Genomic DNA, 57,671 nt, shown 5'->3' with positions numbered 1-57,671 from the left:
CCGTACATGCAGGACCTCTACGAGGCAACGCATGAAAATGTGCATCTCGCCGTGGAGGATGGGCTGGAGGCTCTCTACATCGAAGTAATTTCCGGCCATAAGTCCGTTCGTACGGAGACGAACATCGGGCGGAGAGCACCCTTACACGCAACGAGCGTCGGGAAGGTAATGCTCGCGTTCGGTGGTGATGACCTCCTGGCGTCAGTCGGCGAGACATCCCTGCGTCAATACACCCCCTATACCATCACCAACTACAGGCGCCTCTGCCAGGTTGTAGGGACGGTGAAAGAAGAACAGATCGCTGCAGTGCACAGTGAGTTCACGATCGGTGTCAGTTCCGTTGCGGTGCCGGTTTTTAATTCGGCCGGAGAATTTGCGGCCGCGCTCACCATCGTCGCTCGGGCCGGGACAAACTACTCACGTCTCGTCCCAGCGCTTCGGACGTCCGCATCGGCGATCGGCCGCCGGTTGTCCCCCGCCGTGGGGGGCGGCTCGTAAGGGTCACTTCCGCTCAGCGGGAGGGTGTGAACTATGCCGTCCTTCTCCGAGCTAGCGTCTTGCCCGGCTCGTCCCCCAGAGCCACTCCGTGACTTACCAGGAGGCAAAGATGCCGCTTCGTAGACGTTCGATCATTCTCATCGCCGCTGCTTCTGTGCTGGCCACCACGGCGGCCTGCGGCTCCTCCGCCGGAAGTGCGCCGGAAGCGGAGGGCTCTGCAGCGGAAACCATTCCGCTCACCGTAGGCATTCTCACGAGCCTCGACGTGGCGCCGGCTTACCTGGCCGAGGAACTCGGCATGTTTGACGAGCACGGTCTTGACGTGACCTTCGAAATCGCTGAGGGTGGCGCCGCCCTACTCCCGAGTGTGGTCAGCGGACAATATGACATTGGATTCAGCAACCCGGTGTCGCTTGCTGTTGCTCGTGGGCGCGGTATGGATGTAACAATCATCGCCGCCGGCAGTGCGTCGCTGAATGAGGAACCCGACTACAGTGCTGTCCTGGTGAATGGGCAGAGCACGCTGACCTCGGCCAAGGAACTCGAAGGCAAGACGGTCGCGGTGAACACCCTGGCAGGCAATGCCTATGTCACGACCCGCCAGTCCATCAGGGCCGCCGGGGGCGACCCCGACAAGGTGAACTTCGTCGAGCTCAACTATCCGGATATGGTCCCGGCGCTGGCTGAATCGCGCGTGGACGCCGCGTTCGCCGTCGAACCCTTCGTGTCTCTTCACAAGGATGCGGGTAACAAAGTCCTGTCCTGGCCTTTCCTGGACACCAGCCCCAACAACGTGGCCGGCGTCTACTTCGCGATGCAGCAGACCGTCGAGCAGCAGCCAGACGCCGTTGAGCGGTTCACCGCCGCGATCTCGGAGGCTTCTAAGTTCGCCTCCGAGAACCCCGACGAGGTGCGGGCTCAGGTCTCCAACTTTACAGAGATGGACGAGGAGCTGACGGCCAAGGTGTTGCTTCCCCAGTATCCGGAAAGCGTCAACGCCGAGTCGATCCGTACGCAGGCTGAGCTCGCCCAAAAGGACGGACTGGTCGAGGCCCCCATCGACGTCGACGAACTAATTGCCGCCAATTGAGGCAGCTGCTACTGGAGCGGTGGCCCCGCGGTCCTGTCCTGCTAGGGGTGAGGTAATGCAAAACTCGGTGGCGTTCGATGTCACGCTCTCGGCGATGAACTTGCCGCAATTGAACTTCCAAGAAAGGTGTCGAGCAGCGGCGACGGCGGGATTCACCGGGATAGGCCTCAGCCTCCGCCAATGGCTGACCGAGCGCGACCGAGGCGCGGACGTGCAAACGATCAAGGCGATCCTCGCAGACAACGGCTTGGTCCTGACGGAAATCGAGGGCCCATGGGACTGGGCACACCAAGGCGACTTGAACGAGGAAGACGCGCTGATGGTGGAACTAGTTAACGCGTTCGGGCCCCTACAGGTCACTGCGGTGCAGCTGGCCCCGACAACCGGCAGCGGAATTCGGGCGGGCTTACGTCGGTGGGCGACGCTCGTGCAGGAGCGGGACTCCGTGATCGCTCTGGAGTTCATGCCCTTCGGCCAGGTGGCCGATCTGCGAAGCGCTCTCACCATTCTGGAATCCGTGGAAAGTGGCAGCGTCGGGCTGCTGCTCGACACATGGCACGTGGAGAGAACAGCGGCCTGGTCGGAGCTTCACAACATTCCGATCGGTTCGATCTGCTCGGTGCAGTTGTGCGACGCCGAGGGGCAAGCCGCGGCGGATGTCAGGTGGGAGGCGCGTCACCGCCGGCAGCTGCCCGGCGAGCAGTCTCGTCAACTCGTCGAAAGGCTCGACCGTCTGGGCCACACGCCGCGGTATGCCGTTGAAGTGTGGTCGGACGGCCTCAATGAGCTCGACCAGAGCGAAGTGGCCCAGCAACTGTACGCGGCGGCGACGGACGTTCTCGGGCGTGGGCTGGCCTCCTAAGGACGTCCCGAGTTAGGCGAGTATGGCTATTCACGGACCGTTGACAGTACGTTCGCGTCATTCAAGCAAGTTGATTGGAGAGGCAACAAGTGAGCAAGTCCAGAAGGCATTTCAAGATCGAGGTCGATGACGGGGTTGTGCTTCATGGTGTGCGTATGGGCCACGGCTACCCGGTCGTGCTCCTGCACGGATTTCCCCAGGATCTCCATGAGTGGGACCAGGTCTCACCGCTGCTCCAGGATGAATACGAACTAATCGCGTTCGACCTCAAGGGCAGCGGTGGATCTTCAAAAACAGCGGCCGGCTACGACAAGAAGCGCCTCGCCGCTGAGATTGATGCGGCATGCCATCAGCTTGGCCTGGACCAGGTGGCCGTGATCGGCCACGACATTGGTGGAATGATCGCGTACTCGTGGGCAGCCTTTTATCCCGAGAGGGTCTCTCGCATCGCGGTGATCGACGTTCCGATCCCTGGCGTGAGTTTCTGGGACGACGCCCTGAGGGACCCCCTCCTATGGCACTTCGCATTCCACATGAAGGAAAATCTTCCTGAGGCTTTGCTGGAGGGCAAGGAGGCTCTTTACGTTCATGAGTTCGTTCGTGAGCGGGCGGTTAACCTGGACGCGTTCGAGAACGGGCTTCTTGACACATACACGCAGAATTTCGCGGCTCCTGGCACTAAGCACGGGATGCTCGGCTGGTACCGAGCGTTTCCCGACGATGCCGAAGACAATCGGGGCCGCCTCGAATTGGGTAAGCTAACACTCCCTGTGCTTGCTGTCGGGGGGCGCGCACGGTGGGGCTCCCAGATGGAATCGATCATGCGCGAATTCGCCCTCGACGTGACGGGTGCGGTGATCGAAGACTGTGGGCACTGGGTGCCGGAGGAGCAGCCAGAAGAGCTCGCACGTGTGCTCAAGGCCTTCCTCAGCGAGCCGGATGGCCGAGGTTCTGAGGCGGCGCTCACTGTCTCTGGAGCAGCGAGCGTGTCCCGATGACAGAGAAGGCGATCGCCCTCGTCACGGGTGCGGGCGGTGGACTAGGGTCTGTAGTCTCTCGCAGGCTCTCCGAAGCTGGCTTTCATATTCTGCTTGTCGATGTCGAGACCGAGGGTTTGGAGCGCATCGCACAAACGCTGCCCGGCTCCTGGGAAATCCACCAGTGCGACGTAACGGACGAGGGGTCCGTCAGCCAGATGATGGGCCGCATCGGCAATGATAACGGTCATCTTGATGTGCTCGTCAACAATGCCGGAATCGAGAGCGGAGCGCTTCTAGCTGACCTCTCAGCAGGCGACTGGAGGCGAATCTTCGAGGTCAACGTCACCGGACCGTTCTTGCTCGCGCGCGCCGCTCTACCGATTTGGCGTCGAACTAGAACTGGCACCATCGTGAACATCTCGTCACGGACCTGGTTGAGTGGTGGAAGCGACGCTGCCTACGTCTCTTCGAAGGCGGCGCTCGTCGGGCTGACGCGTGCACTCGCGTCCGAGCTCGGGTACCTCGGCGTGACGAGCAACGCCGTTGCTCCGGGATTCGTCAAGTCGCAACTGAGCCACGTCAAGGGTGACCCTGCTCAGGTCGAGGACTTCGCACAGCGATTCATGGAGGCCAGCCCGCTTAATCGGCCGGTGACCCCAGAGGACGTTGCGGAAACCGTCGCGTTCCTTGCCTCACCCGGTGCGCGGGCCATCACAGGTGAGGTCGTGCACGTAGCAGCTGGATCGCAGATGGCGGTCCGGGTAAAGACAGCCGCCCAGCGGCGGGTTGAACAGCATGCAGCAATAGAATCGGAGGCGAGATCGTGAACGACGCATACAAGATCCGGCAGGCGGTCGAGCAATGGGCGGTCTGGCGCGATGCCGGTTACTGGGACAGGTTCGCAACCCTCTGGCACGACGAAGGCACCATGAGTGCCACCTGGTTCGTGGGCGGCTACAGGGACTTCATTGAAGCGAGCCGTCGAGGCTTTGACGCCGGCGTGCGGATCCTGCACTTCCTGGGTGGATCGGCTGTTGACGTGGCGGTCGATCGCGCGGTGAGCGAGACGAAGATGACGATCACCCAACGCGCCGAGGTTCACGGTGTACTCGTCGATGTCATCTGCACCGGACGCTTCTATGACTTCTTTATCCGTGAGGCCGGAGAATGGCTGCTGAGGCGGCGGCAACCGATCTACGAGCTGGATCGGATGGTCCCGGTTGTGCCCGGCGTGGCTCCAGTAATCGACATGGAGCGTTGGGAGTCGCTGCCATCCGGCTACAGGAACCTCGGTTACCTTCAAGAACAGCTCGGGATGAAGGTGCGGACAGGTCTGCCTGAACTCACTGGAGCGGCTACGGAGCGGCTCTATCGCGATGGCGCTGCTTGGCTCGACGGCCAAAGTCTGCCCGGAGAGAGCGCGGCTCACGTTGACGTCGTCGGGATAACCGGCTGAGGCGCCGTGACCATCCGAGTCGGGATCCTAGGCTGTGGCGGCATCGCGGGTAATCACGTGGAGGCATACCGGCGCATCGCCGAAGTTGAGGTAGTTGCATGTGCGGACATCGACCACCCCCGGGCCACATCGTTCGCTGAGAAGTACGAAGTGCCGAACTGGTTTGGATCACTCGGTGCCTTGCTCGAGGCGGGCATCGATGTACTGAGCGTGTGTACGCCGCACCCCACGCACGAGCATGCGGTTGTCGACGCGGCACAAGCAGGAGTGCACGTCCTGTGCGAGAAACCCATCGCTCTCACAACTTCAGCCGCACAGCGGATGGTCGATGCCTGCGAGACTGCAGGCGTAACCCTCGGTGTCCTCTTTCAGCGTCGTTTCTGGCCGGCTAGCCAGAGGGTCCGGAAGATCATTGATGAGGACGTCCTAGGCACGCCATTTCTTGCGCACTGTTCAGTGCTCCTGCACCGCGACCCGGACTACTTCACGAGAGATCCATGGCGAGGAAAATGGGACACAGATGGCGGTGGCGTTCTCATGACGCAGGCCATCCATTATATAGACCTGCTGCAGTGGTTCATGGGTCCCGTCGCCGAGGTCACAGGCCGATGTGGTACGTACATTCACGGCGAGTACATCGAGGTCGAGGATGCTGCGACCGCACTATTGACGTTTACTTCTGGCGCGATGGCCACGATTTCCGCCACGACTGGGCTAACTCCCTCCGAGGGAGTGCAGATCCGGATCACGGGATCATCCGGAGCTACCGTGGCACTGGCGGAATACCCAGAGGGTACCGGCCAACTGGAGATTTGGGACGTGCCGGGTCAGGTTTTCCACGCTCCTGTTCTCGGACGTGCTATCAACGCCGATGTGTCGTCCTCCGTCATAAACGATGCGCTTAAGCCCTACCACGTGTTACAGGTGTCGGACTTCATCGCGGCTCTTAGAGAGAATCGCGAGCCGGCAGTCACAGGAGTCGAAGCGATGAAGTCTCTGAGGGTGGTAGAGGCAATTTACGAGTCGCATCGAACAGGTAAAACTGTGCGCTTCGACCCAGCGTACGTGTCATCACATATGCCGTGACGGTTGGCGTGAGCATGATTGTGGTCCCCAACAAACTAGCGTGCCCGTGTCCGAGCGAGCGAAGAAGTCGGAAGGGGCCGGGTAGGTGTCAAAATGCGAAAGCCTGTGTTGTCGGCCCTGGCCATTGCGATCGACGGCCGAGTGACGTATTTCCTCGAAAGTTGGCTGAGAATGACAGGAAGAACTCCGGATGAGGTGCTCATGATGCTATTTCCGTACGGTGATTTGCGTTCGTCTCAAGTCGGTGATAGGGACCAGCTGCCGTGAGCACCGCAACTGTGACACGCACGCCTGTAGCCCGGGGGGTCGCTCGGCCGCTGCGCCGTGGGACGCCGAGCGCGCTGCTCGGGCTCGCGGGTGTGCTGTGCGTGCTGGTGCTGCTGGAGGCGCTGCCCCGGCTGGGGGTGGTGGACCGGCGGTTCATGCCGCCGTTCTCGGAGATGTTCTCCGCCCTGGTGACGCGGTTGCAGACGCCGGAGTTCTGGACGGCGCTGGGTGACACGCTGACCACCTGGGCGATCGGGCTCGTGATCGCGATGGTCGCCGGCATCGTCGTCGGCATCGTGGTCGGCTCGGTCCGGGTGCTGCGGGAGGCGACGTCCTCGACGATCGAGTTCCTGCGGCCCATCCCGTCCGTCGCGCTGATCCCCCTGGCGGTGCTGCTGTACGGCACGGGCCGGGAGGCCACGCTCCTGCTGGTCATCTACGCCTCGTTCTGGCAGGTGCTGGTCCAGGTCCTCTACGGCGTCCAGGACGTCGACCCGGTCGCGCGGGACACCGCGCGGTCCTACCGGTTCTCGGCGCTGACGCAGGCCCGGACGGTGATCTGGCCGACCGCCCTGCCCTACATCGTCACCGGCTTCCGGCTGGCCGCGACCGTGGCGCTGATCCTGACGGTGACGGGCGAGCTGATCATCGGCACCCCGGGGCTGGGCAAGCTGCTCGCGGTGGCCCAGTCCTCCGGTGCCACGGCGTCGATGTACGCCCTGGTGATCGTGACCGGGCTGCTGGGCGTCGGCGTGAACCTTCTGGCCCGTGCCCTGGAACGCAGGATCCTGCGCTGGCACCCCTCGATCCGGCGGGAGAACGCAGCATGACCACGATCACGACCGTTCCCAAGGCGCGGGCAAACTTGAGCGATAGCCGCCGGGACTCCCTGCTACGGCCCCTCATCGTCATCCTGGCCTTGCCTGTGGCGCTGGTCGCCGGTTGGTGGCTCTGGTCGGCGGACAGCGAGTCCTTCTTCGCCCCGCCGCTGGCGGACATCGTGGCCGCGTTCCCCTCCACCTGGCTGGAGGGCCGGCTGACCTCCGACGTCCTGCCCTCGGTGATCCGGCTGCTCATCGGCTACGCCATCGCGCTGGTGGTGGGGATCGCCCTGGGCATGGCGATCGGCCTGTCGCCGACGGTGCGGGCGTTCACCGAGCCCGCGCTGGAGTTCTTCCGGGCCATCCCGCCGCCGGTGATGATCCCGATCCTCATGCTGTTCCTGGGCATCTTCACCACCATGAAGGTCTTCGTCATCGCCACGGGCTGCCTGTGGCCGATCCTGCTGAACACCATCGAGGGCGTGCGCAGCATCGACGACGTGCTGCGCGACACCTCCCAGGTCTACCGGCTGCGCAAGAGCACCCAGCTGCACACCCTGGTGCTGCGCGGGGCGTCCCCGCAGATCATGACCGGCGCCCGCCAGGCCCTCTCGATCGGGATCATCCTGATGGTGATCTCGGAGATGTTCGCCGCGACCAACGGCCTGGGCTTCACCATCGTGCAGTTCCAGCGGTCCTTCGCGATCCCGCAGATGTGGACCGGCATCATCCTGCTCGGCCTCGTCGGGGTCGTGCTCTCGATCATCTTCCGCGCCGTCGAGCGCCCCGTGCTGGCCTGGTACCGCGGCCTGCGCCAGTCCCAACGAGGAGGCAACTAATGAGCTCGAACACCACCGCCGAGAGCGCCTACCGGCCCGCCGCCGGGACCGACATGCTCGACGTGACCGGGCTGAACAAGGTCTACCACTCCGACGCCGGGGACACCGAGGCCATCCGCGACCTCACCTTCACGGTCAAGGCCGGGGAGATGGTCTGCATCGTCGGCCCCTCCGGCGCCGGCAAGACCACCCTGCTGCGCTGCCTGTCCGGGCTGCTGGCCCCGACCCACGGGACCGTGTCCCTGGAGGGCCAGGTCGTCAAGGGCCCGCCCAAGGGCATGGCCATGGTGTTCCAGGAGTACGCCCGCTCCCTGTTCCCCTGGCTGACCGTGGCGCAGAACGTTGAGCTGCCCCTGAAGGAGAAGGGCGTGCCGAAGTCCCAGCGCGGCCCCAAGGTCGCCGCCGCCCTGGAGGCCGTTGGCCTGGCCGACGTCCCACGGTCTTACCCCTGGCAGCTGAGCGGCGGCATGCAGCAGCGCGTCGCGATCGCCCGCGCGGTGGCCTACGAGCCGCACATCCTGCTCATGGACGAGCCCTTCGCCGCCGTCGACGCCCAGACCCGCGCCGACCTCGAGGACCTCGTCCGCGACCTGTGGCACCGCCTCGGCCTGACCCTGCTCTTCGTCACCCACGACATCGACGAGTCCATCTACCTCGGCCAACGCGTCCTCGTCCTGTCCGGCCGGCCCACCGTGATCATGGAGGACGTCACCGTCAACCTCCCCGACGAGCGCGACCAGCTCACCACCCGCAACGACCCCGAGTTCGCCCGCCTGCGCGCCCACGTCTACGACCTCGTCCAGAAGGCTAAGCGCGGCCACCGCCCCGACGAGACGGGTGCAGCTATGGAGACGGTGAATCGGCCTTCGCTGACAGCCGGGCTAGCGACCCCTCTGTGAGGTGCTAATTCATGCTTCGGTGCGCACGGGTAATGCGCAACTGACATGCCCGAGCCGTTAAGCACTCAATGGTTGAATTGCTCGCGGTAAGACGAAAGGAACGACAATAGTGCTTGATGTGTTCGAGCATGTCACGCTGGGCCAGCGGGTGGTCTTCGGTGCGGGCCGAGCCGCGGAGCACGTCGCCGTCGAGGTCGCGCGCCGCGGCGCGGCCCGCGCGATGGTGGTTGCCTCGCCGCGGGAGCGTGAGATCGCCGAGCGGGTGTGCGCGCGCATCGATGTCGCGGTGTGGTTCGACGACGTCGTGCAGCACGTGCCGGTGGAGAAGGCCGAGACGGCTCGTGCGGTGGCGGCCGAGCACGGCGTGGACCTGCTCGTCAGCGTGGGCGGCGGGTCGACCGTCGGCCTGGCGAAGGCGGTCGCCCTGACGACGGGCATCCCGATCGTCGCCGTCCCGACGACATACGCGGGCTCGGAGGCGACGAACGTGTGGGGGCTCACGCAGGACCGGACCAAGACCACCGGCGTGGACGACCGGGTCCTGCCGGCCACGGTGGTCTACGACGCGACCCTGACGACGTCGCTGCCGGTGGGGATGTCGGTGGCGTCGGGGCTCAACGGCCTGGCGCACTGCGTGGACTCGCTGTGGGCGCCGCGGGCGGACCCGATCAACCAGGCGCTCGCCCTGGAGGGTGCCCGGGCCCTGGCGCTCGCCCTGCCGGGGGTCGTGTCGGACCCGGCGGACCTGGAGGCGCGGGAGCGGGCGCTGTACGGCTGCTACCTCTCGGCGGTGGCGTTCGCCTCCGCCGGGTCGGGCCTGCACCACAAGATCTGCCACGTGCTGGGCGGCACCTTCGACCTGCCGCACGCCGAGACGCACGCGATCGTGCTGCGTTACGTCGTGGCGCTGAACGCGCCCGCCGTCCCGGAGCTGGCCGGCCGCCTCGCGGCTGCGCTGGGGGGCCCAGCCGCCAAGGGCCAGGACCCCGCTGCGGCAGCGGTCGAGACGCTCAACCGGCTCTACGAGAGGCTGGACGCCCCGCGGCGCCTGGCTGACCACGGCCTGACGGAGCGCGACCTCCCCGAGGCGGCGAGCCGCGTGCTCGAGGCGGCCCCGCCCTCGAACCCCACGCCCGTGACCCGCGAGAACCTCACCACCTTGCTCCGTGAAGCCCTCGAGGGCGTCACGCCGAGCGCCGGCCTCCAGCTCGTCCGCTGAGCCGGCACCTACCAGACGGGAGCACCACCATGACCGAGACCGCCATCCCAGCCACTGCGACGAACGCGAGCGTGGAGCAGGCCGCACGCGAGCAGGAGCTGACCGACCGTGTCGTCGCCAGCTTCGACGGGTGTGAGAGCCCGCGGCTGCGCCAGCTGATGCAGTCCCTGACGCGTCACCTGCACGCCTTCGTCCGCGACGTGCGCCTGACCGAGGAGGAGTGGAACACCGCCATCGCGTTCCTCACCGACGCCGGGCACATCACCGACGAGCGCCGCCAGGAGTTCATCCTGCTCTCGGACGTGCTCGGGGCGTCGATGCAGACCATCGCGGTGAACAACGAGGCATACAAGAACGCCACCGAGGCCACCGTCTTCGGGCCGTTCTTCGTCGACGACGCCCCGGAGATCCCCCGCGGCGGTGACATCGCGGGCGGCGCGCACGGCACGCCGTGCTGGGTCGAGGGCACCGTGACGGACACGGAGGGCAACGTGGTCCCCAACGCCCGGATCGAGGTGTGGGAGGCCGACGAGGACGGCTTCTACGACGTCCAGTACGACGACGGCCGCGTCGCCGGCCGGGCGTGGCTCCCCTCGGACGAGAACGGCCGGTACGCCTTCTGGGGCCTGACCCCGACCCCGTACCCCATCCCCCACGACGGCCCGGTGGGCAAGATGCTCGAGTCGGTCGGCCGCTCGCCGGTGCGCGCGGCGCACCTGCACTTCATGGTCACCGCCCCCGGCTACCGCACCCTGGTGACCCACATCTTCCTCGAGGGTGACCCCCAGCTCAAGATCGGCGACTCCGTCTTTGGCGTCAAGGACTCCCTCATCAAGCGCTTCGAGGACCAGGCACCCGGCACCCCCACCCCGGACGGACGCGACCTCGGCGACCAGACCTGGGCCCGCACCCGCTTCGACATCGTCCTCGCCCCGGAGGTTCGCTGACCGCGGCAACCGCTCAGCCCGGCGACCCCAGCGTCTGAGGACGGACGCCGGGGACCTTCGGTCCTTGCCCCGTGCCCGTCGCGCCCGAAGGCTGGCGTCGTGAGGCCACGCACGCGCCCGACCCTCGTTGCTGCCGCCGTCGGGGCGGCGGTCCTCTACGCCCGGTACCTCCGGCCCTGGCAGCTCACCTGGGGCGCGACCCCGGACGAGGTCGCCCGGGCCCTGCCCGGCGACGAGCTCGTCCCGGCGCCGACCTTCAACGCCACGCGGGCGGTCACCGTGGCCGCACCGCCGGAGCGGATCTGGCCGTGGCTGGTCCAGGCCGGGGTGACCCGCGCCGGCTGGTACAGCTACGACCTCCTCGACAACCTCGGCCGCCCCAGCGCCCGGCGCATCGTCCCCGAGCTGCAGCACCTCGCCGTGGGCGACGTCGTCCCGATGAGCCCGGACGGGAGGCACGGCATGCGGGTCCACGCGATGGATCCGCCGTCGTCCATGATCTGGGGCACGCCGGGGGACACCACGTGGACGTGGCAGCTCGACCCCCGGCCGGACGGCTCGACCCGGCTGATCACCCGGGTGCGGTCCCGCTACCGGTGGTTCTCCCCGGCCATCGCCTTCTCCGTGCTGCTGGAGTTCGGCGACATCTGGATGATGCGCAAGATGCTGCTCAACCTGCGCGACCGGGCCGAAGGCGCCCCGCCGCCGCCGAAGATCTTCCAGTAGATCCACGACCCGAGGCACCAGAGCGTCGTGGCCAGGATCGTCGCGCCGACGATGACTGCCCCGCCAAGAACGAACCCCAGCACGGGCAGCCCGAACTGGAAGGACAGGGCCGCACCCGCCGTCAGCGTGGTGGAGATGAGGTAGGAGAACCGCCTGGGCGCCGGCGTGGGCGGCAGCTTCGGGGCGCCGAACAGGTGACGGACGCCGACGTTGTAGAGGACGTCGATGACCATGCCCCTGGGGAGCAGGGCACCGCTGAGACCGATCGGCACCAGCAGCGCCAGCCAGACGGGAGACTGCAGGGCCAGCCCGATCGAGAGCAGGATGATGCACACCGCTGGCGTGAACCGCAGCGGCAACGCGTAGCGGGCCTTGGCCTCCTGGTCGAGGTAGTCAAAACCCTGGGCGTTCAGGTTCTTCTCCGTGAAGGCACTCACGGTTGCCATCTCGGCATCTCTCTGCGGCGAAGTTGCCCGCGGGAGGAGGGGCGGGCGCCGTCCCCCGGGCCGGCTGCCTGTGCGGGACCCCATATGCGCCGCTTTGGGGTGTTTCGTCACCATCCTTTCGCGCGACGGAGGGCTCCGCCAGGGACTATCGGCCCAGCTCTCGAGGGCAATCCCGCCCGACTGGCTAGGGTCCACACCATGACCGGCTGGCAGTTCTGGATCGACCGTGGCGGCACGTTCACGGACGTCGTCGCGCGCCGCCCGGACGGCACCCTGGTCACCCACAAGCTGCTCTCCGAGGACCCGGCCCGCTACCGCGACGCCGCCGTGCATCCGCCACCTCCTCGGCGTCGCGCCCGGCGCACCGGTCCCCACCGGGCGGATCGACGTCGTCCGCATGGGCACCACCGTCGCCACCAACGCCCTCCTCGAGCGCACGGGCGAGCCCACTCTCCTCGTCATCACCAGGGGCTTCGCGGACGCCCTGCGCATCGGCTACCAGGAGCGCCCGCGCATCTTCGACCGGCACATCGTCCTGCCCGAGATGCTCTACGCGCGGGTCGTCGAGGTCGATGAGCGCGTCACCGCCCAGGGCGAGGTGCTCACCGAGCCCGACCTCGCCGCGCTCGAGCCCGCGCTCCGCCGCGCCAAGGATGACGGCATCGACGCCGTCGCCGTCGTCTGCCTGCACAGCCACCTCTACCCGGCGCACGAGCGGGCCGTCGGCGAGCTCGCCCGCCGGCTCGGCTTCGGCCAGGTCTCCCTCTCCGCCGAGGTCAGCCCGCTGATGAAGGTGGTCCCGCGCGGCGACACCACCGTGGTGGACGCCTACCTCAGCCCGATCCTGCGCCGCTACGTGGACCAGGTGGCCGCCGAGCTACCCGGCGTGCGGCTGCTGTTCATGCAGTCCAACGGCGGCCTGACCGAGGCCCGCCACTTCCGCGGCAAGGACGCGATCCTCTCCGGCCCCGCCGGCGGCATCGTCGGCATGGCGGAGATGTCCGCGGCCGCCGGCCTCGACCACGTCATCGGGTTCGACATGGGCGGCACCTCCACCGACGTCTCCCACCACGCCGGCGAGCTCGAGCGCGTCTTCCACACCGAGATCGCCGGCGTGCGGCTGCGCGCCCCGATGCTCGCCATCCACACCGTCGCGGCGGGCGGCGGGTCGGTCCTGCACGTCGACGGCGACCGCTACGTCGTCGGCCCCGACTCCGCCGGCGCCGACCCCGGCCCCGCCTGCTACCGCCGCGGCGGACCGCTGACCGTCACCGACGCCAACGTCATGCTCGGCCGCATCCAGCCCGCGCACTTCCCGGCCGTCTTCGGGCCCAACGGCGACGAGCCGCTCGACGCCGACGTCGTCCGGGACCGCTTCGCCGAGCTCGCCGCTCGTATGCGCGAGCTGACCGGCGACGACCGCACACCCGAGGAGGTGGCCGAGGGCTTCCTCGCGGTCGCCGTCGCCAACATGGCGAACGCGGTCAAGAAGATCTCCGTCGCCAAGGGGCACGACGTCACCACCTACGCCCTGACCACCTTCGGCGGCGCCGGCGGTCAGCACGCCTGCGCCGTCGCCGACGCCCTCGGCGTCCGCACCGTCCTCGTCCCGCCCCTCGCCGGCGTGCTCTCGGCGCTGGGCATGGGCCTGGCCGACGTCACCGCCATGCGCGAGCAGTCCGTCGAGGCCGAGCTCGACGACGCCGTCGTGCCCCGCCTCGAGGCCGTCGCTGCCGAGCTCGAGGCCGCCGCCCGCACCGAGCTGGACGACGGCGCCGCCTCCCGCGGCACGGACATCGACGTGGTGCGCCGCGCGCACCTGCGCTACGAGCGCACCGACACCGCCGTCCAGGTGCTCCTCGCCGACCCGGCCGCGATGCGCGGGGAGTTCGAGGGCGCGTACCTGCGCACCTACTCCTTCCTCATGGACCGCCCGCTCGTCGTCGAGGCGGTCTCCGTCGAGGTGGTCGCCCGCGCGCCGCGCCCGGCCGTGGCCGTCGCGGCCGAGGAGGGGGACGACGGCGGAGCCGAGGTGACCGTCCACCTCGGCGGGCGGGCCCGGAAGGTCCCGCTGCGCCGTCGGGAGCACCTGCCCGCCGGGACCGCGGTGAACGGCCCGGTGATCGTGGCCGAGGCCAACGCCACGACGGTGGTCGAGGACCGCTGGTCCGCCGTCGTCCTGCCCGACGGCGCCCTGCGGCTGGACCGCACGGGGGAGCGGGAGCGGCCCTCGGCGACCACCGCGGCGGACCCGGTGCTGCTGGAGATCTTCAACAACCTGTTCATGTCGGTCGCCGAGCAGATGGGCGCCCGGCTGGAGTCGACCGCGCAGTCGGTCAACATCAAGGAGCGGCTGAACTTCTCCTGCGCCCTGTTCGACGTCGGCGGGCACCTCATCGCCAACGCTCCGCACATGCCGGTGCACCTGGGCTCGATGGGCGCGACGGTGCAGGAGGTCATCCGCCGCCGCGGGGAGGAGATCCGCCCCGGGCAGGTGTACGCGGTGAACGACCCGTACCACGGCGGCACCCACCTGCCCGACGTCACCGTGGTCACGCCGGTCTTCGACGACGACGGCGCCCGGGTGCTCTTCTTCGTCGCCTCCCGCGGGCACCACGCCGAGATCGGCGGGCTCACGCCCGGCTCCATGCCGGCGTTCTCCACCACGCTCGAGGAGGAGGGCGTGCTGTTCGACAACTGGCTCCTCGTCGACGGTGGGCGGTTCCGCGAGGCGGAGACCGAGGCGCTGCTGACCGGTGGGCCGTACCCGTCGCGCGACCCCGCCACCAACCTCGCCGACCTGCGCGCCCAGGTGGCCGCCAACGCCAAGGGCGTGCACGAGGTGCGGGCGATGATCGACCACTTCGGGCTCGACGTGGTGCAGGCGTACATGCGGCACGTGCAGGACAACGCCGAGGAGGCGGTCCGGCGGGTGATCGACCTGCTCGACGACGGCGCGTACGACTACGAGACCGACGCCGGCGCGCACATCCGGGTGCGGATGGCGGTGGACCGGGAGGCGCGGTCGGCGACGATCGACTTCACCGGCACCTCCGGCCAGCTGGGCACAAACCTCAACGCCCCCTCCGCGGTAACGACGGCGGCGGTGCTGTACGTGTTCCGCACTCTCGTGGACGCGGACATCCCGCTCAACGACGGGTGCCTGCGGCCGCTGCGGATCGTGCTGCCGGAGCCGTCCATTCTGGCGCCGGAGTACCCGGCGGCGGTGGTCGGCGGGAACGTCGAGACCTCCCAGGCGGTCACCGGGGCGCTGTACGCGGCGCTCGGGGTGATGGCCGAGGGGTCCGGGACGATGAACAACGTGACGTTCGGCAACGAACGGCACCAGTACTACGAGACGGTGGCGTCGGGGTCGGGCGCCGGGCCGGGGTTCGACGGGACCGACGTGGTGCAGACGCACATGACGAACTCCCGGCTGACCGACCCCGAGGTGCTGGAGTGGCGCCTGCCCGTGCTGCTCGAGTCCCACGCGATCCGCCGCGGCAGCGGGGGAGCGGGCCGGTGGCGCGGCGGCGACGGCGGGGTGCGGCGGATCCGCTTCCGCGAGCCGATGACCGTCAGCCTGCTGACCAACCACCGGCGGGTGCCGCCGTACGGCATGGCCGGTGGCCAACCCGGTGCGCTTGGGCGGAACTCGACCGAGCGGGCCGACGGCGGCGTGGTTCAGCTAGGTGGGAGCGACGTGGCCGAGGTCTGGGCCGGGGACGTGCTCTTGGTTGAGACGCCTGGCGGAGGAGGTTATGCGCCAGAAGTGTAAGTGGAAGGAGGGCAGCGATTACGGCTTGCGAAGGGGTTCATTCACTTCGTCGCTTGCTGACGCAGATGCGTTGGGGTGGCAATCGTGCGTGGCAGCGCGCGCCTTGGGGAGTGGCCAGCGCTAATCATCGGAAGATAGGACTCGCCACATGCTTCGGACGAATCGTTGAAGTTTGAAAACTCGCGAGGCCGTTTCGAGGCGATGCCACACCCGGTGGTGATGCCATATTTGCGAAAGCCGTCCTTATAGTGGAGCGCCCTGCTCGTCGAGCAACCCGTCCGGTTCTTTGTCGGGCGCTCCGACGTTTCGCCGCTGTGCCGAACCAAGACGGCGTCCCAATTCCTCGAACTTCGCGAGTTCTCCCCGCTCAGCAGGGATCTGGCTTTCTTGCGGACCGAGGGGGTATCGGTACTTCGCCCGGCCGGACTCGTACGGTGTAGGTGCAGGCTCATTTGCCCACCAAAGGAACAATTGTGCGAGCCGCATCCCAGGGTATAGATGCACCGGAACTGTCGCGACGTTGGTGAGCTGCAAGGTGATCATGCCAGCGTAACCTGCTTGTACAGCGGCCGCGGTTGCCACCTGGACCCCAAGACGACCCCAGGACGACCTTCCGTGGACCTGGCCCACGAGGAAAGCCGGGAGACGGACAAACTCGAGCGTGCTAGCCAGCAGGAACTGACCGGGATGGAGGGCGATCCGCTGACCGAGCGGCACAACTACACGTCGCTGAACCGGTGTCAGCGGATCCTCCGCCCTCGGGTCGCTTGCTGAGCGGTTGTATCGATCCATCTCAACGATCTCCGTGCCTAAACGAAGATCTACGCTCGAAGGTCCGATCTGCGTGTCAGGCTCGAGTAGCGGAGTCACGATTAAGCGGTCTTCTATTGTCTCGGCCGAAAGCGCGCTCTTAATCATAGCACTTGTTAGGATAGTCATGGTAATGTCCGCCATATTCGCGCAATGCCAGACAGCTCGAAGGACTTTATCAAAAATTGATTGTATGGTTGATTCGCCACAGTCCTTGCGACGTACTCAATTCCTGAATTCTCCGCGCACGCAACCCATGCCGCGAGCAGTAGCGTCCAGGCACCAGGCGGATCGGCCGCCAACCCCGGCGGCATGTACGAACGCTCGAACGACACCTGCAACCCGTGCTGCTTTTCGGTTGCTTCGTATTCGGTTGGATCCAGGCGAGGCGCTTCGCTGCTCTCGACGACCTTCATCACGGCGTCGAAGGACTTCCAGAGACGGTCATTCAATGGGCTATCGTCATCGGGAGCATCCTCAAGGGCAATTCCCGATACAAACTCAACAAACTCGGGAAACTTCGCCCGCATGAAGTCCTCCCAGCCCCAACGCTTAAGCGCTCGCCAGGCCCAGGCCGTGCGTACGTTTGCCGACGGATGATGCTCGTCAGCGGCAGAGCTGGGGACAGGAAGGAATGCAGCGAGGGCGAATAGCCACGACGGTCCGGTCGCCCATGCCGCAAGACTGTCGCATAGGATCTCCTCGAGCCACCGCCAGAGACGGGCATTCGCTGAGCGAACTCCCCGACTGTCGACTTCGTCCGAGAGTAGCGCCGTCGACGGGACCTGCCCGAGTTGTTCTTCCAATAGGGCCAATAGACTAATATCGGTTGCTAAGTGCGCGACCTCGTGGGCCAGGATTGGTGCTAGGAAAGCATTATAGGGGTCGAAGGCGGGGACGCCGAGAACAATTGGCATCTCCCCGTCAACGAGCCGGTCAGTACCCGCTGGGCTTATTAACGGAACTTCGAAGCCGTCCGCAAACAATTCTGCAAGATTCTGTACGGAGTAATTTCGGGCAGCGTCAGTGTGTATCAAAATCTCGGTGCGGACATCCAACGGCGCTTCAGCGAGGTCGTGCACAACTGATCGGGCTAAGTAGAGAAGGCCAACCGGATGTGCCGAGTTCAGATCTTCCCGGTAAGTACTGAACGTCTCATGAAGTGTGTCCAACTCGTTCAAGAGGCGGTGAAGTTCGCGGAAAGCAACCTTCATCCCGTGTGTTTCTTGCGGAACCGTGGGGATGCCATTAAGGCGCGACCTGATTATTGCCGCTTGGCGCTTGAACAGCCGTACGTGCGCACTGTCTTGTTTGGCTCTCGTGGAATCCAGCATTCCGTCAAGTTCATCGGCGCGCGACTGCACGATGATTCGGATGTGGTCCAGTGCTATTGGGAACACTTAGTGTCAGGATCGCATTTTCTCAGTCGCCAACCGCAATGCTGCGTCAGCGAGGTGCTCCAGGAAGGTCGAGAGGGAATTCTCTGGGTCGTCGGACACGCTTCCGGTCAAGGCTTCCTGCAAGAGTGTTGGCAGCAACTGCCGTTGGCGATGAGTTTCCGACGCCACTTCTTCGACCAAAAGCCATGGCGCGGCTGTTCGCATGCGCGACGCAACGCTCGACTCGGGCGCGGCGGCCTCGTAGGTGTTGAGCGCTTTGAGCAATTCGAGGACACGATTGAGCGCCGCCTTATCATTCGGCGTCGGCCGACCGTGCTGGACCGCAACGAGAGCGAGTTGCGCGTCATCTGCGATTCTGCTGATTTCGGTTAGTCGCGATGCATCTCTGAGCACGTCCGATCGATGGGTGTGCCGGGACTGGATCCGGGGAACCGCTCTAGCCGCTGCTAGTACGGGCATGGTGCGCTCCTCCTCAAGCCTGACGTTCGCATCCTTGCACACCTGTGGCGCGCCCGCGTGCGAGCTCGCGGCGAGTCGGTATCGATCTTCGGTTGACTGCCGGCCCTTGACTAAAGGCCTCCGCGCCTAGCACTGCGTCAGCAGGCTGGTACGGGGGCGAGGGAGCGAACGTTAACCGTGCCCTTCCCAGCAGCACCTAGGTCGCTAAGTTCACCGCATGCAACGCGCCCGGAGTCCGTCACAAGCAGGTACAGCTGTTTAGGGGGCTGTGGCGGCGTAATTGCGACGATGAGTCCGGCCGCGGCTAGGATCACCGTGGAGGCAACGACCACAAATCGCGACACGCGCAGTTGCTTGGCGGCAACGCTTGAGCGCCGCTGAACGTGGTTCCTCAATGCGACGCCATCGAGAATTTCCATCGAGCGGGGCGTGCCCTGGCTGGCCAAGCTTGCGAGCACTAGACCAGCGAACGCCATGAGCAAACCCAGGCCGAGCAATGCTACAACGCAGTCACGCGTCGTCTCCTCCAGCGCGGCGAGCGCGCCGGGGCTGAGGAGGCCGGTGACCGAAGCCACGCCGGTTATCGATGCACTAGCGGCAAGCCATTTGGACGCCGTGGAGTGGACACGAAGTACGGCACCGTGCCGGAGGTCTTCCGCCTCTCGCTCCCAACGCAGATCCTCACTCGTGACGTGGGTCCGGGTTGACGCGGTGACGGTCATGTCGGTCTCGCAATCCAGGCTGCCTGGCCACATCCGGCATGGCCCTCGCCTTCCGGACGCCCAGGGTGCGACATGCGACAATCGCATGCGATTAGCACTTTCCGGGACGACGCCCGCTTCCGCCGCCAGGGCAGTGCCTTTCGTGAGCGGAAGTACGACACGCCGCCGGAGAGGCGTTTGCTGGTGGTGTGTCCGCATGTTGGGCACGTACCGGACTTCACCCAATAGACGTGGCCCTCCGCTTTCTCCTCCGCCCATCGCCAGGACTCGGCCGCACTTTCGAACGCCGGGTCCGGCTCAGATGACCACTCGCGTTGATCGCCCACTTCGCCCCCTGAGTGCTGGTTCTCGCCCACTGAGGCAACTTAGCGTCTCCGTCCCTAATGTGGCTCTTCGCGGTCGAGCGTGCCGAATGATCTCGGCGTACATGCGGCACGTGCAGAACAACGCCGAGGAGACGGTCCGGCGGGTGATCGACCGGCCGATGACGGTGCGTCCACCCGTGAGCCAACTCAGGCCACACGGCGAGAGTAGAGGACCCCTTAGTGCGTGAAAACGCACTAACACCAGCGCATCACCCCAGGTCAGCGCGCTGCACTTCGCCGGGAAGCGACACGGTGGCCAAACTCAGGTCGAAGTACAACGTCGTCAGGTTGTAGAGGCACAGCGAGATACTGGCCAGCCCCGGCAGCCTCGTTCTGCCGCACCATCGCAGCACAGGCGCGGAGTTTGATCGCCCCAGGTTCAGCTTCCCTCGTAGGCGACCTGCACCCTGACCGTTCCCTTGGCGGTGTGCAGGAATGCGTCGCCTTGCCCCGCTAGCGCTTCTGCACCTGTCTCATCGATAATGATGCGACTCTCCGTAGCAGACTTGACTCGTAGTGCGAGCTGGGCAGGAAAGTTCGATCGGATCGTTGTCGAAATCACGTCCGCGCTCGGTCGCTGCGTGGCCGTAATGACGTGGATTCCTGCGGCTCTTGCCTTCTGCGTCAAGCGCTTCAGTAGCGCTTCGATCTGCTTCTTCTCCTCGGGGTCGCTCGTGAGGTCGGCGTACTCGTCTAGGACGATTACGATCCAAGGCTTTCGGTCTTGAGGCTCGACGGCCGCGTTATATTCCGCGAGCTTGCGGGCGCGAACCGCCTTCATGTCCTGGTATCGCTCTGCCATCTCCCCAACGGCATCCTCAAGCATCTCGATAGCGTCGGCGGCGTCCATGCCGATCACACCGTCAAGGTGCGGGTCGTCTTCGAAGTCGACCAGTTCGGTGCCCTTGGGGTCCACGAGTCTGAGACGCAACATCCCAGGGTCGTATCGGGTTAGGCCCTTGAGGATCGTCTCGAGCGCTACTGACTTACCCGAACCGGTCGTGCCGGCTACGAGGAGGTGAGGCGAGTCGGCAGACGACAGATCGATACTGACGGGGTTTCCCTCAATGTCGGCACCCAGCGGGGTGACAAGGCTTTCCGCGTCGATCGGGCACTGCTCCCAGAGCCGAGCGGCGTCCACCCCGTACTTCTCTTCGTCAATCTTGGGTATCTCGAACAGCACGGCCCCCCGGTCGCTCCGGGTTCGGATGCTGAAGCCCGACGGAAGTGCCAGCGCAAGGAAAATCTCGTCGCGCCTGTTGGTCAACTTGTCGACCGTTACTCCAGGTTGGGGGATAAATCTCAGGACGTAGAACCCTGGGCCCTCTTGCCACTTTCCTATCTCTGGTGCAGTGACACCGACCCTGTGTCGCGCGAAGACGTCGACGACCTTGTTGTACCTGTTCCGGAGTTCGTTCTCGCCGATGCCTTCCGCCGCGACCACTCTTGGCGCGATTGCCGGCTCGCGGCCCGTTTCCACGCCGGTGAGCCCCGTCGACTCTGTCGCCTCGCTGTCATAGTCGGGCAGTACAGCGGTCGACTCCTCAGCGGCGGGATTTTCGGCTGGCGTGGCAGGGTGCCGCCCTGCGCGACCCGAGACTATTTCCGGCGCGATAATCGGTTCCGCCTCAGAAGGTGACTGCTTCGCCCGCAGAGCTCCGATGAGCCTCTCAAGCTCGCGGCGGTTCACCCGCACCACGTCATGAGGGCCAAGCGCCCCGCCACGCCGGGCTGTGTGGTCGTCATCCGCCGCGATCGCGACAGCGACACCCCGGACGTACCCAAGCTGGACCTCACCGGATCGCAGCGCGTCTAGGACCTTCGCTTCAACCTGTGGGTCGCTACCGACAACCATGCGCGCTGGCAACTCGGATGCACCGACACGATCCCCGCTCGTCTGCGCGATTGCTGCTGCAAGTTCATCGAGCCAGAACGGGCGGTCATGACGCGCCTCACCGTCAGATCGGTAGGCATCCATGCATAGGTCGGTCGTTCGGTTGAGCTGCTCTTGCGCAGTCCCGAGTTCGAAGCTCTGCCGGAACTTCGATTCAACGACCAGAACGTCGAGGCGAACCGAGTCATCGTCTTGCACCGTAAGGACGAACCGTCCCAGATCGGCACGCGTCTTGTGCCCGCGGCCAAACCAGCGATGGTGCTCGTCGAAGCTGATCCACGAAACGAGGCTCGTAGCCTCCGCCGAAACCGGGAACTGCTGGCTGATCACGAACCGCGTGGTGACGAGACCAACAATCTCATTGACCGTTGTCCCGATACCGAGGGAGCGGAGAACAGCCCCAGGCACCACGTTCCGCCCAACCTCATAGATTCGCCTCGCTGTGTCCTCGGACTCGGGCGGACTGACGACATTGATGCTCTCGAGACGCCGACGAAGCCGTTGGACAACCAACTTACGGCCCGTTTGTGAGCTGACGATTAGCGTGTACGACTCGTTTTTCCCAACGGAAGGCTTCACAAGGATTACGTCCGGGCGATTGTGCAGCGAATCGATCTGCTCTCGGCCGATGAAGCTGTCGAGGGTGACGACCCAATGCGCTACGCGATGCAAATCGGTGAACAGTTCTTGGTGCTGGTCGAACTGAACCTGCATCTCGAAGTAATCGATACCGTCGACTCCCTCGTACGAGACCGGAGATCGTCGGTCATAGCGCACGCAGAGGGTGGACCACGACTCAAGCGTCTCGTCTGCAATCTCCGGCAACAGCGCCCGAACGACGTTCTCGCGCGTCTGAGCGAGGTTATGGGCCGCCGCATGCTTCCATGGGTCGAAGTAACCGGAGAGCGACGCCTTTTTCGTACTCTCCTTGACGCTCGTCTGCGTACCGAATAGTGCTGGCGCGAGTGCGATGTCGATAGAGTCCTGTAGACCCGCCAAGTCGGCGCTTTGCTCAGGTTCCCAAGCCTGCAAGATGAGTTGAAGATCCGGAAGGAATCTATCCCCGGACATCTCGGCACCTGAGAACTGCAGATCGAAGCCGAGGATGATCTCGTGGTGGGTGGCCTGAGGCGCGAGGACGACCAAGTCCAGCTTCAGTCCGGGCTGCTTGGAGCGAACTTGCTTCGCAACCCGCAGGGGAAGCGCCGGATCGCCGTTGCGGTTCAGCAGCAAGACCCGCAGACCGTCGAGTTTGTGCGGATAGGTCGCCAGATAGTCGGTGATGACTCGAACCATCTCGTCGATCGCCGCGTCGTCGACGCTTGAAAGCCACTCTTTCGATTCGTTTCCGGCGTGCCTGACGGGGGCATACTCCTCATGCCCAGCCGACTCCCGCATCGGGATTGCGATGGTTCCACCTGGACCGACCACGGCCGCCGGCGTTCCGTGGGACGACACCCGGTCCAGAGCATCGAAGTAGAGGTCCTCGTTCTCCCGGTTGAGGCGCAGACCCCCCTCTTCGTTCAGCGCGGTCTTAAGGCTCGTGGCGACGTGCTCGTAGTTGCGAGCGAACCAGCGCAGTTTCAGCGGATGCGTACCCAGCATCATCAGGCGACGGTCGGCGAGCCCTACGACATCGCTCAGTACAACGGCATCAAGGTCCCGATCGGGAGCGTTCTGCGGTACAAGAACGCTTCGGGCCTCTCGTATGATGCCCTCCCAGTCGCTTACATAGTCGTCAAGCCTTTCCGAGTCGAGCCCATCGGTAAGACGAAGGAAATGCTCCCTCTTGAGCTTTTCCATTTCGCTGGCGTAGTGGCTCCTCGGGATCGGAGCGTCGACGTCCCAATGCTGCGGGTCGTTGAAATTATCGAGAAAGGAATCGAAAGTCAGGTCAAAGACTTGGCCAGGGATCGTTCGGTATCCAAGGATGAGGGCGGCGAACGCGATCTGCCCGGGGATCCCGAGCGGGTCCCACCGAAATCGGCGCTGGGCACCTCCCTCCATTTCGACGACGATCCGGAGCGGCGCCCACTCCCTCGTCGCGTCGAAGAGATCGGCCGGCTCGTTCTGATCCGTTTCGTGCAGTTCGGGCCTCGTCACGTCCAGCAGGCAGTCCCGGACCTCAAGCGACAGTCGCAGCCCCGTGGAGAGCTGGATGTCCTGCAAGGTTCGGGAGTAAAGGAAAGCGAACAGCCAACGGCTCCACCGCCCAGACTCCCGATCTCCCTCTAAGCCGACGACGACCGTGCCCTCGTTCTCGTCCGAGAAGTACGTGAGTTCGCGGAGCAGAGCCCGCAGCGGATCCTGAACAAACTGTGAATCTGGATACGCGAGTTTCTCGACCTTCCGGCGAGCTCGCTTGTTCACCAAGTCAGCGAGTGCGTCAAGGCCGTTCGCGGGTGCTTCATCGAGAAACCGTTGCGCGGCCTCCTGGTCGCCGCTGTCGAGGGAGCCTTCGACCATCATCGCGTCAAACTCGTCGACGCGACTCGGGGCGTTCTTCTCGAGTTCCTGGCGGAGCTGTTGGCCGAGTCCGAGCCTCTTTGACTTGTGCTCGAACATTTCCAACCACAGGATGAGGTCCTGCTCGCTGCGGAGGTGGCGACGTGTTTCCCTGTCGCGTCCGCCACGACTCAACACTAATCCGCGCATTCGCTCCTTGGCGGTCTTCGAGTCCACCCCCACATGGGCCAAGGATTCTTCGCTCAACTCAATCGCACCAATACGATCGAGCAAATCGTCGTCGGTGATCTCCTTGCCGTTTGGCTGCTTGAAGGCGCTCACCCAAACGTTCTTCTTGACCCGTGCTTCCAGAGCTGCGGGCTTAACGAAGAGGTCACGGTCCGGGAATAGATCAAGCGCTGGCAGCATCGCGGAGATTGCGGCTTCCACTCGATCCGCCGTCCGGACTTGCAGGTCAGCCACAGCGCGAGCGGTGTCGACAAGGAAGTCAGCCCAGCGACGCAGCGACCGCGACTCGTCACTTGGGATCGCTCGCCAGATGGAAGACAACGTCTCGGCCATTACCGCCGGGAGCGCGCCCGATCCGCCGGCTTCCTGCCAGGCCTCTGCCATGAACCTGTCGAATATCTGATGGCTACTGGCGTCTTGTGGACCGCCGAGGATGGTGCCATCCGTCAGGGCATTCATCGACGCAAGGCCTTGTGCGTCCGGCGGGTCAGCCCACTCGAAGAGCAGCACCCCGTCGCCGGTACCTCTGTTCCGCCATGTGGTCAACTGCTCGTTAGGCCCCAGAAGGTAGCAATCGGGAACACCTTCGATGAGTTCGGCAGTGCCGACCTTGACGAGTACGTCAAGTCCAGGCTCACGTTTCAGACGCACAGCCACGTGCCGGAGCGCTTCTGAAACGGTGGCCTCGTCGAACCCGCCGACTCGCAAGACAGCGAGTGGTCCGGTGTTCTCTTCGATCCTTCGGAGGGCTTCGTCGCCGACGAAGCGGCCCAGGACTTGGGTACTGCGATGTGTCACCGGGGTTCTCCTCGGACCATGCTGGTTGCGTCTGAGTACTGCGTGAGCAAACCGATTGCGGTCAGCCTGTCCTTGAAGGCCTCACCGTTGCGATTCAAGAAGGACGGGTCGACGTCATAAGCCAACGGGTCACGGATCGCAACCTTGTCCTCCACCACGATCCTGTACTTCTCGTAGAGCACGGCACAGAATCGCCCGAACTCCATCTCAGCGTCCTGAGGAATCGTGGCTGATACCAAGGCCTCAAGCATTGGTGGCTTCATCGTGAAGTGGCGCCGACCGACCGGAGCATTGAGCGCTCCGATTGCGGCCATGGTTTCCGTGAAGAACCCACGAGGCGAGGTGACTGCCGTCCCGTTCTCCCTCGTAAACTTTTCGTAGCGTTGAACCTTCTGCTCGTCACCACCGGCCTCCGCGATCATCTCCTTGGCCTGCGCGTTGATCGCGTTAACGATGTCGTTCCGGAAATCGAAGAGGTCCTTTTGTGACCGACGGCGAAGAGGGGTCGCTTCGCTTCCGAAGTCCAGCAGAAGCGACTCCCGACCCGCGCCAGTAACCTTGAGCCGGGCGAGGTGAAGCTGGTGCCGTGCGAGGCAGAACGGAACCCAGTGCATCAGACTTTCGGTTCTCTTTGCCCTAGGCACGTTCACCCTTGAGACGATGTTGTGCACACCCTCTCTAAGCAGGCCCGGCCATGGGCTGAGGTCTTCATGCAACACCAGGTCCTTCGGACCGTCATCTACGTACGGTGACTCGTCGTAGTCGAAGTCATGCGCACTGAGAGCCCTTGCCAGATTGCCCAGCGGAGTGCCGCTGTCGCCAACCAAGTCGGTAAGACCGCGTCGTGCGGCGGCCTTACGAGTGATGTCTTCGTCACGGCGCAGAACCTCATACGCCCAGGCTCCGCCACCCCGGAACCTGTACCTCTCGATGTTCGGGGCATTCACATCAGCTGGAACAAGCTCCGCCTGCGCGCGCTTCTTCGAGCTCGTCGAACTCTTGTCGCTCTTCTTGATCCGTCGGTCGGCTGCGTCGTAATGGATCAGTTCGCCAACGAACGGGTAGATGTGCGCACCGAACCAGCTCGGCTGGGTCCGCCGTCCCGGAACTTGTACGAGGAGAGATGAGAAGAGCGCACGAAGCGTCTCGACCGTCTCGGAGTCCTCAAGTTCGACGGCTTTGCCGAGCTCCTCGACACCTTCCACGATGGACGTGCCAGTAGCAATCCGCCTTGCAAGGTCGTGCGACGTCCTGCTGTAGGTCACCGTGGCTGTGGTGTCGTCCAAGAGTCCCGAGAACTGATCTGGGTCATCGTTATTAGCAAGGTAGACACCTCGCGCGATCGCGAGCATCTCCAGCGCAACATAGAAGCCACGCCCCTGTTCCTCAAGGTTCACCCCAAAGAGGCGCAGAACCACCTCGGCCTTTGAACGATCGGCCATCAAGCACGCACCGATCTGATCTTGTCTCCGACGTCGATCATGAGCTTTCTCATCACGGTTCCAACTAGCACTTGAATTTCATCTTCCCCGTTGGAAGTGTCGGCCAAGTCCGCAAGGGCGCCAGTGAGACCACGAATCTCGGCCTCATGCTGCACCTCGCTCCGCAAGCCAGCGGCCCAGCGCGTTAGGAGTTCGAAGCGCAGGAGGTCCGCCTCAAGCGACACGGTTCCGGGGTTAAGGCCCACTGCTGGGATGCGGATGTAGATGGCGCGGTTCAGCCATTCAACGGCGTCGTGCATCTCCGGCACCACACCGACCCGTGCACCCTCTGCTTGCCACTGAGTGGTTTGATCAACGACCTCAATTCCCTTGCTGGACACCCGTCGAGAGAGCACGACTGCTTGAGCGCGATGTGCAAAGAAGGCCGGGTCAAGCACGAAGAAGTCAGGGTTGCTACCAGCTCGATGGACCCCTTGAACTGCCTCGAGGCCCTTCAGGAATCGATCTCGCACCTTGGTGTCGGATGGGTCGCGATCCTTGTCCTGAACCCTGACGAAGTCGTCGCCAGCTAAGAGACCCATGCGAGCAAACCGGTTAGTCCGATCACCGTTGTCGAAGAAGTCGAGGCGGCGCAAGAACGTGTACAGCGCGCGCAGTTGCTCCGCCCGTTTCTGCGCGTCACGTGCGGTCCGGACCCTCTGGGGGGCGCTGCTGGGGTCTCGCGGCCCGAAGGTCCCAGCACTCTCCTGGTCCAACTGGTCGTCTACCTGACGACGCGAGACCCTGCCAGGGTCTAGGCGCCGCAGGGCGAGGAATGCTGGAACGAGGTGGCGATCACTCTGGCTAAGTAGATCCCCAAAGATCGACTGGTGATACAGGTGAGGTGCTTGCCACGTCGTGTCCAAACGCGACCAGCGGTATTTCGCGTGAACGGACTCGCACGAGATACCTCCGGTGACCATGTAGCTTAAAACGGATAGAGCTTGGCGTGTAGTGACGACAGCACCCGAGCGTTCGGCAGCAGCAAAAAGATCGCGTACCGCCTCCTGTCTCTGCGGTCCTCGGATGTTGTCACTAAGTTCTCTGTGATTTGCGAGGATCGGACAGATGTCACGCGCGTCGCACGAGTCGCATGACTTCCACTTTCCTCTATGGTTCCACTGCTTCAGCACCCATCGGACGAGTCCGCCGTTTCCGCCGTCGGCTGCAACAGATTGGTAGTTGAGGTTGATGACGATCGCCGAGCCGTCAAAATCTCTGACCTGCCCCCGCTCGACGCCTTCGGTCAAGGTCGTCACCAAGACCCTTAAACGCGTGCGGTCGTCGCCGTCTGACGCATTCTCCGCCGCGACGCACTTCCGGAGTTGGCCCTCGTTCGCGCAGACGATTGCGACACCGTTGTCAGGCAGTTCGAGGAGGTTGACCAACTTGCGGGCGCCTTCTCCAGGCGTGAACGCGCTCAGGTCGCTGAGAACGTACAGTGGCCTGCCGGCACGAGTCGACCCGACGGGCCGGTCGGCGGTGACTCCCGTAGTGCGCAGATCCTGAGACACTTCTCTCTGGATTTCAGTGGATACCTGCTCCGAACCCGCACGCAGCCTTCCGAGCACGCTGGCGCACAAGCTCGTCTTGCCGTGACCGGCGTCGCCCGTGAGCACGACGATTCTCACCATGGGACTTTCGATGGCGTGCAACAGGAATTCCAGCGTCACCACCGGGTACAGGGGCTGCTCGCGATCCTCCTGCAGCTCGTAGATCATCTCGGTCGAGTCCACGTCAAACGGCTGGTACCGCCGGATTCGTTGGACGTGCTTGTTGATCACGAGCGTCATAAAGTGAACTTCCTCGCCGTCGAGCGTGCATCTCCGCAATGGAAGCCTATGGGATCCGACTGCCCAGCAATCGCAGGGCACGGACTGCGTTGCGGCCTGCACCTGACAGCGTGCCGACCCGGCGCCTGAAGTCTGCCGGGATTCGCCTCGCCGCATTGTCCACACCCGCCCGCTCGCCGCGCCCAACACGCCTGCGGCTCGAGTAGGCTGCGTCTCGGTCAGATAGTTGGTCGCAGCAGAGGGGGGGCACGGTCATGGTCACCGAGCATCCCCTTCGCGAGCGCGTGCGCCCCGAGTTCGAGCGTGGCGAGCAGCAGCTCGTCGTTGTCGACTTGTTCGCAGGCTGCGGAGGCCTGACGCTTGGGGTAGCGCAAGCCGCCCATGAGCGTGGGCTCGGCCTCCAGGTCCCGCTTGCCCTTGACTTCGACAAGGCACCGGTCGACGTATATAGGGCCAATTTTCCCGAAGCAAATGTTCAGGTAGGGGCCGTCGAAAGCTACTTTGACGGGGATCTCGGTGCCACCCCGACGCAGACCGAGAGTGTCACAAGGCAAGAAGTTGGCGAGGTCGACCTCCTCATAGGCGGCCCGCCGTGCCAGGGCCACAGCAACCTCAACAACCACACCCGCAGAGACGACCCCAAGAACCGTCTCTACCTCCGGATGGCCCGTGCCGCCGAGGTGTTGAGACCGCGTGTTTTGGTGATTGAGAACGTGCCAGCGGTCGTTCACGACTCGCAGCAGGTTGTGGCTCGCGCAAGCGCTCACCTCACGGCACTGGGATACGATGTCGCGACAATGCGGGTTGAGCTTGTCAAGCTCGGAATCCCTCAGACGCGGCGCCGACACATTCTGCTCGCCGTCCGGAGCGACCTGCTCGGTGGGGGCGCAGCCTCGGACTTCCTTGAGTTTGAGCCGGAGCCGGTGCACGACCTTCGATGGGCGATCGGCGACCTAGAGCACATCGATTCCACACGGGGGATAGACCGGCCGTCGAGGATGAGCCCTGAGAATCGCCAACGCATCCAGTGGCTCATCAACAACCGCGAGGTGAACCTTCCCAACCACTTCCGACCTCCGTGTCACCGCGGCGACCACTCGTACGTGTCCATGTACGGCAGACTGTCCTGGGACCTGCCCGCTCAAACCATCACCAGCGGGTTCGGAAGCATGGGACAGGGCCGCTACGGTCACCCCTCTCAGCCAAGGACGCTCACGCCCCACGAGGCGGCTCGCATCCAGGGCTTCCCTGACTTCTTTCAGTTCGACGACATCGTCACCCGTACTCAGCTCTCAGTGATCATCGGCAACGCCGTGCCGCCAGCACTCGCTCGAGTTCTCACGGGGCGACTGCTTGAGGCAGGTGTCCTCCCTGTCCCGGAAGTCAAACCGCTCCAGCGATCGGCTTAGCGACTGACCTCGGCGCGCGCTCGTTGTGGCCAGGGGGCCGCCGTCGCTCCCTGGCGTGTCCTGAAGCGGTGCCGTGAGACCTTTCCTTACTGGCTCGAGCGCGCCGGGCAGGCCGCGCTCCGCTCGCGAGTTCGGTCGGCGCACCCGCCCCGGCCAGGCCGGTGGTGCGGTAGGCCGCCCGGAGACCCTGGGCGCTGCACCAGGCGACGTAGACCGCCTGGCGGGCTTAGTCGTCCGCCCTCGCGGCGATGAGCCGGTTCAGCTGCTTGTCGGTGAGGTCTTCTGCGTCGGCCAGCCGCTACACCGAAAGGAAAGTGTTGAAGCGTAGCGCCAGCCTCTCGGGATCTGGTCGAGCTTTGGTGTCATGCGGTAGCGCAATGCGGGCCCCATGCATCTCCTGCAGGCCATGCTTCAACATGGGACCGTCGACTTCGTCAAGCAGTTTGCGGTTGATGGCGACCTGATAGTCGGGCGAAATTCCCATCAGGTTCCGATCATACGCGGCGTGATGGATCTTGCAGAGGCTTAGACCGTTTGATACAACCGCGAGTCCTGTTTCCTTGGAATCTGCCGTTATGTGCGCAGCGTCAAGCAGGTCGCCGTGCTTCAGGTGACAGACTGCGCACTTGACGTTGTACGCGTGAAGCACCATTCCCCGAAACATCGACTGATGTAGACGATGGCGTGTAACGCGCTCAGCGTAACGGCGTTCTACTTCCGAAAGTTCGTCAGGCCGGCCAATGAAGCGAAGAGCCTCATCTACCGCGACGACGAACTGGCGCTTGGCCAGATCATCATCCACAACGTATACCGGAAAGATCGGGACGTACGACCCCGTGGCGAACTTTCGAAGCAGAATGACAGGCAGCTGCAGCTCTAGGGCACGACGTAATTTCGTATTATCCCCCGCTGTGCTGCCGGCCCGGTAGTCGTAACGGAACAGACCTCCGTCCACGTCTCGATCGTCGTACGGACCATCAGGTGAGCTCACGATCGACAGTGTGGCGTTGAGGTCTCGTGGGTTCCAGATACCGCGTGATGTATCGATCAGCCGCCGGGTCTCGCTACCCACGGGAAACGAGCTGAGCTCGGCGCGTGTGAGGAACCCGCCAGCCTCTGCAGTGCGCGACGCCAGGAGATTCATGATCGCCTCGCGGAGCACCAGGTCCTCAGAAACGGTCAGCATGCTTCCGATTGTGACAGCTACGCACTTGAACCAGGGCACCTTTCGGCATTCGGGTCGTTCCGCCCTTGCGTGTGTAACGAGAGGTGCGCTGGTCACGAGAACCTGTGATCAGACTGCTGTCCGTTTCTCGTGGAAGAATGCCGAAGCGCCGGTCCTTGGGCATGATTGTCCGACTGGGAACTCCCGCCGTAGGTTGTCGGCGCCCGGCCCCGACGGTCGTTGCATTGGGCCAGGTTGCCTCCACCATTGGGGCGAGGAGCATGGGCGCCCATGGAGAGGTACATCGTTCCGATGATCTTCCTGGACCTCGACACGGCGAAGACGGACTTCCGCATCGTGCTCGATGCCCTGCGCACGGCCGGACTGAATGCGGAAGCGGCCAACGAACGTGACCTCGTGGACCGTGGTGATGACGCGGACCGTCCCGACCCAGGCCCGACGACGCGGGAACTCCAGGTGCACGGCGACGGGGCGGGCGAGGTCCGCTGTCGGGTGCAGGCGGTCGTCGACGGCCAATACCCCGAAGGAATGGTGCTGCTCGGAGATGTCACGCCTCTCTGACCCCCTGCGGACGTAGACGCGCGCACCTCCCGGGCGCACACTGCCGGTGGCAGTTGCCGCCAACGGGCACGCACCGTCGGGAGGTCCCGCCATGAGCAAGGCAGAGTTACGACCGGGTGACCTGGGGCCACGCCCCGGGCAGGTGCCGCCGGCGGTGGGGGAGGACCGTTCGCTGCTCCGGCTCGGGGCGGTGACGATCGTTCTCGGGCTCGTGCTGCAGGTCGTGATGGGGCTGCTGCACCCCTCGCGGGCGGACCCCAACGACTCGGCCGCCGCGTTCGCCGAGTACGCGAGATCGGACGCCTGGACCGCCGTCCACATCGGCCAGTTCGTGGGCACGCTGCTCATCGTCATCGGCGTCGTCGCACTCAGCCGCCACCTGGCCCGGCAGGCCGGTGGCGCCGGCGCCGCCGCGGTTGTCGCAGGACTCGCCGCCGTGCTCGTCGGCGCGGTCTTCGCGGTCCAGATGGCCGTCGACGGCGTCGCGCTCAAAGGCGCCGTGGACACGTGGGTCAACGCCGCCGAGGCGAACCGGCAGGCGGCGTTCTTCGCGGCCGAAGCGGTCCGCTGGACCGAGAAGGGGCTGAGTGCGTTCTTCCAGCTCCTCAACCGCGTTGCGTTCCTCATGGTTGGGCTGGCCATGGTGCTCGGCCGGACGTTCCCGCGATGGCTCGGCTGGGTAGGCGTGATAGCGGGGCTCGGGGCGCTCCCTGGAAGCGTCGTCGTCGCCTACACGGGCTTCTCGCCGCCGGCGGCCCTCGTGCTGCAGCCGGCGGCCGTGCTCGGCGCGGTCTTCCTGGTCGGCACGGCGGTGGTCATGTGGCGCGAAGGACGCGCGATGACGACCGGCCGTGTCTAGCGTGACCTGGTGACCGCGATCGCCACAGATTCGCAGACCCGCCGGCGCAAGCTCTCGGGGCAGCTGTCCGTTCAGCTGCGACGGTTCCTCGCCACGGAGTCGGCCAGCGCGATCCTGCTGGTCGGTGCGACCGTCGTCGCCCTCCTCTGGGCGAACTCCCCGTGGTCGGCCACGTATTAGAACATCTGGAGCGCTACGGCGTCGGTGCGCATCGGTGACGCCGGCCTCTCGATGGACCTCGACCACTGGGTCAACGACGGCCTCATGGCCATCTTCTTCTTCGTCGTCGGCCTCGAGGTGCGGCGCGACCTCGCGGTCGGCGAGCTGACCGACCGAAGACGCGTGGTGCTCCCCGTCCTCGCCGGCATCGACGGCATGCTCGTCCCCGCCCTGCTCTACCTGCTGATCGCACCGTCCGACGCCGCCCAGGGCTGGGGCGTCGTGATCGGCACCGACACGGCGTTCCTCCTCGGCACGCTCGCCCTCGTCGGGCCTAACTGCTCCACGCAGCTGCGGATCTTCCTGCTCTCTCTCACGGTCGTCGACGACTTCGTGGCCGTCAGCGTCATCGGCCTCGTGTACTCCGACGAGATCGACCTTGTCCCCGTCCTCCTCGCGGCCACCGGGATCCTGGCGCTCGTCGTGATCGGGCGCCTCGGCGTCTGGCGCACCTGGGCGTATATGTGGATCGCCGTCGTCGTCTGGGTCGCCACCCTGGCCTCGGGCCTGCACGCCTCCATCGCCGGCATGCTGGCGGGCCTGCTGATCCCGGCGTTCCGGCCGAGCCGGCACGACGTCGAGGGCGCGGCCAAGCGGGTCCGTGCCTTCCGGCAGTCGCCGATGCCGGAGGTGGGGTGCTCCGCGCAGGAGGCGCTCACCCGCGCGGTGTCCGTCAACGAACGGCTCCAGCTCGTGCTGCACCCCTGGACCAGCTACGTCATCGTGCGGTCTTCGCCCTCGCCAACGCGGGGGTCGACCTGCGCGGGGGCGTGCTGGCCGACGCGCTCGCGTCCCCGCTGACGTGGGCGGTGGTGGTCGGGCTCGTGGTGGGCAAGTTCGTCGGCATCGGCACCTTCGCCCTCGACGGTGCGCGGGCCGGGCTGGGGCAGCTTCCGCAGGGCGTCGGGCCGGGGCAGATCCTCGGCGGCGCCGCGCTGTCCGGCATCGGCTTCACGGTGGCGCTGCTCAACATCAGCCTCGCGTTCGGCGACGAGCGGCTGCAGCAGGAACCGACGCGGTGGGGTGGTGTTCCAGCTGACCCCCCGGCTGCACGTGCCCTGCATCGAGCACCCCTGGGGGAGAAGTGCAGAGCGTGCATCTCCCAGAACCGCCCCTCCGTGCCGGTGACCTCGGCGGCAGCGGCAGCGAGCTCAGCCTGGGGGTGGACGTCAGGCAGCGGCAGGTGCCGGAAGATGTACCGCATCTCGTCGCCGAAGTGTTCGAACGCCTCCTTCAGCGCACCGGTCGCGCGGCCGCAACGCGCACTCATAGTCCTCCCCGTACTCCACCGAGGGCCACCGGCGCAGCCACCCGGCCGCGGACGTGGTCGCGCTAGGGGCGCCGGGCCGAGCGAGCCGGACGGGAGGGGACGCCGTCGCCTCCATGACACTGCATCCGTCGTCGAACTCGGAGGAGATCGCGGTGGCGCTCGTGGGGTAACGGTCGACGCACGGCACCAGATCGGCTTTCGTGGCGAATACTTATGGGCGGTAATCGGCCAACACGCTGTTGGCCGATTGTCGTTCGGGGTTATGTTAGCGTGCTCGTGGTGCCGCCCGGCAGCTTACAACGGAAATCCTTCGACGACGCCGATCTTCGAGTCGGCCGATCTCTCGCGGAGTTTGCGGACCTCGGTGTATTCAGGTGAGGTCCAGAACTTGTCGGCCGCCGCCCGTGACGGGAACTCGATGATGGCGACCTTCTCTGGGCCACTGCCCGCCAGGAGATCCTCTTCGGGGCCCCGGGCGAGGTAGCGCCCGCCATACTGCGCGAGGACCACTGGCATCTGCTTGCGGTACTCGTTGAAGAGGTCAGGGTCCGTGATCTCCCGAATACGAGCGATGACATACGCGGTCATTGATTCGTCGTCCTCTCACACGTCAGGGTCGAAGATCGCGGAGATCTCCGCTATCACCTCGTCTGTCGGGTCCCACTCCGCGGCCGCCGCAACGTTCTCGACCACCTGTTCTGGCCGCGTGGCACCGGCGATGACGCTGGTCACCGCCTGCTGCCGCACCAACCAGGTCAGGGACCCGGTCAGCATGCTGACCCCGTGATCGCCGCACAAAGTGCGGTACAGGTCGAGCCTGTCCCACGGGGCCTCGTCCACGAGGTATTTCCGGATCTGCATGATGCGGCTCTCGGCGGGGCCGCCGTCCCGGGTGAACTTGCCGGTGAGCAGCCCGTTCTGCAGCGGGTAGAAGGGAAGGAACCCAATCCCCAGCTGCGTGAGCGCGGGCAGCAGTTCCTTCTCCGCGCCGCGCACCAAAAGGCTGTACTCGTTCTGTGCCGAGATGAACTTCGTGTGCCCCTGCAACTCGGCCACGTACTCCGCCTCGGCCGCCTGCCATGCGGCGAAGTTCGAGTGCCCTATGTAGCGGATTTTTCCCTCACGGATCAGGTCGTCCAGGACCGAAAGCGTCTCGCCGATCGGTGTGAGCGGGTCGGGAGCATGTATCTGGTAAAGATCGATCCAGTCCGTCTGCAGGCGCCGCAACGACGCTTCCACAGCGAGCCGCACATATCTGCGGGACCCACGTGCGCCCCAGTCCGGGCCGTTGGCCCCGGCCATGTCCATGCCAAACTTTGTTGCCACGACGATGCGATCGCGCTTGCCCTTGAAGGCGTGCCCCATGAACGTTTCGCTCATCCCCGGAGGGCGCAGATAGCAGTCGGCCGTGTCGAATAGCGTTACGCCGGCGTCGATGGCAGCGTCAATCACGGCACGGGTGCCCTCGAGTGACTCCGTCGCGACACCGGGCCGGCCGAAATTGTTGCAGCCCAGCCCGATGGGCGAGACCGCGAGACCCGACCTGCCCAGTCTCCGCGGGGCTGTCGAGGAGCGTCTCGGTGCGGTGTGCCCCTCGTGCCGTCCCGAGCCGTCAACGATGGGCGCGCTCGTCGCGGTCACCGGTAGTCCTTGAGCAGGGTGTCCTCCATGCCGTCCCAGGCCGTGATCGGCGGGTACGCGGTGGGGTCCGTAATAACCTCGACTAGCGTCGGGACGTCGGACGCAAGCGCCTTGGCGAGGGCCGGTGCCAGCTCGGCGGGATCGCTGATCCGCACTCCCTCCGCACCGACCGCGCGGGCGATTGCCGCGTGGTCCACGGCCAGGAAATCCACGGCGCTCGTGTGCGCCCCGAACAGGAAGTTCTCGCCGTGCTTCTGGTAACCCAAGATGGAGTTGTTCAGTACGATCGAGACGACGGGGAGCCGCTCGCGCACAGCAGTCTCCAGCTCGGCCCAGACGTGGCCGAAGCCGCCGTCGCCCGAGAGCACCACGACCTTGCTGTCAGGCTCAGCAACCTGCGCGCCGAGCGCCATCGGAAACCCCCAGCCCAGCCCGGCGAGCCCTCGGGGCAGCAGGAACTTCTGGCCGGCGCGGCGGCTAGTGACGTAGTTGCCGATCCAGTTGGAGGAGTAGCTGGCGTCCGCGACGAGGATGGTGTTCTCGTCGATGAGCTGGTCGAGCTCGGCTACCACACGTTCGGGGCGGATGGGCGTGGTCGCCGCCTGCCGCACGCGTGCGGACTCGCGGCGGTGCTCCTCACGGGCGATTGCGATGGCCGCCCGTACGTCGTTCGCCACACCGCGTCGCTTGGTGAGGTCCTCCTGCTGAATCGCATCGGTCAGGTCCGTCAGCGCAGCCCCGGCATCCCCGACGAGACGGATTCCCTCGTAGTTCCGTCCGATCTCCTGCCCGTCGATGTCGACATGGATGAGCTGGGCGCGGCGCGGGATGAGGGACCAGCCGTCCGTGCCGTTCTCGTTGGTCCGGGTGCCGATGAGGAGGACGACGTCGGCATCGGTGACCATCGTGCGCAGGAACTTCGTGGCACTGTTGGTGCCCATGTAGTTGCCGACCACCCCCATGGAGAGGTCGTTTGTCTCGTCGGTGGCACCCTTGCCCATCGGGGTGGTGGCAACGGGGATGGCCGCCACGCGCTGGAGCTCGGACAGTTGAACGGCCGCGTCGGCCCGGTTGACCCCGCCGCCGGCGATGACGATCGGACGCTCGGCGTCGGCAAGGAGCTTCGCCGCACGTGCCACGGCGGCCCCGTCCGGGCGTGGGCGGTCGAGCGGGAAGTGCCCGAGCACCGAGTGGCGCGGCGTCACCGTGCGTGAGGTGGGAGTCTCGAGGACGTCAGCGGGGAGCAAGAGTGCGACCGGTCCGGGCCGCCCCGAGGTGGCGGCCGTGATGGCCATATCGATGTACTCGTCGGCACGGTCCGCGTCGTCGAGGCGCCGGGTCCATTTCGACACGCCGGCGAACAGGCCGAAGTGATCGAGTTCCTGAAACGCGTTCTTGTCCCGCTTCGCCGCGGGCACCTCGAGGACGAGCGACAGCATCGGCACCGAGGCCTTGAGCGCCTCGGCCATCGGCGGCACAAGGAGCGTCGCGGCGGGCCCGTTTTGGGCGCCCACCACCGTGATGCGGTTCGCGACGCGGGCAAAGCCGTCGGCCATCGCACCGCCTGCATTCTCCGTTCGGTACACCACCTGACGCAGCCCCGCTTCCTCTGCGGCGAGGAATACCGCGGACGGGAGGCTCTGGCCGAATAGATCTGTGATTCCGTGCCGTTGGAGTGCGGCAACGATGACATCGGCGGCAGTACGTGTACGCGTGAGTATCGTCATCGATTCATTCCTTTGTACCGAAAGGGCTTGGTGATGAGGTGTGTTATCAGATGTAAGCAGACCGGTCACAACTTCAGGAAGGCGCTTCCACCCTTGTCCCGGTGGCCAGGCCATAGAAGTCCGCATGGTGGTAATAGTCGCAAGGCGTGGGAAGTGGGTGATGCTTGCCATGCATACTTCGTCGCCATGTACGCAATCACGATGGATTGCTTTGGCGGCCCCGACGTCCTGCGCTGGAGCGAGGTGGATGATCTCGTGCCGGCGGAGGGCGAGATCGTCATCGATGTGGCCGCCACGGCCCTGAACCGGGCGGACACGCTCCAACGTCAAGGCCTCTACCCGCCACCGCCGGGGTCGAGCGAGATTCTCGGATTGGAGTGCTCCGGCGTTATCAGCTCGGTCGGTCCGGGCGTCGACGGCTGGCACGTTGGCCAGGAGGTGTGCGCGCTGCTCGCCGGCGGTGGCTACGCCGAGAAGGTGGCCGTGCCAGCCGAGCAGGTGATGCGCATCCCAGCCGGGATCGACCTCGTGACGGCGGCCGCACTGCCTGAGGCCGCGTGCACCCTCTGGTCGAACATGGTCATGCAGGCCCGCCTCACCAAGGGTGAAATCTTGCTCGTCCACGGCGGCGCGGGTGGTCTCGGCACCATGGCCATCCAGATTGGGGTCGCGCTCGGCTGCACGGTGGCGGTCACCGCCGGCTCTGCTGCCAAGCTCGCCCTGTGCCGCGAGCTCGGCGCCACTATCCTCGTCAACTACAACGAGGAGGACTTCGTCGACCGGGTACGTGAGGCGACCGACGGCCATGGTGCCGACGTCATCCTCGACGTCCTCGGCGCGTCTTACCTTGCACGCAACGTCGACGTCCTCGCCCTTGACGGCCGGCTCGCGGTCATTGGTATCCAGGGCGGCACGGTGGCGGAGCTGGACCTGCGCGCGCTGATGATGCGCCGAGGCGCCCTCATCGCCACCAACCTGCGTAGCCGGCCAGTGCTCGGGAAGGGGTCGAAGGCCGCGATCGTGGCGGCCGTCCAGGAGAGCCTCTGGCCTCTCGTCGAGGCCGGGGCCGTGGTACCTACGGTTGGGGCCACGAGGTCGGTCCGCGACGCCTCCCAGGTCCACGCCGAATCGGCCAACGGCATGGGGCCGGGCGGAAAGATCGTCATGACCATGGGGTGAGGTCAGCGGGTCGGGGCGGTCCTGGCCAGCTTGTCGCTCAGTGCCTTCGCTGTGGCGATGACGAGGTCGCGGTGCGGCGTGCCCCCGGTCTCCCCGGTCACGTCCTCGGACCGCCCGGCTAGCGTGATGGCGGCCACGCAGACGCCGTCGGGGCCAATGACTGGAGCGGCGACGGAACCCAGCCCGACGACGCTGTCACCCATGCTCAGCTCATAGCCACGTGCCCGGATGAGTTGCAGCCGGTTCGTGATCGCCTCAATGTCGACCAACGTATGGGGCGTGATCGCCTTCGCCTCACCGTTCGCGCGCGCCTCGTCCTCCCAGGCCTGGATGACGGCAGGGGAGCTGAGCGCGAGCAGTACGCGGGGCCCCGCCCCCGCGTGGAGCGGGAGCCGGCCGCCGAGCTGCATGCCCACGGGGTACACCTCGGAGCCGTCCATGCGCTCGATGCAGATCGCCTCCGTGCCGCGGCGGACGGTGAGGAGCACCAGCTTCTGCGTCCGGTTCCGCAGCGCCCGCATGAACGAGATTGCCGCGAGGCGCAGCGGGGAGCAGTCCAACGCACCGCGGGCCGTGGCGAACATGCCCACGTCGAGCGCAAACCTCCCACGCTGGTGCGTCTCCTGCACCCATCCGAGCTCGATGAGCGTGTTGAGTAAGCGGTACACCGTGGTCCGCGGTTGGCCCAGAGCCGTGGCGAGCTCGGCGGCAGACATCGGGGTGCCATCCCCGAGCTCGCGGAGCAGCGCGGTGGCCTTGTGCAGGACCTGCACACCTTCCGATGACACGCGATCACCTCGACTTTGAGAGACAAGTGACGCAGACGATATACCACCAGGCGGACAACGAAGTACCGATCTGCGGGTGATTACGGAGCCGTGCGTTGACCTACTGTTTGTCGTACTTATGCTTCTCAGAGTGATCTAAAGGTGGATCGCTGAGCCGTGCTCAAAGATGCGCATGAGGAGTTGCCATGAAAAATTCGCGACGTCATCGTGAAATGCTTGCTGCGGGTGCTGGAATTGCGCTTGTCCTTTCCGCATGCTCAGGAAATGGTGCCGATGCATCCGGCGAGAGCAATGACGGAAACGCTGGTGGGCCGGGTGGCGATCCCATTACCGTCGGAGTTCTTCTCCCGCTGACAGGAAACCTCGCCGCCCTCGGCAACGAGATGTACAACGGGTATAAGGTGGCGCAGGAAATCATCAACGAGCAGGGCGGCATTGACGGCCGGCCGATCGAGTTCGAGGTCTCCGACGCCCCCACCCCCGAGGACGCAGTCGCCGTCGCCGGCACTCTGAGCATGGACCCGGACGTCTCGGTCATCATGGGTTCCTACTCCAGTGGCATCGCCATTCCCGCCTCGGAGGTCGCAAACCGCAACGGGAAGCCCTACTGGGAGACCGGCAGTGCCGCGGCTGAGACCACCGAGCGGGGCCTGGAGTACCTCTTCCGCACCAACGCCAGCGTAGCGATGGAGAGCTACAACCAGATCAACATCGACTTCTTCGAGGAGGTCGTCGGCCCGGCGCTGGGCAAGGATTTCAGCGACGTGCGCATCGGCATCGCTCACGAGGACAGCGCCTTCGGCACCTCCGCCGTCGACGCCTTCCACGCCAATGCCGAGGCGAACGGTTGGAACATCGTGGCCGAGGAGCCCTACACCGCCACCACGAACGACCTCTCTTCGGTGGTCCAGAGCCTCAAGAGCGCCGACGTCGAGTTCCTCTACGCCGCGTCCTACGTCAACGACGCCATCCTCCTGATGAAGCAGTCGAAGGAGCTCGGCTTCGAGCCCGACGTCGTCTACGGATTCGGTGCCGGCTTCACCACGCCCGACATCGCCCAGGCTCTCGGCGACGACGTCAACGGCATCATCGCTGCCGACGGTGCACCACTGAACATCACCGATGACCTCCTCAATGACGACCTCACGCCCACCTACAGCGAGTTCATTGACACCTACAACGAGATGATCGGCCGCGACCCGCTCGTCCACGCAACCATCGGCTTCCAGGGAGCGATGGTCCTCTTCCAGGAGGTCCTGCCCAACGCCGACGCCGGTGACCCCGACTCGATCGTTGAAGCCGCCCGCGCCGTCGACATCCCCAACGGCGGCTCGGTCGCCTACTACGGCACCAAGTTCGACGAGACCGGGCAGAACGAGCGCGCGGGCTTCTTCGTCATGCAGTACACGGACGGCAAGCTCACGACCGTTTTCCCGGAAGAGACCGCCGCGACCGGCTTCGTACTCGCAGGCAAGTAACGCCACATCCGCTCCTTCGCCCCCAGGTGCTCCGCACCGACTCGAGCACCTGGGGGCGCCGAACAAAGGAACTCTTATGGCAATAGTGCAAGTCATCGTCTCCGGGCTACTCATTGGCGGCATCTACGCCCTCCTCGCGGCAGGCATCACCCTCATCTTCGGGGTGCTCAAGGTCGTGAACTTCGCCCACGGCGAGCTCCTCATGATCGGCATGTACACCACGTTCTTCCTCAACCAGATCTTCGGGATCCACCCCTATGTTGCGGTCCCGATCGTCGCCGTGCTGCTGTTTGCTGTCGGTGCGGCTATGCACGCAGGCCTGATTCGGTGGACGATCTCCGGCGGTCACTCACGCCAGATCGTGCTCACGCTCGGCATCGGCATCTTCCTGCAGAGCGTGGCTCTTATGGCGTTTGGCGGCAACTACCGCTCGGTGCAGCTCGAGCCGCTCATGGGTGGCTCCCTGCAGCTGCTCGGTATCAACATCGGCACCACCCGGTTAGCGGCTTTCATCATCGCGCTGGTGATGACTGGGGCGCTCCTGCTCTTCCTGGACAGGACGCTCATCGGCAAGGCGATCCGTGCCACCGCCATGGACGGCTATGCCGCCCAGCTCATGGCGATCCCGGTCAACCGGATCTACCTGCTCACCATGGGCATCGGTGCGGCCATGGCCGGCGTTGCAGCCGCCGTCCTCATGCCGATCTACCCCGTCTACCCGACGATCGGGCTCAACATGCTCACGATCGCCTTCGTCGTTGTGGTGCTCGGCGGGCTCGGCAGCGTCATCGGTGCCTTGTATGGAGGTCTGATCATCGGGGTCGTCGAGGCCCTGTCCGGTTTCCTTGCCGGTGCAGCCATGAGCCAGGTGGTGGTCCTTGCACTGTTCGGGGTCATCCTGCTCGTGCTCCCGCAAGGCCTGATGAAAGCAGAGGCAGCCTGATGGCCACGGAGACACGCAGTGCGCGCCAGGCGCGCACCACACGCAAGACCGGCGTCCTAAGCCCCCATGGAGCGGTGATCGCCATGATCGTCATCGTGGTCCTGCTCGGCGCTCTCACCCTGGCGGCTTCACAGCTGCCCTCGATGTGGGGCCACATGATCGTCATGACCCTGATCTGGGCGTGCCTGGCAACCGCATGGAATGTCGTCGGTGGCTTCGCCGGTCAGATCTCTCTCGGCCATGCCGGCTTTTTCGGCATCGGCGCCTATGCGAGCACCTTGCTCTACATCGACTACGGCATCTCCCCGTGGTTCGGGCTGGTCGTCGCCGTCGTCCTCGGGGCGCTAACCGCTTGGGCGATCGGAGTCCCCTCCTTCCGCCTGCGGGGCCCGTACTTCGCGCTCGTCACGCTGGCGTTCGGACTAATCGTCTTCCACCTCTCGGTCCACCTTCGGGACCTGACCTACGGGCAGGTGGGTGTGCCCGTGCCTTACGACCCCAGTTTCGGGAACATGATCTTCCCGGACCGCTGGCAGTACGTCATCCTCGCGGGCGCCTTCCTCGTGGTGTGCCTGGCCGTCTCTCAGGTCATCGCCCGATCTCGTATTGGCTACCGGCTCGCCGCGGTGCGTGACGACGAGGATGCCGCCCGGGCGCTGGGTGTCAACACCGGCCGGGTCAAGCTCGTCGCAGCCGTCTTCAGCGGCGCCATGGCGGCCGGTGTGGGAACGATCTACAGCCAGTACATCCTCTTTCTCTCCCCGGACAGCGTTTTCGGAATCACGGTGTCTATCGAAGCCCTCGCCCTGGCGGTCGTCGGAGGGGCCGGCTTTGTCTTCGGTCCGCTCGTGGGAGCCGCGGTGCTCGTCCCGATCAGCCACATCGTGCTGGCGCAGTTCGGTGGCGACGCGCCCGGTGTCCACACGCTTGTCTACTCCGTCGTGCTCATTGTGGTGGTCCTGCTCGTACCCGGTGGGCTCTGGAGCCTCGTGGAACGGGTCAAGCTGCGCTTTCGCGCTCGGCGCGGCGTACCGGTCACCGTCGGTGAAGTCGAGCAGGTCAAGGAAGGAGAGCTGGTGTGAACACCGAGTCCGTGATCACCGCCATCAAGGTCAGCAAGCACTTCGGCGGCGTCAAGGCGGTCGATGAGGTCGACCTCGAGGTGCGCAACGGTGAGTTGCTCGCCCTGGTCGGCGCCAACGGCGCCGGCAAGAGCACGATGTTCAACCTCATCGCCGGTGCCTTCAGGCCGACGCTGGGGACAATCACAGCGTTTGGCCAGGACGTCACCAACACGCGGGACTACGACATGTGCCGCCTGGGAGTGGCGCGCACCTTCCAGGTGGTCCGTCCGCTGCAGGGCATGACCGCCCTGGAGAACGTCATGGTCGGGGCGTTCGTCCGTACCGCTGCGGTGGACACCGCCCGCGAGGCTGCGATGCGCGCCATCCGACTCGTCGGGCTTGAAGACCTCGCCGAAGTCTCCGCCGCAAGCCTCACGCTGTCCAGCCGCAAGCGGCTCGAGGTGGCGCGTGCGCTAGCGACCCAGCCGAAGGTCCTCCTGCTCGACGAGATGATGGCCGGCCTCAACCCCGCTGAGCTCGACAGCTTCATCGAGACCGTCCGAGGCATCAACCGTTCGGGCGTCACGATCGTCGTCGTCGAGCACGTCATGCGCGCGGTCACCCAGCTGGCCCAGCGCATCGTCGTGATGAACCAGGGCCGAAAGATCGCCGACGGCCTGCCCGACGACGTCATGAAGGATCCCCGCGTCATCGAGTCTTACCTGGGAGAGAGCTATGCCACTGCTTGAGGTGAATGCGGTCGAGTTCCACTACGGCGAGGTCCAGGCGCTCAAGGGTGCGACCTTGCAGATCCAGGAGGGAGAGATCGTCGCCCTCGTCGGCGCTAACGGCGCCGGGAAGACGACCCTCATGAACGCGATCTCGGGGGTGCACCGCATCAGTGCCGGCACCATCTCCTTCGACGGCGCCCCGATCCACGGCAAGCCCGCCCACACCCTCCCCGAGCTTGGCCTTGTCCAGGTTCCGGAGAATCGGCACCTCTTCCCTTATCTCACGGTCGAGGACAACCTCAGGCTCGGGGCCTTCGCGAAGAACGCCCGGGGCCGGTCGAAGGAGACCGAGGAGTGGATCTACGAGCTGCTCCCGGCGCTGCAGGAACGGCGCAGACAACGGGCCGGGTCAATGAGTGGTGGCCAGCAGCAGATGCTCGCGATCGGCCGGGCCCTCATGGCGCAGCCCCGCCTACTCCTGCTAGACGAACCCTCGCTCGGGCTCGCCCCCATCATCGTCTCCCAGCTCTTCGAGCTCATCACGGATATCAGGCAGCAGGGCACGACGATCCTGCTCGTCGAGCAGAACGTCCGGCACGCGCTGAGCATCTGCGACCGCGGGTACGCGCTGCAGGAGGGACAGGTCGTCATGGAGGGGACCGGCGTCGGCCTGCTCAACGACCCGGGGCTCACGGACGTCATGCTCGGCATCGCCGAGATCGCGCATACCTGAGGCGCCGTCTCGACCATTGCACTCACGAACCCATTTCACTTCCGGACGAAGGGCAGGACAGACGTGAAGAACGGAAACTTGAAGCTTCAGGGAAGGACCGCGCTGGTAACCGGCGCCGGGCGCGGGATCGGGCGGTCCTACGCGCTTCGGCTCGCCGAGTTGGGTGCCGACGTCGCCGTGCTCGACTTTGACCTCAAGTCCTACGAGGCCTTCGAGCTGGAGAAGAGCTCGATGCAGGGAGACTCAACCGCAGCCGAGATCCAGACCCTTGGTCGCAAGTCCCTCGCCATCGAGGCGGATGTAACCAAGCCGGAGGCCATGCAGGCCGCGGTCGACGAGATCCTGAACGCGTGGGGTCGACTGGACATCGCCGTCTGCAACGCGGGCGGCGGGATCGGCGCTATCTCCGAGACGAAGGCCACCGAGGTCGCCGACGACGTCCTCGACGGCGTCCTGCAGCGCAACCTCTACGGCACCATCTACACCTGCAAGGCCGCCGCCGCGCCAATGAAGAAGCAACGTTCAGGCCGCCTCATCACGGTCTCCAGCCAGGCAGGCCGCCGCGCCGACCGCACGGGCGGCTACGCCCACTACGGCGCCGCAAAGGCCGGGATCGCCATGTACACCAGGTATCTGGCACAGGAGGTCGGCCCCTACGGCATCACAGCCAACTGCATCGCACCGGGGTACATCGGCACCGGTCGCCTCATGCCGCTCTTCGACACCATCGGTGGCGAACAGCTCACCGACAGCGTCGCCCTGCGCCGCCTCGGCACCCCCGAGGACTGCGCCGGCGTGGTCGAGTTCCTCGCTACCGACCTCGGCGCCTACGTCACCGGCACGGTGATCCCCGTCGATGGCGGCTCCACCCTCTAGACCCGAATCCTTCCTCTTACCGATCGACAACGGAGTTAGTGATATGACGACCATCACCGCATCGACCACGGGCGCCCAGGGTGTCGCTGAGGTCATCGCCACCTTCGAGAAGCCCATCGTCTTCGGCATGCCGGGCGGGCACACCGTCCAGATCTACGACGCCCTGCGCGACCACCAGGACACCGTCGAGAGCGTACTTGTCCGCGAAGAGTCCATCGGCACCGTCATGGCCGAGGCGTATGGCCGCCTCTCCGGGCGCGTCGCCGTCGTCATGGCCCAGGGCGCCTGGGTGCTCGGCGCCGGCGGCATCGGAGTCATGGAGGCCCACCTCGGCTCATCCCCGATGGTCGTCCTCATCGACACCACCGAAGGCGGGACCTACTCCCACCACGGCCCGTACCAGTCCGGTTTCGGCGGATACGGCGCGTACGACCTCCCCGCCGCCATGGCCGCCATCACCAAGCGGACCTTTGTCGCGACCGACCCTGTCCAAGCCGTGCAGATGACCCAACTCGCTGCCAAGCACGCCCTCGAGGGTGAGCCCGGACCGGTCGCGGTCGTCTTCCACAGCGACGCGCTGCTCAACAACTTCACCGAAGCTGACGCCACCCGCGTCTTCATCGATCGCAACTACCTCTCACCCGTGCCGACCACCACCGACGCGGCGATCGCCGACGCCGCGGCCGCCATCAGCGGCTCCGAGCGTCCCGTGGTCGTGGCCGGCAACGGGGTGCGCGACGACGCCGGCCTCGACGCACTCCTCACGTTCGCCGAGGCCCTCGACATCCCCGTCGCCACCACCACGAGCGGCAAGAGCGTGTTCGCCGAGGACCACCCGCTTGCTGCCGGCGTCATGGGGTCCTTCGGGCAGAACTCTGCCAATACCATCGTGGGCGACGCCGACCTCATCATCGCCGTAGGGACCAAGCTCGGCTCCACGGACACCATCGACGAGAAGCCCGAGCTAATAAACGCCGGGCGGCAGACGATCGTCCAGATCGATGTCGAGGCGCTCAACATCAACTGGACTCATCCCGTCGCGCATGGGCTGCTCGGCCGCGTCAGCGACATACTGCCCCGTCTGACCGCGGCGGCGACGGGCGTTGCTGCCGGTGGCCGGATGCGGGTTGCGCAAGTGCGCGAGCGGGTGGGCTACTTCGAGGAGATCGCCCCCAGCGACCCGGGCGCGCGCGTGGTTAACCCTCGTCAGCTCGCCCGGACCCTTGGGGAGACCTTGCCGGCCGACGCCGTCGTCATGTGCGACGCCGGGGAAAACCGCATCTTCATGCTGCACGACTACCAGACCCGCCAGAACGGGGTGCTCATGCAGCCCAATGGCGGTGGCGGCATGGGGTACGCGGTCCCCGCCGCGCTTGCCGCGACCTACACCCACCCGGACCGCCAGGCCGTCGCCGTCACCGGCGACGGCGGCTACGCGATGAGCCTCCATGGGCTGATGACGGCGGTGGAAAACAAGCGCAAGCTGCTCGTCGTCGTCATGGACAACCAGGCGCTCGGCTGGGTCAAGCACGGTCAGGGCGAGCGGCCCTTCCTCGCGGACTTCGCTCCCTTCGACCTCGGGGCGATCGCAGCGGCCATCGGCTGCACCGCGATCACAGCCACCTCGGACGAGGAGGTGCGCACCGGCGTCGCCGCCGCTTGCGAGAACGACGGTGTCAGCGTCTTGGTCGTGAAGACCAACCTCACCGAGTCCTACCTCACCATCCAGACCACGATGGCGGGCGTGAGCCACGAGCAGGTCGCCAGCAAGTGAGCCCCCGGGTCCGCGGCGGCGACGTCGCAGCGGGCCCGGGTGCTTCCAGGGCGCCCGGCGGGTGCCGACAAGTACGAGCAAGGAGGTCTGGTGGCAACCACGAGCGAGGTGCTCGCCGATCTGGAGGGTCGGCTGTTCGTCGGTGGTCAGTGGCGTGCGAGCACGTCTGGCGCGTGGCTGGACGTCATCGACCCGGCGACCGGAAGCGTCATCACGCAGGTCGCGGACGGCACGCCCGCCGACGGCGTCGCTGCACTCGATGCCGCCGTCGCGGCCGCTGACCCGTGGGCGGCGACCCCACCCCGGGCCCGCGCCGAGATCCTGCGGCAAGCGTTCACGCTGCTGCAGGCGAAATCCGAGGACCTCGCGCTACTCATGACGGCTGAGATGGGCAAACCGCTGGCCGAGGCCCGCGCCGAGGTCACCTACGGCGGGGAGTTCCTGCGGTGGTTCAGTGAGGAAGCGGTACGTATCACCGGCCGCTACGGCGACACCCCTGAGGGGACCGGGCGAATGATCGTCTCCCACCGGCCCGTCGGGCCCTGCTACCTCGTGACCCCGTGGAACTTCCCGCTCGCCATGGCCACCCGCAAGATCGCCCCGGCGCTCGCGGCCGGGTGCACCGTGGTCATCAAGCCAGCTGAGCTGACCCCGCTCACCACGATCGCGTTCGCCAAGATCCTCCAGGAGGCCGGCCTGCCGGACGGCGTCGTCAACGTGGTGACGACGACCGATGCCGCCGGCATCTCTGAGCCGATCCTCAGCGATCCGCGTCTGCGTAAGCTCAGCTTCACCGGCTCGACACCGGTGGGCAAGCTGCTCATGCGGCAGGCGGCCAGCTCCGTCCTGCGGGTCTCCATGGAGTTGGGGGGCAACGCGCCGTTCCTCGTGTTCGACGACGCAGACCTCGACCGTGCCGTCGACGGCGCCATGCTCGCCAAGTTCCGCAACATCGGCCAGGCGTGCACCGCCGCGAACCGGTTCCTCGTGCACGAGAAGGTCGCTGATGAGTTCGCCGAGCGTGTCACGGCACGGGTGCGCGAGCTCCGCACGGGGCGCGGCACCGAGGATGGGGTGACGATCGGCCCCCTCATCGACGATCGTGCGGTGAGCAAGGCTCGCGACCTCGTCGAAGATGCCGTGGCCCGGGGGGCCTTGCTGCGCGCGGGCGGGAAGGCCACGGGGGGGCCGGGGACGTTCTTCGAGCCCACGGTCCTGGCCGACGTCACCGCGGACAGCCGCATCCTTCACGAGGAGATCTTTGGCCCCGTGCTGGCCATCGTCCCGTTCACCGACGAGGACGAGGCCGTCCGGCTCGCTAACAGCACCGAGTTTGGCCTCGTGAGCTACGTCTTCACCCAGAACCCCGCGCGTGGCCAACGGATGATCGACCGGCTCGAGACCGGGATGATGGGCTTGAACGTCGGCGCTATCTCCAACGCCGCAGCGCCCTTCGGTGGCGTCAAGCAGTCCGGCATCGGCCGAGAAGGCGGCTCCGAAGGGATCCACGAGTACCTCTCTGTGAAGTACACATTGACACCCGATCCGTACGCGGATCGGTGAGCGACGCCCCGCGACACGAGCCCAGGGGTACCTCGTCCCGGTCGCGATGGGTGTCACCGTTCCTGCTCATGCAGCAGGAACGCGTCTCGATGGCAGACCTCCGCCGCGGAGGTTCGCGACCACATGCCCGATGATGCGCATAGGAGCTGTTGGAGTGAAGGTCTCTCGCAGTCATCAGATCGTCGCTCTCGGAGCGGGAGTCGCGCTCGCGCTGGCGGCGTGCTCGTCCGGCGCCGGGGATGAGCCGGATGGTGCCGGCGGCGAGGATCCGATCACCGTCGGTGTGCTGCTCCCGCTCACCGGAAGCCTGTCCGCGCTCGGCAACGAGATGTTCAACGGCTACAAGGTTGCACAGGAACTCGTCAACGAATAGGGCGGGATCGACGGGCGCCCGATCGAGTTTGAGGTCAGCGACGCGCCGACGCCCGAGGACGCCGTGGCAGTCGCTGGAACCCTGAGCATGGATCCGGACGTGTCGGTGATCATGGGCTCCTACTCCAGCGGTATCGCCATCCTTGCCTCCGAGGTGGCCAACCGCAACGGCACCGTGTACTGGGAGACCGGTAGCGCGGCCGCCGAGACCACGGAACGCGGCCTGGAGTACCTCCTCCGCACCAACATCAGCGTCGCCCTCCCGGCGTACCAGGAGACCGCCGCGCAGTTCTTCGAGGAGGTCGTCGGACCTGCGATGGGAAAGAACTTCGGCGATGTCCGGGTCGGGATGGTCTATGAGGACAGCGCGTTCGGAACCTCGTCCGCCGACGCGGTGCGGCAGATGGCGGGGGACAACGACTGGAACCTGGTGGCCGACCTGCCGTACACAGCGACCGCGAACGACCTGTCGTCGGTGATCGAGAACCTGAAGAACGCGGACGTGGAGTTCCTCTACGCGATCTCGTACGTCAACGACGCCATCCTGCTCATGAAGCAGTCGCAGGAGCTCGGCTTCGAGCCGAGCGTGGTGTTTGGCTCCGGGGCCGGTTTCACGACGCCTGCATCGCAGAGGCGCTCGGGGACCGGGTGAACGGCGTCCTCGCCGGTGACGGTGCTCCGCTGGGCATCACGGACGAGCTCCTGAACGACGACGTCTCGGTCACCCAATCCGAGTGGATCGAGAAGTACGAGGAAATGATCGGCCGGCCACCGCTGGCGCACGCCACCATGGGGTTCCACGGAGCGTACGTGCTGTTCGAGGAGGTGCTGCCGAACGCCGACCCCGGGGACCCGGACTCCATCCTCAGCGCTGCTCGCGCGCTGGACATCCCCGACGGCGGTACCCCGACGTACTACGGCGTCCAGTTCGACGAGTCAGGTCAGAACGTCCGAGCGGGGTACTACATCATGCAATACCACGACGGCGTCATGAAGACTGTTTACCCGGACGCTGCTGCCGCCGAGGAGTTCACCCTCGTGGGGAGGTGACACACCGTCGCTCGACACCTTGCCCATCGGGCATGGGCCGTTCGAGCCATGCCCGGCGGGCAACTTGCTGGCCGGTGCCCGCTGCCACACCATCTGCTCCTTAGCGCGTGTCTCTTTAGTCCCTATGAAGGTCAAATCAGGGCGGGTCAAGGTACAAACGAGCCGAGTAACCGCGCGCTCGAGCGCGTTTAACGATCTCCGACGTCGGGCCTTAACGTCAAACGGACTAGTGCGCGGCGTTCGACGACCTAGCGGCGCTTGTAGGCCTCGGTGGCGTAGGTGACGAGCCGGGGCGAGCAACTCCACCGGCGCGCGCGGATGAAGGACTTCGAGGACCGGGTGCGCGGGGAGGTATGGACTTCGTGGACGGAGAGATGATCAAGTCCGTCGACTTCCCCGCGCCCGCGAAGAACGGCAGCTGAATCGGGCCGCCTGTCGGGTGAGGCCAGAGTGATGGTCGGCGGCCACACCCGCAGGTCGAGAGTGTCCGGAAACTAGCGGAGCGGGTCGACGAGCCCCTTCGCGGCCGCGACCCCCCCCAGTGGTGCGGCGAGGGGAATAGCACCATCCTGGTCCGCATCGTTCACCGAGCGTTCCCCGGCCGGCTGGGCGCGGTGTGCTCCGCGGTCAACTCGGTCGGGTGAGGTGGAAGGGCGCGACGACGCGCCCAGGGGGCCACACGACCAGGAGACGCCATGAAGAGACTCGTCCGGATCGCCGTCGTCGCCGGGATGGCGACGCTTCCGCTGGGGGCGGGCGCCGTCGCCGCCCCCGCAGCCACGTCCGCCGTCGACGCCGCGCCGGCGCCGCAGCCGGGCTTCCGGGTGCTGCCCTACCTGCAGCAGCCGGGCGAGGACACCATGACGCTGAGCTGGGTCTCGGAGACCGACGAGCCCGGCACGGTGACAGTCAGCGGCCCGGGCCTGGAGGGCAGGACCACGCTGACCTCCGAGCCCCGCTACCTCGACCTCATGGAGTACACCGAGGCCGAGCTCACCCAGGAGATCCGCGGCCTGGAACAGGGCTCGTGGTTGCTGGCCGACAGCAACTACAAGCATGCGGTCACCCTCGACGGCCTCAAGGCGGACCACACCTACCGCTACACCGTCGAGCAGGGCGGGCAGAAGCACTCCGGCACGTTCGCCACCGCCCCGACCGCGGAGAAGTGGAAGGACCTGCGCGTCGTCGCCTTCTCCGACAGCGAGACGGAGCCCTACGGCGCCGTCGAGCACCGCGAGTGGGAGCTGCACCCGCAGACCGGCTACACCGACGGCTCGGCTGAGCGGCCCGGTCCCGGCTCGCTGTGGGCCGAGAAGTACGGATCGACCACCCGCTACGGCGAGTTCACGCTGCGCTACCCGATGGACCAGCAGCGGGCGCTGATCGAGAACACGCAGTGGATCGAGCAGGCCGACCCCGACCTCATGCTCATCGCCGGCGACCTCGCCCAGGGCTCCGGCTACCAGCCCGCCTGGGACGAGTTCTGGCGCCACTTCGCCGGCGAGTACGGCACCCTCGCCACGCACACGCCGCTGATCACCGCGCTGGGCAACTGGGAGACCTACGCCGCCCTCAACGGCGGCTACGGCACGGACGAGGACCGCAGCCCCGCCGTCATCTCGCGCAACCGGTACCACGAGTACTTCGACACCGCCGGCGACGAGGCGAACCCGCAGTTCAAGGACTCCTACCACCGCGTCGACTACGGCCCGCTGACGGTCCTCACCCTCGACTCCACCAACGGCGTGCCGGACGAGGACGCCGACACCGGCATGCTTTCCGGCGAGATCTACTCCGGTGACGACACCAACCTCAACGAGGCCCGGCGCACCACCGACACCCAGGGCGAGTTCACCGCAGAGAACTACGACGGCGCCTTCACCGAGGTCTTCCCCGGAACCACCCCCGAGGACTCCGACCTGCCCAACTTCAACCCCGGCACCGAGCAGTGGGCCTGGGCCGAGGAGCAGCTGGCCGACGCCCGCGAGCAGGGGCAGATCGTCGTCGTGCAGTTCCACCACGCCGCCTACTCCAACGGTGTGCACGGCACCCCGCCGAACCACGAGCACGCGGACAACCAGTCCGGCGTCGCGATGCGCGTCTACAGCCCGCTGTTCGAGGAGTACGGGGTCGCGGCCGTCATCTCCGGCCACGACGAGATGTTCGAGCGCTCCTGGGTGGACGAGGACGGCGACGGCGTCGGCTTCCACTCCTACGACGTCGGCGTCGCCGCCGACGGGCTGCGCGGGGAGCAGCTGGTACAGGACGAGACCGGCGAGTACGTCCCGCTGCGGTACAACACCCGCTCCGAGTGGACCGCCGCGGCCGACGAGCCCGAGACGTGGGAGGTGGACGAGAACGGCAACCCGCAGCTCGTCGACGGCGGCCTGCACTACGGCCACCTGCAGATGGACCTGGAGAACACGAGGTGCGGCGCCGAGATGACGCTCAGCCCGGTCTACCTCTTCCCGGTCCTGGACGAGAACTACGACCTCGTGCGCACCGAGCGGCGGGTCTACGACGACGTCGTCACCGTGACGCTTGACGACGACGGCACCCCGGTTGCGGGGGCGACCGAGTGCCAGCCCGGCCGGGACACGGCGCCGGGGCAGCAGAAGAAGTAGCTCCGGCGTGTTAGGCGGCGGGCCGGTCCAGGTGACCGGCCCGCCGCTGCCGCGTGTTGGCCAGAGGATCTGATCTGCCCAGCGTTTGCGCACACCTTGCGGCAGCTCAGGCCGAGGGGTGGGATGGCGATATGAGCGACAGCGCCTCGATCTTCGCCCGGCGGTCCCGGATCGTCGTCGATGCGTCGGCGTGCGAGCTGGATGACCTCGCGCCATGCGGCGGCGTCGACGTGACGGTGGGTGGCGACGTCGACTGGGGCGAGTTCGTCGAACGAGCGGCGACCTCCGGCTGGCCCGGGGTCGAGCGGCTCGGCGGCATGCCCGGCACCGTTGCCGACGCCGTCCGCTCCAACGCCGAGGTCGACGGGCAGGCGGTGGCCGACGTCGTCGCCTCCGTGGGGACGTGGGACCGCGCCGCCGACAGGACGCGGACCTTCGCGTACGCCGAGTGCGAGTTCGGCCCGTCGACCTCGCGGTTCGAGGAGCGGCTTCCTGACGGGCAGCACCGCTACGACATCCTCGACGTCTCGTTCCTGTTCAAGCAGGGCGACATGACGACCCCCATCCGCGATCCGGAGCTCGCCGCGCTTCTGGGGATCGAGTCCGGTGACCGGCTGCCGCTCACCGAGTACGCCGCGCGCCGAGGCCGCCTCGGCGACTGAGCACAGCGCTCGCCCAGTTCTGGGCGTTACAGCGGGCGCAGCTCTGCGTAAACAACCTGGGCTTCGTCTCCACGGATACCGAGCCCGCCCCCGCGGGACAACCCGGAGCAAGGGCCCCTCAGCGTGGCTTGCCACCGGGATAGATGAGCCCCACGCACGCCAGCCGCAGACCTGGAGATCGGCCGTGCTGCGCCGGCAATGGCAGACGGCCGCAGGTGCGGCGCGCCCGATGTCACCGCAGCCGGCTGAGAAGAGCACCCGAAATGGCTAATCGCCCGCCGAACAAATTCGGTCTAGATTTCTCCAGAAATTTCTGACATAATTGCCTCGCTGGCTCGCTGAGGTCGAAATTCCTCCTGGATAACCGCAAGTTCCTGCTCCGCCGCACAGACGCCACCTCTCCGGGCGCCGCAGCATCTGGCGCAAACACCTCGGAGTTGTCGGCTGCTACCTCGGGACGGTGGAGCCGACCCGAGCGCGGCGCTTCGTCGAAAGGGCTACACGTTGAATTTCTATCCTGGTCAGGTTCTTGTACATCCCCACCACGGCCCGGTAACCGTCTCGAAAATCGACAGCCGGAGACTCGGCGAGCGGCGTCAGCGTTATCTGAAGCTGGACGTGCACGGTGCCGAGCTCTCCCTGGGAGTACCGCTGGAGCGTGCCGAAGAGCTTGGTGTGCGCCCGTTGCTCGACGCGGACGGCCTCCGCGAGGTCTTCGACGTGCTTCTCGCACCGAGCGAGGAGAAGGAATCCGTGTGGTCGCGCCGCGTCAAGAAGAACGCCGACCGGCTGCGCACCGGGGACATCCGCATCATCGCCGGCCTGATCCGCGACCTCACCCGGTGGAATGCGGAGAAGCGGCTCTCGTTCGGTGAGGCGAAGATGCTTCGGGACGCGCTCGGCCCGTTCGTCGCGGAACTTGCCCTCGTGCTCGGGGTCGGCGAGATCGACGCCGCCGCCACCGTCGACGCCGCTGTTCTCCAGAGCATCCGGCCGAGCGCCCCGCAGTCCGAGCTCGCCGCGGCAAGCTGACCCGCACCCTCGGTGAAGAGGGACGCGCACGCAGAGGAACAGATCTCGACGGCGTCGCCAGCCCGGCCGCGGCTCGGTTCGCTGCCACCTGATCTCTCCGCATAGGTTGAGGACGGGAGAGGGCGGCACCTGTCGGCCCGGTCGTGACTGCTGAGGAGAACCATTGCCGTACACCGTCAAGGGAGCCATCGCCCGCGCCGAAGGCGCCGAGGTGGAGATCGTCGACGTGGTGGTCCCGGACCCGGGCCCGGGCGACGTCATCGTCGACGTCCAGGCGTGCGGGGTCTGCCACACCGACCTCTCCTACCGCGACGGCGGCATCAACGACGAGTTCCCGTTCCTCCTCGGGCACGAGGCGGCCGGGCGCGTCTCCGCCGTCGGCGAGGGCGTCACGCACGTCGAGGTCGGCGACTACGTCGTGCTGAACTGGCGCGCGGTCTGCGGGGAGTGCCGGGCGTGCAAGCGCGGCGACCTGAAGTACTGCTTCGCCACCCACAACGCGAGCAGGAAGATGACGCTGACCGACGGCACCGAGCTCACCCCCGCGCTCGGCATCGGCGCGTTCATCGAGAAGACGATCGTCCACGAGCGCCAGTGCACCAAGGTCGACGAGCAGGCGGCGCCCGAGGTCGCGGGCCTGCTCGGCTGCGGTGTCATGGCGGGCATCGGCGCCGCGATCAACACCGGCGAGGTGAAGCGCGGCGAGTCCGTGGCCGTCATCGGCTGCGGCGGCGTGGGCAACGCGGCGATCGCCGGGGCCAAGCTCGCCGGGGCGTCGACGATCATCGCACTCGACGTCGTCGACGCCAAGCTCGAGGGCGCCAAGGAGTTCGGCGCGACCGACACCGTCAACACCAAGGACCTCTCCGAGGAGGAGGTGGTCGCCGCGGTGCAGGGGCTCACCGGTGGGTTCGGTGCCGACGTCGTCATCGATGCCGTCGGACGCCCGGAGACCTACCGGCAGGCGTTCTACGCCCGGGACCTCGCGGGCCGCGTCGTCCTCGTGGGCGTCCCGCACCCGAAGGCGGAGATCACCCTGCCGTTCCTCGACGTCTTCGGCCGTGGCGGGTCGCTGAAGTCCTCCTGGTACGGCGACTGCCTGCCCGAGCGCGACTTCCCCATGCTCGTCGACCTCTACCTTCAGGGCCGCCTGCCGCTGGACAGGTTCGTCACCGAGACGATCTCCGCCGACCAGATCGAGGCCGCCTTCGGCAAGATCCACGACGGCACCGTCCTGCGCTCCGTCGTGAAGTACTGACGCCCAACGCTCCAGAAAGGGAGGCGCCATGGTCGCCCGCATCGACAACCTCGTGACGTCGGGGACGTTCTCGCTCGACGGCGGGACGTGGGACGTGGACAACAACGTGTGGATCGTCGGTGACGACGCCGAGGTGGTCGTCATCGACCCCGCCCACGACGCGAAGGCGATCGCCAACGCCGTCGCCGGCCGCACCGTCAGGGCCGTCCTGCTCACCCACGGCCACGACGACCACATCCGCGCGGTCGCCGGATTCCGGGACCTCGTCGGGGCGCCGGTCTACCTCAACCCCGCGGACAACATGCTGTGGGACGCGGTCTTCCCCGACGGCGCCCCGGACCAGGACATCGCCGACGGCGACCGCTTCGAGGTGGCCGGCACGACGCTCGTCGCCCTCCACACCCCGGGGCACTCCCCCGGCTCGACCAGCTTCTACGCGGAAGACCTCGGCGTGGTCTTCACCGGGGACACGTTGTTCAACGGCGGCCCCGGCGCGACCGGCCGGTCGTACTCGGACTACCCGACGATCGTCGCGTCCATCCGCGACCGGCTGCTCACCCTGCCCGAGGAGACCGTGGTCAAGACCGGGCACGGGGAGGACACCACCATCGCGGCCGAGAAGCCGGCGCTGCCCGAGTGGGAGGCGAAGGTCTAGGTCCGTTGTCTTGTAGACGACGGCGGAGCGCGCGACAGCGGCCGTGTCCCGGTTGAAGAGACAGGGCGCGGCCGCTTTGTCCTGCGGGGCTCAGCATGCTCGTCGGGTCTCCTGAGCGGCTTCCGCCGTCCGCGGTTACCTGGCCCTCCGCTCGGACGGCATACAGGGGAAGCCTTTACATCCCACCAGTGACTTCGATGACATTCACCTGCACGAGCGGAACCGTCATACTCCCACCCATGGTGGTGTCATAGCTGAAAGAACTGACAACTTCGACGTACATCTTCACCATGTCATCCGTCACTACATTCGCGAGGATGCTCGGATCTTCAGCACTGACGATCGTGTTGACGTCATAGTCGTACCAGTCGGATTTCGCCTCGCCTCCCGTGTTCGCACGGAACGTAGAAGGCCCCGTGTTGGAATCGAACTGGGTGACGTACCCGTAGAGCACGTACTTCTTTCCGGCGTGCGAGTCTGGGTCACGCTCGACAAGCGCCCAGTCCCGGTCACTGATCGCGGCGTACGTCCCCGGATCCAGCCGAGCGGCTTCGGCAGCGGCCTCCTCCTCAGCCTTGCGCTGCGCCTCCTCTTCAGCCTTGCGCTGCGCCTCCTCTTCAGCTTTCCGCTGCGCCTCCTCTTCAGCGCGGCGCTGTTCCTCCTCGGCGGCCTTTCGGCTCGCCTCCTCCTCAGCCGCGCGGCTAGCGTCTTCCCCCGCTGCAGCCTCACTGGTCGCCTCGTCCGAAGATGCTGTGGCTGCAGTCGTTAGCGATGTCTCTTGCTGTTCGGAGCGATCACCGACGGTCCCAGCGACCACGCTGCCGACAATGAGAAGCGCTGCCACTCCGACACCTACGCCAATTGCGGCTTTCCGGCGGGTGCTGGGGCGTTCGTGCTCTACTACTAAGGGGTCCTCATCATCGCGCCAGAACTGCCATCCTGGAGGCGCTGGTCCCCATGCCGGGTCCGGTCGCCAACCGGCGGGTGGAACCCACCCTTCCGGTGGAGCCGGCCAACTCGGAGGCACAACGAACTTAGGCATCACATAGTCCTGTCTTTACGTTTCGAACGCCCTCAGGGCGCACTCCCACTTTAGGCGTGGCCCATCCGATTTAGGTTCGGAACGGCGTCCGAATTTGCGTGATGGTCCGCACGTGCGCGCGCCGCCGCGGTTATCAGCCGAAATGACCTATTTGCCCGATTCGTTGTGACGGTCCCTACGGGCTTGACGAAACGAGCGGACCAGCCGATCGAACGGACAATGTGTGCAATCCAACTCGTTGATCGATCAGTTGAGGAGGAGACGGAATTTTCGTCGCCGTCGAGAAGCCGTCGCCGGAGGACGTCTAAGATTCGGCGGGGCTCGAGGCTCAGCACCCGAGTGCCCCATGGGCTCTTAGCAAGCCGGAAAATTCCCCGCTACGCGCCGCGCCGAGCGGTGCCTGGGCCGAGGAGCAGCTGGCCGACGCCCGCGAGCAGGGGCAGATCGTCGTCGTCCAGTTCCACCACGCCGCCTACTCCAACGGTGTGCACGGCACCCCGCCGAACCACGAGCACGCGGACAACCAGTCCGGCGTCGCGATGCGCGTCTACAGCCCGCTGTTCGAGGAGTACGGGGTCGCGGCCGTCATCTCCGGCCACGACGAGATGTTCGAGCGCTCCTGGGTGGACGAGGACGGCGACGGCG

47 protein-coding genes and 4 pseudogenes (1 of these 51 running past the window's edge) are annotated in these 57,671 nt (G+C 65.9%); 38 read left to right on the top strand and 13 right to left on the bottom strand.

Going from position 1 to position 57,671, the window contains the following annotated elements; translation table 11 throughout:
- From KZX45_RS06025 to KZX45_RS05965, 13 genes are all read left to right on the top strand, one after another.
- Positions 1 to 498, top strand: partial view of an IclR family transcriptional regulator gene (locus KZX45_RS06025; RefSeq protein ID WP_308221710.1) — the 3' portion only. The gene continues 408 nt to the left of window position 1, outside the view; the window shows 498 of its 906 coding nt (coding positions 409-906); the start codon falls outside the window, past its left edge; it ends in the stop codon at positions 496 to 498.
- Positions 499 to 586: 88 nt separating this feature from the next.
- Positions 587 to 1,588, top strand: a complete 1,002-nt coding sequence (locus KZX45_RS06020; RefSeq protein ID WP_248256818.1) for an ABC transporter substrate-binding protein — start codon at positions 587 to 589, stop codon at positions 1,586 to 1,588.
- A 55-nt stretch (positions 1,589 to 1,643) separates the two neighbouring features.
- Positions 1,644 to 2,450, top strand: coding sequence for a sugar phosphate isomerase/epimerase (locus tag KZX45_RS06015; protein ID WP_248256817.1), 807 nt, complete (start codon positions 1,644 to 1,646; stop codon positions 2,448 to 2,450).
- 89 nt (positions 2,451 to 2,539) lie between these two features.
- Entirely contained in the window at positions 2,540 to 3,448 is a 909-nt protein-coding gene (locus KZX45_RS06010; protein WP_248256816.1) for an alpha/beta fold hydrolase, read from the top strand.
- Entirely contained in the window at positions 3,445 to 4,257 is an 813-nt protein-coding gene (locus KZX45_RS06005; protein WP_248256815.1) for an SDR family NAD(P)-dependent oxidoreductase, read from the top strand. Before KZX45_RS06010 ends, KZX45_RS06005 begins: the two co-directional genes overlap by 4 nt.
- Entirely contained in the window at positions 4,254 to 4,886 is a 633-nt protein-coding gene (locus KZX45_RS06000) for a nuclear transport factor 2 family protein (protein WP_248256814.1), read from the top strand. Before KZX45_RS06005 ends, KZX45_RS06000 begins: the two co-directional genes overlap by 4 nt.
- Positions 4,887 to 4,892: 6 nt before the next feature.
- Positions 4,893 to 5,972 carry a Gfo/Idh/MocA family protein gene (locus KZX45_RS05995; RefSeq protein ID WP_248256813.1) on the top strand — a complete coding sequence of 360 codons (1,080 nt, stop codon included), beginning with the start codon at positions 4,893 to 4,895 and terminating at the stop codon, positions 5,970 to 5,972.
- Positions 5,973 to 6,235: 263 nt separating this feature from the next.
- Positions 6,236 to 7,069, top strand: a complete 834-nt coding sequence (locus tag KZX45_RS05990) for an ABC transporter permease (protein WP_248256812.1) — start codon at positions 6,236 to 6,238, stop codon at positions 7,067 to 7,069.
- Positions 7,066 to 7,899, top strand: coding sequence for an ABC transporter permease (locus KZX45_RS05985; RefSeq protein WP_248256811.1), 834 nt, complete (start codon positions 7,066 to 7,068; stop codon positions 7,897 to 7,899). The genes KZX45_RS05990 and KZX45_RS05985 overlap by 4 nt, the downstream gene beginning before the upstream one ends.
- Positions 7,899 to 8,798 (top strand): ABC transporter ATP-binding protein, encoded by a 900-nt coding sequence (locus KZX45_RS05980; protein WP_248256810.1) that lies wholly within the window; start codon positions 7,899 to 7,901, stop codon positions 8,796 to 8,798. The genes KZX45_RS05985 and KZX45_RS05980 overlap by 1 nt, the downstream gene beginning before the upstream one ends.
- 118 nt (positions 8,799 to 8,916) lie before the next feature.
- Positions 8,917 to 10,017 carry a maleylacetate reductase gene (locus KZX45_RS05975; protein WP_374112559.1) on the top strand — a complete coding sequence of 367 codons (1,101 nt, stop codon included), beginning with the start codon at positions 8,917 to 8,919 and terminating at the stop codon, positions 10,015 to 10,017.
- Between the two features lie 29 nt (positions 10,018 to 10,046).
- A complete protein-coding gene (locus KZX45_RS05970) occupies positions 10,047 to 10,964 on the top strand; it encodes a dioxygenase (RefSeq protein WP_248256808.1) in 918 nt (305 codons plus the stop codon).
- A gap of 99 nt (positions 10,965 to 11,063) precedes the next feature.
- Positions 11,064 to 11,690, top strand: coding sequence for a hypothetical protein (locus KZX45_RS05965; protein ID WP_248256807.1), 627 nt, complete (start codon positions 11,064 to 11,066; stop codon positions 11,688 to 11,690).
- 56 nt (positions 11,691 to 11,746) lie between these two features.
- Here KZX45_RS05965 and KZX45_RS05960 read toward each other — a convergent pair.
- Positions 11,747 to 12,136: pseudogene (locus tag KZX45_RS05960) on the bottom strand (DUF4395 family protein); the annotation flags it as partial.
- Positions 12,137 to 12,220: 84 nt separating this feature from the next.
- Between KZX45_RS05960 and KZX45_RS20440 the strand changes: the two are divergent.
- A pseudogene (locus tag KZX45_RS20440) lies at positions 12,221 to 12,400 on the top strand (hypothetical protein); the annotation flags it as partial.
- Positions 12,363 to 15,914 (top strand): hydantoinase B/oxoprolinase family protein, encoded by a 3,552-nt coding sequence (locus tag KZX45_RS05950; protein WP_308221709.1) that lies wholly within the window; start codon positions 12,363 to 12,365, stop codon positions 15,912 to 15,914. The pseudogene KZX45_RS20440 and the gene KZX45_RS05950, both read left to right, overlap by 38 nt.
- Positions 15,915 to 16,157: 243 nt before the next feature.
- Here the strand turns inward: KZX45_RS05950 and dcd are convergent, their stop codons facing one another.
- Positions 16,158 to 16,832 carry a dCTP deaminase gene (gene dcd, locus KZX45_RS20435; protein ID WP_374112558.1) on the bottom strand — a complete coding sequence of 225 codons (675 nt, stop codon included), beginning with the start codon at positions 16,830 to 16,832 and terminating at the stop codon, positions 16,158 to 16,160.
- 17 nt (positions 16,833 to 16,849) lie between these two features.
- On the bottom strand, positions 16,850 to 17,938 hold the full coding sequence (locus KZX45_RS05945; RefSeq protein ID WP_248256806.1) for a hypothetical protein: 1,089 nt from the start codon (positions 17,936 to 17,938) through the stop codon (positions 16,850 to 16,852).
- 60 nt (positions 17,939 to 17,998) lie between these two features.
- Here KZX45_RS05945 and KZX45_RS05940 point away from each other — a divergent pair, with 60 nt between their 5' ends.
- The gene (locus tag KZX45_RS05940) at positions 17,999 to 18,496 is read left to right on the top strand and encodes a hypothetical protein (RefSeq protein WP_248256805.1); all 498 of its coding nucleotides are present in this window, start codon (positions 17,999 to 18,001) and stop codon (positions 18,494 to 18,496) included.
- A 224-nt stretch (positions 18,497 to 18,720) separates the two neighbouring features.
- On the opposite strand, the gene KZX45_RS05935 is transcribed toward KZX45_RS05940, so the two are convergent.
- The 4 genes from KZX45_RS05935 to KZX45_RS05920 all read right to left on the bottom strand — a co-directional run bounded on the left by KZX45_RS05935 (position 18,721) and on the right by KZX45_RS05920 (position 28,330).
- Positions 18,721 to 19,305 carry a hypothetical protein gene (locus KZX45_RS05935; RefSeq protein WP_248256804.1) on the bottom strand — a complete coding sequence of 195 codons (585 nt, stop codon included), beginning with the start codon at positions 19,303 to 19,305 and terminating at the stop codon, positions 18,721 to 18,723.
- A gap of 744 nt (positions 19,306 to 20,049) precedes the next feature.
- A complete protein-coding gene (locus KZX45_RS20200) occupies positions 20,050 to 25,056 on the bottom strand; it encodes an FtsK/SpoIIIE domain-containing protein (RefSeq protein WP_248256803.1) in 5,007 nt (1,668 codons plus the stop codon).
- On the bottom strand, positions 25,053 to 26,498 hold the full coding sequence (locus KZX45_RS05925; RefSeq protein ID WP_248256802.1) for a hypothetical protein: 1,446 nt from the start codon (positions 26,496 to 26,498) through the stop codon (positions 25,053 to 25,055). Before KZX45_RS05925 ends, KZX45_RS20200 begins: the two co-directional genes overlap by 4 nt.
- Complete coding sequence (locus KZX45_RS05920; RefSeq protein WP_248256801.1) at positions 26,498 to 28,330, bottom strand: hypothetical protein; 1,833 nt, start codon at positions 28,328 to 28,330, stop codon at positions 26,498 to 26,500. Before KZX45_RS05920 ends, KZX45_RS05925 begins: the two co-directional genes overlap by 1 nt.
- Positions 28,331 to 28,584: 254 nt before the next feature.
- Between KZX45_RS05920 and KZX45_RS05915 the strand changes: the two genes are divergently transcribed.
- Positions 28,585 to 29,739, top strand: a complete 1,155-nt coding sequence (locus KZX45_RS05915; RefSeq protein ID WP_248256800.1) for a DNA cytosine methyltransferase — start codon at positions 28,585 to 28,587, stop codon at positions 29,737 to 29,739.
- Between the two features lie 298 nt (positions 29,740 to 30,037).
- On the opposite strand, the gene KZX45_RS05910 is transcribed toward KZX45_RS05915, so the two are convergent.
- Positions 30,038 to 30,925, bottom strand: coding sequence for an HNH endonuclease (locus KZX45_RS05910; protein WP_248256799.1), 888 nt, complete (start codon positions 30,923 to 30,925; stop codon positions 30,038 to 30,040).
- 270 nt (positions 30,926 to 31,195) lie between these two features.
- Between KZX45_RS05910 and KZX45_RS05905 the strand changes: the two genes are divergently transcribed.
- The 4 genes and pseudogenes from KZX45_RS05905 to KZX45_RS19865 all read left to right on the top strand — a co-directional run.
- Positions 31,196 to 31,486, top strand: coding sequence for a hypothetical protein (locus tag KZX45_RS05905; protein ID WP_248256798.1), 291 nt, complete (start codon positions 31,196 to 31,198; stop codon positions 31,484 to 31,486).
- A gap of 91 nt (positions 31,487 to 31,577) precedes the next feature.
- Entirely contained in the window at positions 31,578 to 32,345 is a 768-nt protein-coding gene (locus KZX45_RS05900) for a hypothetical protein (RefSeq protein WP_248256797.1), read from the top strand.
- A 9-nt stretch (positions 32,346 to 32,354) separates the two neighbouring features.
- Positions 32,355 to 33,365, top strand: a pseudogene (locus KZX45_RS05895) (Na+/H+ antiporter NhaA).
- A pseudogene (locus tag KZX45_RS19865) lies at positions 33,335 to 33,508 on the top strand (Na+/H+ antiporter NhaA); the annotation flags it as partial. The pseudogenes KZX45_RS05895 and KZX45_RS19865, both read left to right, overlap by 31 nt.
- Positions 33,509 to 34,128: 620 nt before the next feature.
- On the opposite strand, the gene KZX45_RS05890 reads toward KZX45_RS19865, so the two are convergent.
- The 3 genes from KZX45_RS05890 to KZX45_RS05880 form a co-directional block, all read right to left on the bottom strand.
- Positions 34,129 to 34,422 (bottom strand): DUF1330 domain-containing protein, encoded by a 294-nt coding sequence (locus KZX45_RS05890; protein WP_248256796.1) that lies wholly within the window; start codon positions 34,420 to 34,422, stop codon positions 34,129 to 34,131.
- A gap of 15 nt (positions 34,423 to 34,437) precedes the next feature.
- Positions 34,438 to 35,385, bottom strand: a complete 948-nt coding sequence (locus KZX45_RS05885) for an aldo/keto reductase (RefSeq protein WP_248257182.1) — start codon at positions 35,383 to 35,385, stop codon at positions 34,438 to 34,440.
- Between the two features lie 86 nt (positions 35,386 to 35,471).
- Complete coding sequence (locus KZX45_RS05880; RefSeq protein WP_248256795.1) at positions 35,472 to 37,202, bottom strand: acetolactate synthase catalytic subunit; 1,731 nt, start codon at positions 37,200 to 37,202, stop codon at positions 35,472 to 35,474.
- A 186-nt stretch (positions 37,203 to 37,388) separates the two neighbouring features.
- On the opposite strand from KZX45_RS05880, the gene KZX45_RS05875 reads away from it, so the two are divergent.
- Positions 37,389 to 38,381: an NAD(P)H-quinone oxidoreductase gene (locus KZX45_RS05875; RefSeq protein ID WP_248256794.1), complete on the top strand. Its 993-nt coding sequence runs from the start codon at positions 37,389 to 37,391 to the stop codon at positions 38,379 to 38,381.
- 2 nt (positions 38,382 to 38,383) lie between these two features.
- On the opposite strand, the gene KZX45_RS05870 is transcribed toward KZX45_RS05875, so the two are convergent.
- Entirely contained in the window at positions 38,384 to 39,169 is a 786-nt protein-coding gene (locus KZX45_RS05870) for an IclR family transcriptional regulator (protein WP_248256793.1), read from the bottom strand.
- Between the two features lie 185 nt (positions 39,170 to 39,354).
- Between KZX45_RS05870 and KZX45_RS05865 the strand changes: the two genes are divergently transcribed.
- The 16 genes from KZX45_RS05865 (at position 39,355) to KZX45_RS05790 (ending at position 55,984) form a co-directional block, all read left to right on the top strand.
- Positions 39,355 to 40,647: an ABC transporter substrate-binding protein gene (locus KZX45_RS05865; RefSeq protein ID WP_248256792.1), complete on the top strand. Its 1,293-nt coding sequence runs from the start codon at positions 39,355 to 39,357 to the stop codon at positions 40,645 to 40,647.
- Between the two features lie 76 nt (positions 40,648 to 40,723).
- Positions 40,724 to 41,590, top strand: coding sequence for a branched-chain amino acid ABC transporter permease (locus KZX45_RS05860; protein ID WP_248256791.1), 867 nt, complete (start codon positions 40,724 to 40,726; stop codon positions 41,588 to 41,590).
- Positions 41,590 to 42,672 (top strand): branched-chain amino acid ABC transporter permease, encoded by a 1,083-nt coding sequence (locus tag KZX45_RS05855; protein ID WP_248256790.1) that lies wholly within the window; start codon positions 41,590 to 41,592, stop codon positions 42,670 to 42,672. The genes KZX45_RS05860 and KZX45_RS05855 overlap by 1 nt, the downstream gene beginning before the upstream one ends.
- Before the next feature lie 11 nt (positions 42,673 to 42,683).
- Positions 42,684 to 43,403, top strand: a complete 720-nt coding sequence (locus KZX45_RS05850; RefSeq protein ID WP_248256789.1) for an ABC transporter ATP-binding protein — start codon at positions 42,684 to 42,686, stop codon at positions 43,401 to 43,403.
- Entirely contained in the window at positions 43,390 to 44,118 is a 729-nt protein-coding gene (locus tag KZX45_RS05845) for an ABC transporter ATP-binding protein (RefSeq protein WP_248256788.1), read from the top strand. Before KZX45_RS05850 ends, KZX45_RS05845 begins: the two co-directional genes overlap by 14 nt.
- 78 nt (positions 44,119 to 44,196) lie before the next feature.
- A complete protein-coding gene (locus KZX45_RS05840) occupies positions 44,197 to 44,994 on the top strand; it encodes an SDR family NAD(P)-dependent oxidoreductase (RefSeq protein ID WP_248256787.1) in 798 nt (265 codons plus the stop codon).
- 43 nt (positions 44,995 to 45,037) lie between these two features.
- The gene (locus KZX45_RS05835; protein ID WP_248256786.1) at positions 45,038 to 46,768 is read left to right on the top strand and encodes a thiamine pyrophosphate-binding protein; all 1,731 of its coding nucleotides are present in this window, start codon (positions 45,038 to 45,040) and stop codon (positions 46,766 to 46,768) included.
- 90 nt (positions 46,769 to 46,858) lie between these two features.
- Entirely contained in the window at positions 46,859 to 48,331 is a 1,473-nt protein-coding gene (locus KZX45_RS05830) for an NAD-dependent succinate-semialdehyde dehydrogenase (protein WP_374112557.1), read from the top strand.
- Positions 48,332 to 48,485: 154 nt separating this feature from the next.
- Positions 48,486 to 48,704: an ABC transporter substrate-binding protein gene (locus tag KZX45_RS05825; protein WP_248256785.1), complete on the top strand. Its 219-nt coding sequence runs from the start codon at positions 48,486 to 48,488 to the stop codon at positions 48,702 to 48,704.
- A 6-nt stretch (positions 48,705 to 48,710) separates the two neighbouring features.
- A complete protein-coding gene (locus tag KZX45_RS05820) occupies positions 48,711 to 49,355 on the top strand; it encodes an ABC transporter substrate-binding protein (RefSeq protein ID WP_308221717.1) in 645 nt (214 codons plus the stop codon).
- Positions 49,352 to 49,753, top strand: coding sequence for a hypothetical protein (locus KZX45_RS05815; RefSeq protein ID WP_248256783.1), 402 nt, complete (start codon positions 49,352 to 49,354; stop codon positions 49,751 to 49,753). The genes KZX45_RS05820 and KZX45_RS05815 overlap by 4 nt, the downstream gene beginning before the upstream one ends.
- A gap of 695 nt (positions 49,754 to 50,448) precedes the next feature.
- Complete coding sequence (locus KZX45_RS05810; protein ID WP_248256782.1) at positions 50,449 to 52,377, top strand: metallophosphoesterase; 1,929 nt, start codon at positions 50,449 to 50,451, stop codon at positions 52,375 to 52,377.
- 131 nt (positions 52,378 to 52,508) lie between these two features.
- Positions 52,509 to 53,039 carry a hypothetical protein gene (locus KZX45_RS05805; RefSeq protein WP_248256781.1) on the top strand — a complete coding sequence of 177 codons (531 nt, stop codon included), beginning with the start codon at positions 52,509 to 52,511 and terminating at the stop codon, positions 53,037 to 53,039.
- A gap of 504 nt (positions 53,040 to 53,543) precedes the next feature.
- On the top strand, positions 53,544 to 54,071 hold the full coding sequence (locus KZX45_RS05800) for a CarD family transcriptional regulator (RefSeq protein WP_248256780.1): 528 nt from the start codon (positions 53,544 to 53,546) through the stop codon (positions 54,069 to 54,071).
- Between the two features lie 163 nt (positions 54,072 to 54,234).
- Positions 54,235 to 55,329 carry an S-(hydroxymethyl)mycothiol dehydrogenase gene (locus KZX45_RS05795; protein WP_248256779.1) on the top strand — a complete coding sequence of 365 codons (1,095 nt, stop codon included), beginning with the start codon at positions 54,235 to 54,237 and terminating at the stop codon, positions 55,327 to 55,329.
- A gap of 28 nt (positions 55,330 to 55,357) precedes the next feature.
- Complete coding sequence (locus tag KZX45_RS05790; protein ID WP_248256778.1) at positions 55,358 to 55,984, top strand: MBL fold metallo-hydrolase; 627 nt, start codon at positions 55,358 to 55,360, stop codon at positions 55,982 to 55,984.
- Positions 55,985 to 56,159: 175 nt separating this feature from the next.
- Here the strand turns inward: KZX45_RS05790 and KZX45_RS05785 are convergent, their stop codons facing one another.
- A complete protein-coding gene (locus tag KZX45_RS05785; RefSeq protein WP_248256777.1) occupies positions 56,160 to 56,828 on the bottom strand; it encodes a hypothetical protein in 669 nt (222 codons plus the stop codon).
- Positions 56,829 to 57,671: the final 843 nt, after the last annotated feature.

It is taken from the genome of Georgenia sp. EYE_87 (genome assembly GCF_023148685.1).
In the GTDB taxonomy this organism is placed as follows: Bacteria; Actinomycetota; Actinomycetes; order Actinomycetales; family Actinomycetaceae; genus Georgenia.
This window is presented reverse-complemented; position numbering and strand designations above follow the sequence as displayed.

Excerpts from the sequence above, each read along its gene's own strand:
- KZX45_RS05985 (WP_248256811.1), top strand. The coding sequence starts at position 7,066 with ATGACCACGATCACGACCGTTCCCAAGGCGCGGGCAAACTTGAGCGAT.
- dcd (WP_374112558.1), bottom strand. The coding sequence starts at position 16,832 with ATGATTAAGAGCGCGCTTTCGGCCGAGACAATAGAAGACCGCTTAATC.
- KZX45_RS05865 (WP_248256792.1), top strand. The coding sequence starts at position 39,355 with ATGAAAAATTCGCGACGTCATCGTGAAATGCTTGCTGCGGGTGCTGGA.
- KZX45_RS05915 (WP_248256800.1), top strand. The coding sequence starts at position 28,585 with ATGGTCACCGAGCATCCCCTTCGCGAGCGCGTGCGCCCCGAGTTCGAG.
- KZX45_RS05880 (WP_248256795.1), bottom strand. The coding sequence starts at position 37,202 with ATGACGATACTCACGCGTACACGTACTGCCGCCGATGTCATCGTTGCC.
- KZX45_RS05980 (WP_248256810.1), top strand. The coding sequence starts at position 7,899 with ATGAGCTCGAACACCACCGCCGAGAGCGCCTACCGGCCCGCCGCCGGG.
- KZX45_RS05925 (WP_248256802.1), bottom strand. The coding sequence starts at position 26,498 with ATGGCCGATCGTTCAAAGGCCGAGGTGGTTCTGCGCCTCTTTGGGGTG.
- KZX45_RS05875 (WP_248256794.1), top strand. The coding sequence starts at position 37,389 with ATGTACGCAATCACGATGGATTGCTTTGGCGGCCCCGACGTCCTGCGC.
- KZX45_RS05970 (WP_248256808.1), top strand. The coding sequence starts at position 10,047 with ATGACCGAGACCGCCATCCCAGCCACTGCGACGAACGCGAGCGTGGAG.
- KZX45_RS05860 (WP_248256791.1), top strand. The coding sequence starts at position 40,724 with ATGGCAATAGTGCAAGTCATCGTCTCCGGGCTACTCATTGGCGGCATC.
- KZX45_RS06005 (WP_248256815.1), top strand. The coding sequence starts at position 3,445 with ATGACAGAGAAGGCGATCGCCCTCGTCACGGGTGCGGGCGGTGGACTA.
- KZX45_RS05805 (WP_248256781.1), top strand. The coding sequence starts at position 52,509 with ATGAGCGACAGCGCCTCGATCTTCGCCCGGCGGTCCCGGATCGTCGTC.
- KZX45_RS05890 (WP_248256796.1), bottom strand. The coding sequence starts at position 34,422 with ATGACCGCGTATGTCATCGCTCGTATTCGGGAGATCACGGACCCTGAC.
- KZX45_RS05855 (WP_248256790.1), top strand. The coding sequence starts at position 41,590 with ATGGCCACGGAGACACGCAGTGCGCGCCAGGCGCGCACCACACGCAAG.
- KZX45_RS06015 (WP_248256817.1), top strand. The coding sequence starts at position 1,644 with ATGCAAAACTCGGTGGCGTTCGATGTCACGCTCTCGGCGATGAACTTG.
- KZX45_RS05945 (WP_248256806.1), bottom strand. The coding sequence starts at position 17,938 with ATGAAGGTTGCTTTCCGCGAACTTCACCGCCTCTTGAACGAGTTGGAC.
- KZX45_RS05900 (WP_248256797.1), top strand. The coding sequence starts at position 31,578 with ATGAGCAAGGCAGAGTTACGACCGGGTGACCTGGGGCCACGCCCCGGG.
- KZX45_RS05935 (WP_248256804.1), bottom strand. The coding sequence starts at position 19,305 with ATGACCGTCACCGCGTCAACCCGGACCCACGTCACGAGTGAGGATCTG.
- KZX45_RS05920 (WP_248256801.1), bottom strand. The coding sequence starts at position 28,330 with ATGACGCTCGTGATCAACAAGCACGTCCAACGAATCCGGCGGTACCAG.
- KZX45_RS05790 (WP_248256778.1), top strand. The coding sequence starts at position 55,358 with ATGGTCGCCCGCATCGACAACCTCGTGACGTCGGGGACGTTCTCGCTC.
- KZX45_RS05810 (WP_248256782.1), top strand. The coding sequence starts at position 50,449 with ATGAAGAGACTCGTCCGGATCGCCGTCGTCGCCGGGATGGCGACGCTT.
- KZX45_RS05845 (WP_248256788.1), top strand. The coding sequence starts at position 43,390 with ATGCCACTGCTTGAGGTGAATGCGGTCGAGTTCCACTACGGCGAGGTC.
- KZX45_RS05835 (WP_248256786.1), top strand. The coding sequence starts at position 45,038 with ATGACGACCATCACCGCATCGACCACGGGCGCCCAGGGTGTCGCTGAG.
- KZX45_RS05910 (WP_248256799.1), bottom strand. The coding sequence starts at position 30,925 with ATGCTGACCGTTTCTGAGGACCTGGTGCTCCGCGAGGCGATCATGAAT.
- KZX45_RS05905 (WP_248256798.1), top strand. The coding sequence starts at position 31,196 with ATGGAGAGGTACATCGTTCCGATGATCTTCCTGGACCTCGACACGGCG.